The 57,401-nt window shown below is 40.9% G+C and carries 58 protein-coding genes (2 of these 58 cut by a window edge); 36 read left to right on the forward strand and 22 right to left on the reverse strand.

Translation table 11 applies throughout. The features are described from left to right. From MHH68_RS05030 to MHH68_RS05040, 3 genes are all read left to right on the forward strand, one after another. Positions 1 to 1,698 carry the 3' portion of an AAA family ATPase gene (locus MHH68_RS05030; RefSeq protein WP_339165412.1) on the forward strand. 1,092 nt of this gene lie to the left of the window's left edge, so only the last 1,698 of its 2,790 coding nucleotides appear in the window; its start codon lies off the left edge, out of view; its stop codon occupies positions 1,696 to 1,698. A gap of 62 nt (positions 1,699 to 1,760) precedes the next feature. Further along, the gene (yhaM, locus tag MHH68_RS05035) at positions 1,761 to 2,705 is read left to right on the forward strand and encodes a 3'-5' exoribonuclease YhaM (RefSeq protein WP_003211952.1); all 945 of its coding nucleotides are present in this window, start codon (positions 1,761 to 1,763) and stop codon (positions 2,703 to 2,705) included. A 116-nt stretch (positions 2,706 to 2,821) separates the two neighbouring features. Beyond that, complete coding sequence (locus tag MHH68_RS05040; RefSeq protein WP_061407257.1) at positions 2,822 to 3,052, forward strand: sporulation YhaL family protein; 231 nt, start codon at positions 2,822 to 2,824, stop codon at positions 3,050 to 3,052. A gap of 55 nt (positions 3,053 to 3,107) precedes the next feature. Here MHH68_RS05040 and MHH68_RS05045 read toward each other — a convergent pair whose 3' ends face one another. After that, positions 3,108 to 3,983 carry a peptidylprolyl isomerase gene (locus MHH68_RS05045; RefSeq protein ID WP_058014397.1) on the reverse strand — a complete coding sequence of 292 codons (876 nt, stop codon included), beginning with the start codon at positions 3,981 to 3,983 and terminating at the stop codon, positions 3,108 to 3,110. A gap of 161 nt (positions 3,984 to 4,144) precedes the next feature. On the opposite strand from MHH68_RS05045, the gene MHH68_RS05050 reads away from it, so the two are divergent. Both MHH68_RS05050 and MHH68_RS05055 read left to right on the forward strand, forming a co-directional pair. Continuing rightward, the gene (locus MHH68_RS05050; protein WP_008361129.1) at positions 4,145 to 4,231 is read left to right on the forward strand and encodes a YjcZ family sporulation protein; all 87 of its coding nucleotides are present in this window, start codon (positions 4,145 to 4,147) and stop codon (positions 4,229 to 4,231) included. A 145-nt stretch (positions 4,232 to 4,376) separates the two neighbouring features. Then, the gene (locus tag MHH68_RS05055; protein WP_017360317.1) at positions 4,377 to 4,466 is read left to right on the forward strand and encodes a YjcZ family sporulation protein; all 90 of its coding nucleotides are present in this window, start codon (positions 4,377 to 4,379) and stop codon (positions 4,464 to 4,466) included. Between the two features lie 53 nt (positions 4,467 to 4,519). Here MHH68_RS05055 and MHH68_RS05060 read toward each other — a convergent pair whose 3' ends face one another. Both MHH68_RS05060 and MHH68_RS05065 read right to left on the reverse strand, forming a co-directional pair. After that, on the reverse strand, positions 4,520 to 4,705 hold the full coding sequence (locus MHH68_RS05060; RefSeq protein ID WP_072368131.1) for a hypothetical protein: 186 nt from the start codon (positions 4,703 to 4,705) through the stop codon (positions 4,520 to 4,522). Between the two features lie 82 nt (positions 4,706 to 4,787). Then, complete coding sequence (locus MHH68_RS05065; RefSeq protein ID WP_058014396.1) at positions 4,788 to 5,306, reverse strand: DUF3267 domain-containing protein; 519 nt, start codon at positions 5,304 to 5,306, stop codon at positions 4,788 to 4,790. A gap of 233 nt (positions 5,307 to 5,539) precedes the next feature. On the opposite strand from MHH68_RS05065, the gene MHH68_RS05070 reads away from it, so the two are divergent. Beyond that, on the forward strand, positions 5,540 to 5,884 hold the full coding sequence (locus tag MHH68_RS05070) for a YhaI family protein (RefSeq protein ID WP_058014395.1): 345 nt from the start codon (positions 5,540 to 5,542) through the stop codon (positions 5,882 to 5,884). On the opposite strand, the gene MHH68_RS05075 is transcribed toward MHH68_RS05070, so the two are convergent. Together MHH68_RS05075 and MHH68_RS05080 are read right to left on the reverse strand one after the other, a co-directional pair. Continuing rightward, positions 5,862 to 6,482, reverse strand: a complete 621-nt coding sequence (locus MHH68_RS05075; protein WP_034663587.1) for an HTH-type transcriptional regulator Hpr — start codon at positions 6,480 to 6,482, stop codon at positions 5,862 to 5,864. The two genes, MHH68_RS05070 and MHH68_RS05075, sit on opposite strands and share 23 nt — an antisense overlap. A 187-nt stretch (positions 6,483 to 6,669) precedes the next feature. Further along, positions 6,670 to 7,026, reverse strand: coding sequence for a YtxH domain-containing protein (locus MHH68_RS05080; protein ID WP_007497160.1), 357 nt, complete (start codon positions 7,024 to 7,026; stop codon positions 6,670 to 6,672). 128 nt (positions 7,027 to 7,154) lie between these two features. Here MHH68_RS05080 and MHH68_RS05085 point away from each other — a divergent pair, with 128 nt between their 5' ends. Beyond that, positions 7,155 to 7,346 (forward strand): hypothetical protein, encoded by a 192-nt coding sequence (locus MHH68_RS05085; protein ID WP_003211362.1) that lies wholly within the window; start codon positions 7,155 to 7,157, stop codon positions 7,344 to 7,346. Positions 7,347 to 7,395: 49 nt separating this feature from the next. Here MHH68_RS05085 and MHH68_RS05090 read toward each other — a convergent pair whose 3' ends face one another. From MHH68_RS05090 to MHH68_RS05100, 3 genes are all read right to left on the reverse strand, one after another. Beyond that, positions 7,396 to 7,914: a tryptophan transporter gene (locus MHH68_RS05090; protein ID WP_003212065.1), complete on the reverse strand. Its 519-nt coding sequence runs from the start codon at positions 7,912 to 7,914 to the stop codon at positions 7,396 to 7,398. 125 nt (positions 7,915 to 8,039) lie between these two features. Further along, positions 8,040 to 9,119: a 3-phosphoserine/phosphohydroxythreonine transaminase gene (gene serC / locus MHH68_RS05095; RefSeq protein WP_144462448.1), complete on the reverse strand. Its 1,080-nt coding sequence runs from the start codon at positions 9,117 to 9,119 to the stop codon at positions 8,040 to 8,042. A 162-nt stretch (positions 9,120 to 9,281) separates the two neighbouring features. Further along, positions 9,282 to 9,710, reverse strand: a complete 429-nt coding sequence (locus tag MHH68_RS05100) for an HIT family protein (RefSeq protein WP_024425457.1) — start codon at positions 9,708 to 9,710, stop codon at positions 9,282 to 9,284. A gap of 487 nt (positions 9,711 to 10,197) precedes the next feature. On the opposite strand from MHH68_RS05100, the gene MHH68_RS05105 reads away from it, so the two are divergent. From MHH68_RS05105 to MHH68_RS05115, 3 genes are read left to right on the forward strand one after another with little or no spacing between them, the layout of a single operon-like run. After that, positions 10,198 to 10,938 (forward strand): ABC transporter ATP-binding protein, encoded by a 741-nt coding sequence (locus MHH68_RS05105; protein WP_144462446.1) that lies wholly within the window; start codon positions 10,198 to 10,200, stop codon positions 10,936 to 10,938. Beyond that, positions 10,931 to 12,151 carry an ABC transporter permease gene (locus MHH68_RS05110; protein ID WP_339165418.1) on the forward strand — a complete coding sequence of 407 codons (1,221 nt, stop codon included), beginning with the start codon at positions 10,931 to 10,933 and terminating at the stop codon, positions 12,149 to 12,151. The genes MHH68_RS05105 and MHH68_RS05110 overlap by 8 nt, the downstream gene beginning before the upstream one ends. A gap of 53 nt (positions 12,152 to 12,204) precedes the next feature. Continuing rightward, complete coding sequence (locus MHH68_RS05115) at positions 12,205 to 12,912, forward strand: EcsC family protein (RefSeq protein ID WP_144462442.1); 708 nt, start codon at positions 12,205 to 12,207, stop codon at positions 12,910 to 12,912. Positions 12,913 to 12,940: 28 nt separating this feature from the next. Here MHH68_RS05115 and MHH68_RS05120 read toward each other — a convergent pair whose 3' ends face one another. Beyond that, a complete protein-coding gene (locus MHH68_RS05120) occupies positions 12,941 to 14,128 on the reverse strand; it encodes a M20 family metallopeptidase (RefSeq protein WP_144462440.1) in 1,188 nt (395 codons plus the stop codon). Between the two features lie 283 nt (positions 14,129 to 14,411). Here MHH68_RS05120 and MHH68_RS05125 point away from each other — a divergent pair, with 283 nt between their 5' ends. After that, the gene (locus MHH68_RS05125) at positions 14,412 to 14,564 is read left to right on the forward strand and encodes a hypothetical protein (protein ID WP_260850309.1); all 153 of its coding nucleotides are present in this window, start codon (positions 14,412 to 14,414) and stop codon (positions 14,562 to 14,564) included. Between the two features lie 63 nt (positions 14,565 to 14,627). Here the strand turns inward: MHH68_RS05125 and MHH68_RS05130 are convergent, their stop codons facing one another. After that, complete coding sequence (locus MHH68_RS05130) at positions 14,628 to 15,113, reverse strand: antibiotic biosynthesis monooxygenase (RefSeq protein ID WP_144462436.1); 486 nt, start codon at positions 15,111 to 15,113, stop codon at positions 14,628 to 14,630. 127 nt (positions 15,114 to 15,240) lie between these two features. Here MHH68_RS05130 and MHH68_RS05135 point away from each other — a divergent pair, with 127 nt between their 5' ends. From MHH68_RS05135 to MHH68_RS05165, 7 genes are all read left to right on the forward strand, one after another. Continuing rightward, positions 15,241 to 17,376, forward strand: a complete 2,136-nt coding sequence (locus MHH68_RS05135) for a PBP1A family penicillin-binding protein (protein ID WP_339165421.1) — start codon at positions 15,241 to 15,243, stop codon at positions 17,374 to 17,376. Positions 17,377 to 17,500: 124 nt separating this feature from the next. Continuing rightward, entirely contained in the window at positions 17,501 to 18,559 is a 1,059-nt protein-coding gene (gene hemE, locus MHH68_RS05140; RefSeq protein WP_144462434.1) for a uroporphyrinogen decarboxylase, read from the forward strand. 32 nt (positions 18,560 to 18,591) lie between these two features. After that, complete coding sequence (gene hemH / locus MHH68_RS05145) at positions 18,592 to 19,530, forward strand: ferrochelatase (protein ID WP_339165424.1); 939 nt, start codon at positions 18,592 to 18,594, stop codon at positions 19,528 to 19,530. Between the two features lie 22 nt (positions 19,531 to 19,552). Next, entirely contained in the window at positions 19,553 to 20,965 is a 1,413-nt protein-coding gene (gene hemY, locus MHH68_RS05150) for a protoporphyrinogen oxidase (protein ID WP_061407262.1), read from the forward strand. 175 nt (positions 20,966 to 21,140) lie between these two features. Beyond that, entirely contained in the window at positions 21,141 to 21,719 is a 579-nt protein-coding gene (locus MHH68_RS05155) for a TetR/AcrR family transcriptional regulator (RefSeq protein ID WP_034620016.1), read from the forward strand. A 64-nt stretch (positions 21,720 to 21,783) separates the two neighbouring features. Beyond that, positions 21,784 to 24,093, forward strand: a complete 2,310-nt coding sequence (locus tag MHH68_RS05160; protein ID WP_144462432.1) for a YhgE/Pip domain-containing protein — start codon at positions 21,784 to 21,786, stop codon at positions 24,091 to 24,093. 143 nt (positions 24,094 to 24,236) lie between these two features. Next, entirely contained in the window at positions 24,237 to 25,286 is a 1,050-nt protein-coding gene (locus MHH68_RS05165; RefSeq protein WP_058014382.1) for a M42 family metallopeptidase, read from the forward strand. Between the two features lie 33 nt (positions 25,287 to 25,319). Here MHH68_RS05165 and MHH68_RS05170 read toward each other — a convergent pair whose 3' ends face one another. After that, complete coding sequence (locus MHH68_RS05170) at positions 25,320 to 26,609, reverse strand: cation:dicarboxylase symporter family transporter (protein ID WP_058014381.1); 1,290 nt, start codon at positions 26,607 to 26,609, stop codon at positions 25,320 to 25,322. Between the two features lie 339 nt (positions 26,610 to 26,948). Continuing rightward, positions 26,949 to 27,086 carry a protein YhfH gene (yhfH, locus tag MHH68_RS05175; protein ID WP_008359029.1) on the reverse strand — a complete coding sequence of 46 codons (138 nt, stop codon included), beginning with the start codon at positions 27,084 to 27,086 and terminating at the stop codon, positions 26,949 to 26,951. A 156-nt stretch (positions 27,087 to 27,242) separates the two neighbouring features. On the opposite strand from yhfH, the gene MHH68_RS05180 reads away from it, so the two are divergent. The 3 genes from MHH68_RS05180 to MHH68_RS05190 all read left to right on the forward strand — a co-directional run bounded on the left by MHH68_RS05180 (position 27,243) and on the right by MHH68_RS05190 (position 30,705). Beyond that, entirely contained in the window at positions 27,243 to 27,986 is a 744-nt protein-coding gene (locus MHH68_RS05180; RefSeq protein ID WP_339165780.1) for an MBL fold metallo-hydrolase, read from the forward strand. Between the two features lie 4 nt (positions 27,987 to 27,990). Then, the gene (locus MHH68_RS05185) at positions 27,991 to 28,980 is read left to right on the forward strand and encodes a lipoate--protein ligase (protein WP_339165428.1); all 990 of its coding nucleotides are present in this window, start codon (positions 27,991 to 27,993) and stop codon (positions 28,978 to 28,980) included. A gap of 171 nt (positions 28,981 to 29,151) precedes the next feature. After that, the gene (locus MHH68_RS05190) at positions 29,152 to 30,705 is read left to right on the forward strand and encodes a fatty acid--CoA ligase family protein (RefSeq protein WP_058014380.1); all 1,554 of its coding nucleotides are present in this window, start codon (positions 29,152 to 29,154) and stop codon (positions 30,703 to 30,705) included. A gap of 83 nt (positions 30,706 to 30,788) precedes the next feature. Here the strand turns inward: MHH68_RS05190 and MHH68_RS05195 are convergent, their stop codons facing one another. Continuing rightward, positions 30,789 to 31,196, reverse strand: a complete 408-nt coding sequence (locus tag MHH68_RS05195; protein WP_058014379.1) for a hypothetical protein — start codon at positions 31,194 to 31,196, stop codon at positions 30,789 to 30,791. A gap of 177 nt (positions 31,197 to 31,373) precedes the next feature. On the opposite strand from MHH68_RS05195, the gene MHH68_RS05200 reads away from it, so the two are divergent. Beyond that, complete coding sequence (locus MHH68_RS05200) at positions 31,374 to 32,657, forward strand: M48 family metallopeptidase (RefSeq protein ID WP_058014378.1); 1,284 nt, start codon at positions 31,374 to 31,376, stop codon at positions 32,655 to 32,657. 41 nt (positions 32,658 to 32,698) lie between these two features. Here MHH68_RS05200 and MHH68_RS05205 read toward each other — a convergent pair whose 3' ends face one another. The 4 genes from MHH68_RS05205 to MHH68_RS05220 form a co-directional block, all read right to left on the reverse strand. Beyond that, positions 32,699 to 33,844: a S8 family serine peptidase gene (locus MHH68_RS05205; protein WP_339165431.1), complete on the reverse strand. Its 1,146-nt coding sequence runs from the start codon at positions 33,842 to 33,844 to the stop codon at positions 32,699 to 32,701. A 387-nt stretch (positions 33,845 to 34,231) separates the two neighbouring features. Further along, complete coding sequence (locus MHH68_RS05210) at positions 34,232 to 34,816, reverse strand: histidine phosphatase family protein (RefSeq protein WP_058014376.1); 585 nt, start codon at positions 34,814 to 34,816, stop codon at positions 34,232 to 34,234. Positions 34,817 to 34,877: 61 nt separating this feature from the next. Next, positions 34,878 to 36,173: a globin-coupled sensor protein gene (locus tag MHH68_RS05215; protein WP_058014375.1), complete on the reverse strand. Its 1,296-nt coding sequence runs from the start codon at positions 36,171 to 36,173 to the stop codon at positions 34,878 to 34,880. Between the two features lie 91 nt (positions 36,174 to 36,264). Continuing rightward, complete coding sequence (locus tag MHH68_RS05220) at positions 36,265 to 37,797, reverse strand: FAD-dependent oxidoreductase (RefSeq protein ID WP_339165432.1); 1,533 nt, start codon at positions 37,795 to 37,797, stop codon at positions 36,265 to 36,267. A 145-nt stretch (positions 37,798 to 37,942) separates the two neighbouring features. Here MHH68_RS05220 and MHH68_RS05225 point away from each other — a divergent pair, with 145 nt between their 5' ends. Continuing rightward, positions 37,943 to 38,803 (forward strand): SDR family oxidoreductase, encoded by an 861-nt coding sequence (locus MHH68_RS05225; protein ID WP_058014373.1) that lies wholly within the window; start codon positions 37,943 to 37,945, stop codon positions 38,801 to 38,803. 62 nt (positions 38,804 to 38,865) lie between these two features. On the opposite strand, the gene MHH68_RS05230 is transcribed toward MHH68_RS05225, so the two are convergent. Continuing rightward, positions 38,866 to 39,096 (reverse strand): IDEAL domain-containing protein, encoded by a 231-nt coding sequence (locus tag MHH68_RS05230; protein WP_003210924.1) that lies wholly within the window; start codon positions 39,094 to 39,096, stop codon positions 38,866 to 38,868. Positions 39,097 to 39,385: 289 nt separating this feature from the next. Here MHH68_RS05230 and MHH68_RS05235 point away from each other — a divergent pair, with 289 nt between their 5' ends. From MHH68_RS05235 to MHH68_RS05245, 3 genes are all read left to right on the forward strand, one after another. Next, a complete protein-coding gene (locus MHH68_RS05235) occupies positions 39,386 to 39,964 on the forward strand; it encodes a competence protein ComK (protein ID WP_339165433.1) in 579 nt (192 codons plus the stop codon). A 154-nt stretch (positions 39,965 to 40,118) separates the two neighbouring features. Next, the gene (locus tag MHH68_RS05240; protein ID WP_339165434.1) at positions 40,119 to 41,225 is read left to right on the forward strand and encodes a D-TA family PLP-dependent enzyme; all 1,107 of its coding nucleotides are present in this window, start codon (positions 40,119 to 40,121) and stop codon (positions 41,223 to 41,225) included. 317 nt (positions 41,226 to 41,542) lie between these two features. Further along, the gene (locus MHH68_RS05245) at positions 41,543 to 42,025 is read left to right on the forward strand and encodes a hypothetical protein (protein WP_268466937.1); all 483 of its coding nucleotides are present in this window, start codon (positions 41,543 to 41,545) and stop codon (positions 42,023 to 42,025) included. Positions 42,026 to 42,056: 31 nt separating this feature from the next. On the opposite strand, the gene MHH68_RS05250 is transcribed toward MHH68_RS05245, so the two are convergent. Further along, positions 42,057 to 43,496, reverse strand: coding sequence for a PLP-dependent aminotransferase family protein (locus tag MHH68_RS05250; protein ID WP_268498134.1), 1,440 nt, complete (start codon positions 43,494 to 43,496; stop codon positions 42,057 to 42,059). Between the two features lie 144 nt (positions 43,497 to 43,640). Between MHH68_RS05250 and MHH68_RS05255 the strand changes: the two genes are divergently transcribed. The 3 genes from MHH68_RS05255 to MHH68_RS05265 all read left to right on the forward strand — a co-directional run bounded on the left by MHH68_RS05255 (position 43,641) and on the right by MHH68_RS05265 (position 46,368). Then, on the forward strand, positions 43,641 to 44,807 hold the full coding sequence (locus MHH68_RS05255; RefSeq protein ID WP_339165435.1) for an MFS transporter: 1,167 nt from the start codon (positions 43,641 to 43,643) through the stop codon (positions 44,805 to 44,807). Positions 44,808 to 44,871: 64 nt separating this feature from the next. Beyond that, positions 44,872 to 45,147, forward strand: coding sequence for a barstar family protein (locus MHH68_RS05260; RefSeq protein WP_058014369.1), 276 nt, complete (start codon positions 44,872 to 44,874; stop codon positions 45,145 to 45,147). Between the two features lie 252 nt (positions 45,148 to 45,399). Beyond that, positions 45,400 to 46,368, forward strand: coding sequence for an LCP family protein (locus tag MHH68_RS05265; protein ID WP_339165436.1), 969 nt, complete (start codon positions 45,400 to 45,402; stop codon positions 46,366 to 46,368). A 67-nt stretch (positions 46,369 to 46,435) separates the two neighbouring features. Here the strand turns inward: MHH68_RS05265 and MHH68_RS05270 are convergent, their stop codons facing one another. Further along, positions 46,436 to 46,798, reverse strand: coding sequence for a hypothetical protein (locus tag MHH68_RS05270; protein ID WP_003210969.1), 363 nt, complete (start codon positions 46,796 to 46,798; stop codon positions 46,436 to 46,438). Between the two features lie 115 nt (positions 46,799 to 46,913). Here MHH68_RS05270 and MHH68_RS05275 point away from each other — a divergent pair, with 115 nt between their 5' ends. Both MHH68_RS05275 and lepB read left to right on the forward strand, forming a co-directional pair. Beyond that, entirely contained in the window at positions 46,914 to 47,567 is a 654-nt protein-coding gene (locus MHH68_RS05275; RefSeq protein ID WP_058014367.1) for a TVP38/TMEM64 family protein, read from the forward strand. Beyond that, the gene (gene lepB / locus MHH68_RS05280) at positions 47,567 to 48,079 is read left to right on the forward strand and encodes a signal peptidase I (RefSeq protein ID WP_144462407.1); all 513 of its coding nucleotides are present in this window, start codon (positions 47,567 to 47,569) and stop codon (positions 48,077 to 48,079) included. The genes MHH68_RS05275 and lepB overlap by 1 nt, the downstream gene beginning before the upstream one ends. A gap of 35 nt (positions 48,080 to 48,114) precedes the next feature. Here lepB and MHH68_RS05285 read toward each other — a convergent pair whose 3' ends face one another. Then, positions 48,115 to 49,254, reverse strand: a complete 1,140-nt coding sequence (locus tag MHH68_RS05285) for an AbrB family transcriptional regulator (RefSeq protein WP_339165439.1) — start codon at positions 49,252 to 49,254, stop codon at positions 48,115 to 48,117. Between the two features lie 266 nt (positions 49,255 to 49,520). Between MHH68_RS05285 and MHH68_RS05290 the strand changes: the two genes are divergently transcribed. From MHH68_RS05290 to MHH68_RS05300, 3 genes are read left to right on the forward strand one after another with little or no spacing between them, the layout of a single operon-like run. Beyond that, positions 49,521 to 49,943 (forward strand): BlaI/MecI/CopY family transcriptional regulator, encoded by a 423-nt coding sequence (locus tag MHH68_RS05290; protein WP_058014365.1) that lies wholly within the window; start codon positions 49,521 to 49,523, stop codon positions 49,941 to 49,943. Continuing rightward, entirely contained in the window at positions 49,936 to 50,775 is an 840-nt protein-coding gene (locus tag MHH68_RS05295; protein ID WP_339165440.1) for a M56 family metallopeptidase, read from the forward strand. Before MHH68_RS05290 ends, MHH68_RS05295 begins: the two co-directional genes overlap by 8 nt. Positions 50,776 to 50,831: 56 nt before the next feature. Beyond that, positions 50,832 to 51,242 carry a DoxX family protein gene (locus MHH68_RS05300; RefSeq protein WP_058014363.1) on the forward strand — a complete coding sequence of 137 codons (411 nt, stop codon included), beginning with the start codon at positions 50,832 to 50,834 and terminating at the stop codon, positions 51,240 to 51,242. A 195-nt stretch (positions 51,243 to 51,437) separates the two neighbouring features. On the opposite strand, the gene MHH68_RS05305 is transcribed toward MHH68_RS05300, so the two are convergent. Continuing rightward, positions 51,438 to 51,884 carry a ferritin-like domain-containing protein gene (locus MHH68_RS05305; protein WP_061407295.1) on the reverse strand — a complete coding sequence of 149 codons (447 nt, stop codon included), beginning with the start codon at positions 51,882 to 51,884 and terminating at the stop codon, positions 51,438 to 51,440. A gap of 164 nt (positions 51,885 to 52,048) precedes the next feature. Between MHH68_RS05305 and addB the strand changes: the two genes are divergently transcribed. After that, entirely contained in the window at positions 52,049 to 55,558 is a 3,510-nt protein-coding gene (gene addB, locus MHH68_RS05310) for a helicase-exonuclease AddAB subunit AddB (RefSeq protein WP_339165441.1), read from the forward strand. Continuing rightward, on the forward strand, positions 55,536 to 57,401 hold the 5' portion of the coding sequence (gene addA, locus MHH68_RS05315) for a helicase-exonuclease AddAB subunit AddA (protein WP_339165443.1). The gene runs 1,833 nt beyond the window's last position; 1,866 of the gene's 3,699 nt are visible here — the first part of the coding sequence; the start codon lies at positions 55,536 to 55,538; its stop codon lies beyond the right edge, outside the window. The genes addB and addA overlap by 23 nt, the downstream gene beginning before the upstream one ends.

The following is a 57,401-nucleotide window of genomic DNA, read 5'->3' on the forward strand; positions in this document are numbered from 1 at the left end:
GACGATTCGCTTGAATTCGAGTGGGAATTAAAGGAGATTGTCACTCAATACGTTCGTCTCATGGACCGAAAAGCGCAGTTAGATGAACGATTTGATCACGCAAGACATGAGCTGGACGAAGCAGAAGCCGCGCTAAAAGGATTAAAGGAACAAGAAGTGAGACTGCACGGAGCAGAAGATGATGCGAAGGAGACAAGGTCGAAAAAGAAACGGGTTTATTCCCTGGCGTTGTTATTCCGAGGCTTGATCGCATTTGATGTGGTGTTTCTGTTTGTTCTATTCTTTTTAACAGAGTGGTGGATCACGCTCTCGTTTGCGGGATTTTCTGTTTTTCTCTTCTTTGTCATTTACTCATCCAGTCAAATGAGCCCTATGAAACAAAGAAACGGCGAAGCCGCCTTAGATTCCTTTCAAGTGCAGGCAGCTTCAGCTGAAACACTTATGAGGCAGAAGGAGCTGCTGTACGAAAGAATCATCCGGCAATATGAAGACTGGGAGCTAGAGCTGGAGCCTGTCCAGCAGCAAGTAGAGGAAAAGAAGAGACAGCTTGGCTTGTCGTCTGAGCTTTCTTTCCTAGTAGAGGCCTTCCATATTCTAAAACAATTAAAAATCAATACAGCGGCATATGAGGAGCTTCAGCGTGAAATAGAAGAACTCTCCGATCAGCAATCGATTTATGAGCGCAAGGTTTCAGCGTTAACCAGTATTCTTCAAAAAAAAGAAGGAACTATTCAGGAGAATATTTCAGCCTTTCAAGAGATATTGGAAGATGAGGCGAAAAGAGAAAAAGAACGTCAAACATTACATGTATCCATTCAACATGCGATGCAGCAGCTCGCGACACTAGAAAGTGAAATTCAATATTACGAAAAACAAACTGATGAGCTTTTTCATCAAGTAGAAGCAGAGTCCAAAGAAGATTACCAAGTACTTTCTCATCTATCGAAAGAATACCGGGAACGGCTTTTGGAGCTGCAGCAGCTGAATCAAGAGCTTCATAGAAGCGGTTGTTTTGATGAGGAGGAATGGATTAGTCGCAAAGGACTACTTCTCCTTGAGGAGGAGTGTGCAGAAGCAAAGCAGCACCTTCATGACATTCAATTGAATGCGGAGAATCTTGAAAAGCGTTTAGCAGAACTAGCAGTGGAAATCCGGCAAATAGAAGCTTCTGGAACGGTGTCTGATTTGACTCATCAGCTTGCCGCAGAGCAGGAGCATGCGAAGCACCTCGCAAAAAAATGGGCGGCCATTCAGCTTGTCCGCTCCGTCATACGAGAAAAATTGAATGAGCATAAAGAAACAAGGCTGCCTGCATTGCTTCAAACAGCCTCTAGTTTTATTCAACCGTTAACAAATGATCGTTATGAAGCAATTTTATTTTCACCTGAAGATGATTTGCTGATGGTGAAAAGAATGGATGGACGATTATTCCGTCCAGAGGAGCTTTCACAGGCAACGTGTGAACAGATCTATCTAGCGATTCGTTTTGCGCTTGCTTTGTCTCATCAGCAAGATTGTCAGCTTCCGTTTATGATGGATGACAGCTTTGTTCATTTCGATCACGTGCGTTTAGGCAGAGTGCTGGAGATGATGAACGAACTCACACGTTTTGAAACACAGCTGTTTTATTTCACCTGTCATGAGCATATGAAGCAAGCGGCAGAAGATGGACAGGTTACGAGTTTAGCAGTGGAATGATTGACAAATAATGACTTATGTTATACTTATATGAGCAGAAACATGGAAGGAGCTTTTATTGAATGGCTAAAGGGATCATGACCTATGATGTCGGCGAACAAGTTGACCTGCATTTATTAATTAAATCATCTACTAAAGGGATTGCGAGTAATGGCAAACCATTTTTAACGTTAATTCTTCAAGATCAAAGTGGAGATATTGAGGCGAAACTATGGGATGCGAAGCAGAATGATGAACAAACCTATGCCGCACAAACCATTGTGAAGGTAGTAGGCGATATTCATCATTATCGCGGGAGGAATCAGCTGAAACTTAGGAATATACGCCCTGTTGCTGAAAATGAGCAAATTCGAATCGATGATTTTCTCGAAACAGCTCCTATTCCAAAGCATGATATGATGGATACGATTATGCAATATATTTTTGATATGAAAAACCCTAATATACAGCGTGTCACAAGACATTTGCTAAAAAAATATGGACAGGAATTCGCTGACTATCCAGCAGCGACAAAAAACCATCACGAATTTGTCTCTGGTCTTGCTTATCACGTGGTGTCTATGCTGCATTTGGCTAAATCAATTGTTGATCTATATCCATCTTTAGATCGAGATCTTTTATATTCAGGCATCATTCTTCATGATTTAGGAAAAGTCAAAGAGCTTTCAGGCCCAGTCTCAACCACCTATACGGTGGAAGGGAATTTAATTGGTCATATTTCGATTATGGTGACAGAAATTGCGAAAGCTGCTGAGGAGCTTGGCATTGATTCAGAAGAAATTCTGATTCTACAGCACTTAGTCCTAAGTCATCACGGAAAAGGAGAGTGGGGTAGCCCAAAACCACCAATGGTAAAGGAAGCCGAAATTCTCCACTATATTGATAATTTAGATGCGAAGATGAATATGATGGATCGTGCGCTTGAGCATGTGAAGCCAGGAGAATATACAGAACGTATTTTTGCGCTAGAGAATCGTTCATTTTATAAACCAACCTTTCACGAATAACCATGTCAAAACGTCCGCTTATGCGGGCGTTTTTTTCATAACTTGTCTTCTCTTTGCATAAGCATGTAACACAAGGGAAGAGAGAGCTGTTCTGAAAAAAAGGAGGCGATGAAAAAATGTTGTTTTTTCCATGGTGGGTGTATGCATGTATCATTGGCATTATTTTCTGTGCGTATAAATTAATGACAACGGCCAAAGAGGAGCAAGAGATTGATCAATCCTTTATTGAAAAGGAAGGAGAAATTTTTATCGAGCGAATGGAGCAAGAAAGAGAGCGCAGACGTCAGGGGGAGCAAGTGAAAAGATCCCAGGATACGTCGGCACATGAAGATCACTCGATTGCTTAAATCTGGTCATAAAAAACCCCCTCTGCACGTTCATTGCAGAGGGGGTTTTTTGTGATTATTGACCTTGTTGATTTTGTGCGGGTTGTTGAGACTTTTCTTTGAACGTGTTTTCAAGCTCTTTATCTTTTACTTTCACATCTGCATCTTTCACCAATTTGTTTAAGATGGTTTGGATTTCATTTGTGTCTGCTTGTTTTTGATTAGTTAGTTCTTTTTTCAAGTCTGCTTTCATGTCATCGTATTTACCGCGTTCCTCGGTCTTTTTAATGATATGGTAGCCGAATTGTGATTTCACTGGTTTGCTGATTTCATTCACTTTTAGTTTGAATGCAGCTTTACTGAAGTTTTCGTCCATTTGACCTTCTTTTGCGAACCAGCCTACATCTCCGCCTTGTGCAGCTGAAGCGGTATCAGTTGAATATTCAGACACAACAGCATCCCATTTTTCACCTTTATCTAATTTCTTTTCCACTTCGTCAGCTGTTTTCTTATCAGCTACTAAAATGTGGCTTGCGCGGATTTTGCCTTTTAGGTCATCGTAATACGCTTTTACTTCTTTATCAGTGATTTTGATGTTAGCTTTGGCAGCCTTTTGAGTCAGCAGCTCATATTTCACTTGATCTTTGATGTAATCTTTTCCGAATTCATCTTGAAGTTGTTTTAAACGATCTTCACCAAGTGTCTTTTTATATTCTTCCATTTTCTTATCAATTTCTTTATCAGATACTTTGTATTTGTCAGCAAGAACCTTTTGTTGAACAAGTAGATTTAAAGCATCTCCACCTGCTTGTTTCTTAAGAGTTGTATAAAGCTCTTCTTTTGTGACATCTCCTGATTTTGTTGTTGCGATGACATCTTTATCACCGCTACTGCATGCGCCAAGAGTTAAAACACTAACTGCTGTTACAGCTGCTAAAGCCATTTTTTTCATTCAAAAAACACTCCTAATCTTTCCAATTTATTTATCATTGCTTGTATCATAACATATTGTGACACGCTGTAAAAAGAAATGCAAATGGGAGGGCATTCGTCTAGTCAAAAATTTGCGCGCAACATACACATATAGTGATCACAAAAAGGAGGCTGAATTATATGGGAGCAGGATATTCTAATGGATTTGCTTTATTGGTCGTGCTATTCATTTTGCTGATCATCGTTGGTGCAGCATATCTTTATTAATTAAATCGCTGTGACAGAAAGGAGCCGTCCTGCCATGCGTGCGGGCGGTTCTTTTTTTAAACGATGACAGGTGCCTAAACGTTTTCAATTTTATTGCATACACTGAGCTTAGAACAGAGGAAGAACTGGCAGGAGGTGTTTTTACATGGGAGGAGAAGTCTTCGCTGGCGGTTTTGCACTAGTCGTCGTGTTATTCATCTTATTGATCATTATCGGTGCATCTTGGATTTGCTAATTAATCAATATACACAAAAAGCTGCCCTCAAACTGGCAGCTTTTGCTTTGATCTTAAATAGATATGGTAATTTCAACAAATGATGAGATCAGTAAGATCAGTATCGATACATTGATAAAGCGAAACACCTTATCTTGCCGTTCTTCAGGAATCTCTCTGACAAGGCATAATGTATTAGTAAGCCTGTTTATTGAATACACAATAAACGCGGCAAAGACGATGAAGTAAAATAAAACTATCGGAGATCCCCCCTCTCTATGCTATTCCCATACTACATTACCAAATTTTTTATGAAAAAGATAGAAGTTGGCTTTAAAAACCTCATGATGAGGATGTTTGGTCAACTAAAATATCAAACTCGTCTTGGGCTTGATCGATGATGCAGGATTTAGGTGCTTTAAGCAGTTTCCATGCAAATAAAAAGTCAGGCAAACAATAGCCTGCATGAATACTTGCGATGATGATAAAATAGTGTGCATACATAGGAAGCGCCACACCTAAAACAAAGTAAACCGGTGAAATCACACAAAATGGACTGAGAAGTGAATAAAGCATGATGTTCTTTGGCACACGCTGCCAGCAATTTCGTTTAAATAGCGTCATTTTTTTCTTGTTTTTCATCACTGGGATCAAGTGAACCACACGGTGGACGAGCAATGTCACAAGTAAAAGCATAGCAAAAAGCGGTGCGTTGTGACTGCTTAGTCTCGTTTCAGGATGAGTCAGTTGAAAACATAAAAAAGCCGTAATGAAAAAAAGTATAGCAAGACTTATGGCTGAAATCAGCAGTCTTGTATAACCATAATCCTTTTCAAGATTAATGGTCTTCCAACAATTCATTTTTCATCCTTCCAATCTTAAAAAACTAATTGAATATCTCAAGATAATTTACTCTTCCTGAGGATAAAAATCAATGGTTTTCATGAAAAAAAATAAAATGTTGCCTTCATATGGAATAAAGAGAGGAAACTTTGGGTTTTTCAAGAAAAAAAGACAGAAGAGGGAGGTTCGTCTCTTTCGTCAATGAGTAATTTCGGCTAGAATAGAAAGACTAAGAGAAAGAGGGAACGTACATGAGTATTGAGGAACGAATGAGCCAGCTCGAATATTATATGGAACTTTTGCTGACGGCGACCGATATGAGCCGTTATCCATATTATGCATTATTGATCAGACAGCGGGTATCGAAAGAAGAGGCGCTGGAAATTGAGCGTATTTGTGCTGAGCTTTCAGAGGAAATGGACAAGCAAAAAGCACAAGGCTACGTCATGTTTGACGATATGCTTGCGCTTTTTGCAGGACAGTTAATTGAAAAGCTGGATGTGCATGAGACGATATTTGCATTGCATGATCAAGGGCTGTTTCAGCCGTTAATGAATGAATTTATAAAGATCATTAAACAATTTGATTTGCTTTAGCCGCTTTTTCTGCTGCATCAGCTGAGTCTTCAAGTTCCTCAGGTTTTTTCGTGACTTTTCCTCGCTCATTCAAAAAGTCTTTCTCAATGTTTGAAAACGATTTCTCGAAAATCTCCATGAAGTCCTCACCATAGATGTTTCGGATAATACACATCATTTCTAAAATCTCAGGGAACTTTCCGTAAATGTCATGAAGCGGCTGTGCGCCTTTGACAATACCAGTTCGTGCCGGGTCATAATCTTCGAGTAGTTTATGGAATGTCTCTTCGCCTTTTGGCGTTAGCTCAATATACGTATTGCGTTTATCGTTTAACTTTTTAGAAAATTTTAAAAATCCTCGTTCCTCCAGTTTCTTGGAGAAGTTAAACGCCGTTGATACATGCATGACGCCAAACTTTGCAATTTCTGATATTGAAGCTCCTTTTAATTGATACGCAATCCACAAAATATGATGTTCATTGATATTTAGGTTATACGGTTTGATCCACTGCTGCCAGTCCTTTTCAATGGATTTCCAAAGAGCTTTGCTCAATTGGGCCATTCTTTGACTGAATAAAAGTGCTTCTTTTACATCGAAAGGCTGTTCCGAATGATTCATCCATTTCACCTACTTCTCTTTTTCTTGTAATTCTATTATGCCAATAAAATAAAGATTAATAAAGCTGAAAATTCAAGAATTTTTAAAACTCATGAAAAACATTGACAAAATAACCTTTTTTCAACAAAAAAAGTGCGGGATACGCACCCCGCACACTTTTGTAAACGAATATTTTTTCTTGAGTATATTAGTTTTGTAAGGTTTTCTCCAGTTGTTTGAGCTTTTCCTCAATTTCCTGAATTTCCTTTTGCAAATCCTGCTGATGAGGTTTGATTTCTTCGCGCCATTGCTGAATCGATGTTTGTAATTCAGTTCCGACTTCTTTAATAACCTCTGCGCTTTCTTTTGCTGTTTCAACAATTTGCTCTTTTAAAGCTTGTCCATCTCTTTTTAATCTTGTCAGCGTATCTTCGAATTTGTCATAGCCGTCTTTCATCTTTCCGCGCACATCTCTGCCAGAAGAGGGAGTCGTCAGGAGCACTGCCGCACCTCCGAGGAGACCGCCTACAAATAATCCTGTTAATAAAGAACGTCCACTAGCCATTCAAATCACCTCTAGTCAAATTTTACACATTCGCATGTTCTCTCTGAGCTGACGATCAGCTTCATTGAACTTCCATACATAGCTTGCTTTATTTTAGCATACTTTTGAAGAAAAGGGAGGGGAGAAGGTTGTCTGTCTTTCTGTTCGTTTTTACGTGTATCGGTGTCGTTTTTACAGGTGGTTCTATTCATTATGCAAGACAGCTGGGGTATGCAGGGTCTTATCCGCCAAAACATGTATTAAAGCAAAAAGCACTTGTGTGTGCGGCAGGTGCAGGAATTTCGCTCCTCATTTTGCTGCTAACCCTTTTTCTTTTATAAAAGCATGAAAAAAACCTCTTCATCTATTATGAAGAGGTTCGATTATTCGTTAAGCAACTTCTATCATTCTTGCACGTCTGAGAATGGACTGTGCAATTGGGAAGACAAATACCATGGCAATGGTATTAATCACGGCTGCTGGCAGGACGACGCCTACAAGAAGTGCCGGTAATGCAGCTGGCAGTCCAGTGATCAGTAATGCGGCAGATAAGAAAATCACGCCGGATACGATGGTTCCAATCGCAGTTAACACAGCGGTCAGCACTACTTTGTTCTTTATCTTCATGCAAGATAGGAAAAGGGCTAAGAAGATAAAGGCTGTCACTGGTTTATCAATCATATTTGGAATTTGTCCGCCTGGGAAACCTGTTGTTAATGCAGAAATGGCGCCAGTTACGAGGGCAATAACCACTACATGCTGTACCTTTGGGAAAAGGATGATGCTTAAAAACATCATGACCAGCATCATATCAGGTTTCATTCCGAAAAAGATGGGCGGGAAAATCGTATGCAAAACAGCTCCCATTGCTGCAAGCAATGACATAATCACTAATTCTTTTGTTTTCATTTCTATGCTCTCCTCTGCTAAGCTCTTAGAACTCTCCAATAATATGGCTCATCATTTATTGCAAGAGTCATCACTTTATATTTCTCGTTATTATAACAAATTTATTTCTCTATAGAAAAGCTTTTTCACTCATTTTCTTGCTGGAACTTTTTCATAAAGTCCGCAAGCTTTTGGCAGTCTTCAATCGATACTGCATTGTAAATAGAAGCTCTGCATCCACCGACAGAACGGTGGCCGGCAAGTCCAACCATTTGTTCCTGCTTTGCTTTCTCTACAAAGGAAGCAGTGAGCGCATCATCACGAAGGGTAAACGTGATATTCATATGCGACCGGCTGTCAGTGCGTGCGTGTCCTTTGTAAAAACCGCCGCTTTGATCAATTGTGTCATAGAGAATGCCTGCTTTTTGTTCATTGCGTTTTTCCGCTGCTTCTACACCGCCAGCCTGTTTGACATGGTCAAGGACAAGAGACAGCATATAAATCGCAAAAGTCGGTGGTGTGTGATAAAGAGAGCCAGCTTTTGCGTGTGTTGAATATTTTAATATTTTCGGTGTGCTGCTTTTCTCTTTTTCTAATAAACGTTTGCGCGCGATCACAATCGTGATACCAGAAGGCCCTAAGTTTTTTTGTGCCCCAGCATAAATGAGATCAAATTGAGAAACATCGATTTTTTTGCTGAGAATATCACTGGACATATCCGCAATGAGCGGTAATGATGTACCAGGGAACGTTTTCCACTGAGTGCCGAAGATCGTATTGTTTGATGTGATGTGTAAGTAAGCGCCATCTGTTAAATCGGAGGCATCTACTTCTGGAATATACGAGTAGTTGTTGTCTTCACTTGAAGCAAACACAGATGTTTCACCAAACCCTTTTGCTTCTGATAATGCTTTTTCTGACCAAGCGCCTGTTTGAATGAAATGAGCCGTTTCGCCTTCATGTAAGAAGTTCATAGGAATCATCGCAAATTGAAGGCTAGCTCCGCCCTGTAAAAAGAGGACTTCATAATCTTCAGGAATGTCCATCAGTTCCACCAACAGTGCTTTTGCCTTATTGTGGACTTCTTCATATTCACTGCTGCGATGAGACAGCTCCATCACAGACATTCCAGTTTGTTTAAAATCAACAAGTTCTTCCTGTGCTTTTTGAAGCACTTCTAGCGGCAGTGCCGCCGGACCAGCATTAAAATTCGTCGTTCGCTTCATCACAATCTCTCCCTATTTCTCGCGTTAATGGATCAAAAGATAAAACCATCCTATCACAAATTTGAAGCAATTGGACAAAAAATTTGAATCGTTCTAAATATCTTACTATTAAGAAATGAAGGGGATAAAAAGAGGGGGCAGAAATGAGAAAAACCTCATCTATTAAGATGAGGTAAGGCGAGTATGGATGGCAGAAGAAATGTCTTTTAAATCCTCTGACGTGTATTGATCTTGATGTGATTTCCATACGGCACCAAAGCCATCGCCTTTGCCGTAACGCGGAATGATATGCATATGGTAATGGAACACAGATTGTCCAGCTTTTTCGCCGTTGTTGTTTAAAAGGTTTAATCCAATGGGTTCAAATTCCTGTTTGATGGCTCTTGCAATTTTCGGAATCGCTTGGAAGTAGTGATTAGACACTTCTGGTGTCATTTCGTAGATGTTTTCTTTATGTATTTTCGGGATTACAAGGGTATGCCCTTTTGTTACTTGGCTAATATCTAGAAAAGCCAATACATGCTCGTCTTCATATACTTTTGCACATGGAATGTCTCCATCAATGATCTTGCAAAAAATACAATCGCTCACGTCATGTCACTCCTCATTCATTTTCCTTCATCGTATCACAAAAATGAGCAAAAAAGAAAACAGGATAAGCGAACTCCTTTGGTCGCTCATCCTGCTCCTGCAGAAGAAATGCTGATGCTTTCATTCGATATGCCTTTTGAATTCTCTATTTACTGAAATAAAGAATTCATATGCCTGCTATTTCTGCCGTAAACACCTCATTTGACGTTTTGGTTTGTCGTATACATATTGTATAGGACACAAAAATCAAGAATCAGTGAAGCAAAACAGAAGCTAAGGTTTTTAGATGAAAAACCAACTTGTCATGCGGTTCTTTGCCTTTAACAAACACCTCATTTACTTATTGGTCATCAAGTTCATTTCTTCTACATACATTATGATGACCAAGACGCCTATTTTTTATTCAGGACTTGTCTATAGGTAAACATTTCAAATTACCTTTCATTTTTGTTACTATAAAGGAAAAACGAAAGAAAGGAACGAATTCATGTCCCTTCTCACTGTAAAAGATGTAACGGGTGGATATACGAAGAATCCCGTTCTAAAAAATATCTCATTTGAATTAGAAAGAAATCAAATCGTCGGTCTCATCGGTTTAAACGGGGCGGGGAAAAGTACAACCATTCGCCATATCATTGGACTCATGAAACCGCATAAAGGTGTTATTGAATTGAATGGACGAACCCTTCAAGAGGATCAAGAGGCGTATCGCTCGCAGTTTACGTTTATTCCAGAAACACCTGTATTATATGAAGAATTAACTTTAAAAGAGCATTTAGAGCTGACAGCGATGGCTTATGGGCTATCAAAAGAACAATTAGATGAACGGCTGCCGTCATTGCTGAAAGAATTTCGAATGGAGAAACGTTTGAAGTGGTTCCCTGCTCATTTTTCAAAAGGAATGAAGCAGAAGGTCATGATTATGTGTGCATTTCTTGTTGAACCAGAACTGTATATCATTGATGAACCGTTCTTAGGTCTTGATCCTCTTGCCATCAATGCACTGCTTGAACGGATGAATGCTGCAAAGAAAAACGGCGCTAGTGTCCTGATGTCAACGCATATCTTGGCGACAGCAGAACGCTATTGTGATTCCTTTATTATTTTGCACGAAGGGGAAATCAGAGCGAAAGGAACACTGACAGAGCTGAGAGAACAGTTCAATATGAGAGATGCGACACTCGATGATCTTTATTTGGAATTAACAAAGGAAGAAAGCTATGAGTAAAACGACGCAAAGCATTTGGAAATCCCGATTAGAGGAACACATACAAGATACAAGAAAATATTTAAAATACATGTTCAATGATCATCTTGTCATTGTGCTCATTTTTTTCCTTGCAGGCGGAGCGAGCTGGTATAGTAACTGGCTCAAACAAATTCCAGCTCATTTTCCTTCCTACTGGGTCATGGCAGTTGTTTTCTCATTGGTGCTGACAAGCTCTTACGTGCGGACGTTGATCAAAGAAGCAGATCTCGTGTTTTTGCTTCCTTTGGAAGGGAAGATGGAGTCTTATTTAAAACAAGCTTTTAACTTTAGCTTCATTTCTCAGCTGTTTCCTCTCATTGCCGTATCCATTGTCGCACTCCCGCTTTATTCGGCAGTGTCCTCAGGCGGCATCAAGATGTATGTGCTTATATTGGCGCAAATGATTTTGATTAAGGGTCTGAATACAGCGATTCAATGGAGAATGACGTATTTTCAAGGAAAACAGATGAGATGGCTTGATGCAGTCCTTCGTTTTCTATTGAATATGATTTTAATCTATACCGTTTTACAGGCATCCTATGCAATCGCAATCTTTTTTTATCTGATCTATGGTGTCTATCTTGTTTACTTAACAAATGCAGTCAAAAAGCAGCCTTTTCAATGGGAATTGCATATTTCTGACGAATTAAAACGAAAACAGCGTTTTTATCGTTTGGCAAACTTATTTACAGATGTGCCTCATTTAAAGAAACAGGTGAAAAGAAGAGCCTATATGGACTGGCTTTTGCAGTTTGTTCCGTATGACCAGCGTAAAACTTTTTCTTACATGTATGTGAGGGCATTCTTACGATCAAATGACTATTTTGGTCTCGTGTTTAGGCTAACAGCCGTGTTTGTGCTGATTATTTTGTATACAGGTGCAGCAGGCTGGGTGGGCGCACTGCTTGTCTTGTTCACCGTGTTTATCACAGGTGTCCAGCTTGTGCCGTTAACGAAGCACTTTGCCCATCTTTCATTACAGGCACTTTATCCAGTTACTCATCAAGAAAAGGATCGGAGCTTTTTTATTCTCGTCCGTAACGTGCTCATCATCCAATCGATTGTGCTCAGTTGTTCAGTACTACCGGCAGGAGGATGGCAGGGAAGTGGACTTGCCCTTCTGATTTCACTGGCATTTGTACTTGTCCTCTTCAAGCCTTACGTACTCAGTCGATTGAAAAAGATGAGATAAGAAGAGATATGTTTCTGACCGCAAGCGTATGATGACATCAAGGAGGGGAACGGATGAATGCAGCTGAACGGGAGTTATATGAAGAAGCCATTCTTTTTCAAACGCGTTTTTTAAGAAAACCATCAAAGATCGAACGCTTTTCAAAAGGAGTTCAGCAGCAGGTGAACCGACGAATCCCTGCCAAGTTTCATCAAGTCATCACAAGTGCGGTCAAAACAATGGTTGAATCCACCGTATCAGGATCTCACTTCACTTCATTTTCAGTCATTGATGAGCAATTAACCATCATTGAGCGGAATGAACTGGCAAAGGAGAAAGTGAAGTACTATCAAAAGGCAGCTGCGATCGAAGGAATTGGAACAGGTGCAGGTGGTATTTTGCTCGGTATGGCAGACTTTCCGCTGCTGCTTAGCATCAAGATGAAATGTCTTTATGAACTGGCATGTATTTATGGCTTTGATTTGTCTCAAAAAGAGGAAAGACTCTTTTTGCTCTGTATATTTCAACTTGCCTTTTCCGGTAGTGCGCATCGTCAAAAAATGATGAGCATCATAGATGATTGGGAAACGAGCCGCGAGAAAATGGATTGGTACAGCTTTCAGCAGGAGTATCGAGATTACATTGACCTAGTGAAGCTGTTTCAATTAATGCCGATCGTCGGAGCCGCTGTTGGCGGTGTAGCAAATCATCATCTGACAGGACAACTCGGAGATGTCGCTCGTCATGTGTTTCACTTACGGGTGTTGAGAGAAATGAAATAGAAAAGCCGCTGTTTGCCAGCGGCTTTTTTTATTCATCGTAGGAAAGGACGGCACGGGCGAGTACCTTTGCTGCGATAGGCATTGCTTTTTCGTTGATATCAAACTTCGGGTGGTGATGGGGATACACGTCTTCGCTGTTTTCCGGCATGGCGCCTGTGTAAAAGAAGGTACCAGGGACATGCTGAAGGTAGTAAGCAAAATCTTCTCCACCCATTTGGGTTTCGGCTTCTTTTACTTCTGTGACACCATCTGTTTGTTTTGCGATGTCAGCAATAAATTCAGTCGGCTTTGGATGATTTTTGACAGCAGGGTATCCTCTTACATATTCATATGTGTAGCCGGCATCATGCATGTCGCACACCCCTTTTACAACCTGTTCAATTTCTCGTTCGATGGTGTGTCGTGCACTTTCTTCGAAGGATCGTGCAGTACCAGTTAAAACTGCTGAATCTGCAATGACGTTAAAAGCATTCTCTGCCACAAAACCTCCAACAGATACAACAGCAGAATCAACTGGATTGACTTTACGGGCTACGACTTGCTGCAAGTTTGCGACGATTTGTGAACCGATAAGGACAGCATCTTTCGTTAAGTGAGGCTGGGCGCCGTGTCCGCCTTTCCCCTGAACTCGGATAGAGAAGCGGTCGGCAGCTGCCATAAAGTTCCCGCTTTTATAAAGAACCGTGCCACAAGGCTCTGGTGACCAAAGATGTGTCCCGAATATGACATCGACACCGTCTAAGCAGCCGTCTTCGATCATTGGTTTTGCGCCGCCTGGCGCATATTCTTCTGCGTGCTGATGAATGAGGACGATTTTCCCTTTTAATTGATCACGGTGCTCATTCAAAATTTTCGCTAAGACAAGTAGTGTCGCTGTGTGCCCATCGTGCCCGCATGCATGCATTACACCGGGCTTTGTCGACTTGTAAGGCACTTCCTTTTCATCATGGATAGGAAGCGCATCGAAATCAGCCCTGAGGGCAATCGCCGGTCCCGGAGAAGCTCCTTCGATAAAGGCGAGTACACCATGGCCGCCCACCTGTGTACGTGTTGGTATATGTAATCTGTCGTAGTAGCTGGCGATGAAAGCGGCTGTTTCTTCTTCCTGGAAAGAAAGTTCAGGATTCATGTGGAGATGGCGTCTAATTTCAACCATTTCCTCATAATGTTCATCAAGACGTTCATTGATGCTTTTTTGTAAAGTAGAAATTGTCATTGATTTGAAAACCTCCTTCATACTCTTTTACTGATTGTATGGTAATTGTTAGAATCTTTCAACAGAAGAGGATGTCGTCTGCGCATCAAAAGGTCATTTGACATAATAAGTCGAAGTTGCTATGAAGCGGGGAAAGGGAGGAATTGTATTGGGAAGCTGCCCAAATTGTTCAAAAGTGTTTTCTTTCGTTGAAAAGTTTCATTTATCACATACGAGAATGATGATGTGTCCAAGCTGTCGGCATCAAATCAAAGAAACCTTTGTATCGAAAATGAGTTTTTTCATGATCTGCTTGATTCCGCTATTGGTGATGCTCATTCAATTGAAAGGGGCATCGCCTATGTTGAAGTGGCCGATCTTATTAGGATGGCTCCTATTGAATTTCTATGTATTTCAGCCGATCATACATCGGTACGAGCTGACATCACGACGTTAAAATGAAAAGCCCAGCGATTGGGCTTTTTTTCATGAAAAAAGAAGTGCTGAGAGCAGCACTTCCTTAATTGTCTGTAACGGCATGATAGGATGTGAGATAAGCAGGACGTGAGAAGATGGAGCCAGTATCATCGTTTGGCTGAAAGAATGCTTCTGATTCTTGAAAGTCTTCAAATAAGTCCTCTGATTCCCAAAGCGTCATAATTAAATAAACTTCTTCATCTTTTTTCGGCCTTAACACTCGAAGAGCCTTGAAGCCCCGCTGATGTTCTGAGATGTTCGTCTTCTTCTTGAAAGTAGATTCAAACAGTGCCCTGCTTTCAAGCTTCACAGGGATATGATTCAAGGTGACGAAGCCAGTATGGACAAGCTCACCTTTTGCATAAATCACATCATAGGCATGAGGGGCTTTAAAAACAGTCTCACCCTCCGTCTCATGAAAAAGAGCTGCTTGTTCTTTTCCGACCATATAAAGCAGATTTTCCTGATCGTGTTTTTTTGCGATTTTATGCAAGAAATCTGCTGTTCCATATGTTATATAGACATTCATCTAAACCGCCTCCCGCTTGATAGTATAACAAAAGAATGATATATAATTCTTTGGTAGTCAATCCATAAAACATATTATGAAGCAATACATCCCATACTATCCGTATAAAGGAATGAGGTGACCTAATTTGAAGAAAAAGAAGATAATCATTCCATTAGTCATTGCAGGAAGTACCATCGTACTTTCATTTATTGGCTATCTGACCATTTTATTTTTAGGACATTATGTCATAGATGAAAAGAAGCTTGTATTTCACGCTTCATCTCAAATCATTGATCAGAATGGAAAAGAACTCACAAGTATGTATTCAGAAAATCGGGACCCCGTGTCAATAAAGGATGTACCCGATAAAGTAGCAAAAGCCTTTGTATCTGTCGAGGACAAGCGGTTTTATGAGCATCATGGAATAGATGCGCAGTCAATTTCAAGGGCGGTTTATCGAGATATATTAGCAGGTGGAAAGGTAGAGGGCGGCAGTACAATTACTCAGCAGCTCGCAAAAAATATTTTTCTCACAAATGACAAAACCTTTTTGCGGAAAACAAAAGAAGTCATCATTGCGATTAATTTAGAAAGAGATTATTCAAAGGATAAGCTGCTCGAAATGTACTTGAATCAGCTTTACTTCGGTCATGGCGTCTACGGTATTCAGGCAGCAGCCAATTATTACTTTAGTAAAGATGTGAAAGATTTAACTGTCAGTGAAGGGGCGACACTCGCTGCGATGCCAAAGGCGCCGTCTACTTACTCGCCTGTTTTACACCCTGATAAAAATAAACAAAGACGGGATACGATCCTGAACTTAATGAATGAGCAAGGGTATTTATCATCAACCGAAACAGTAGAAGCAAAAGGGAGAACATTAGGCATTCATTTGAAAAAGAAATCAGAAACGCCTTGGGTGGACAGCTATGTCGATCTTATCATTAAGGAAGCAGAATCAGAGTATTCCATTTCACATGAACAATTGCTTCAAGGTGGTTATACCATAACAGTTCCGATTGATATGAATCTGCAAAAGGTCACCTACGATGCGATGAAAAACAACCGTTATTTCCCGGGAAAAAGCGGTTCTCCTGAAAGCAGTGCCATCTTTATTGATAATGAGTCTGGAGGAGTTAAAGCAGCAATCGGAGGACGAGAATATCAAGCAAGGGGCTATAACAGGGTGACCGCTGTTAGACAGCCTGGATCTGTTTTCAAGCCGATCGCGGTATATGGGCCTGCGCTGCAGGAGAAAAAATTCCGACCTTATTCCCTGCTTGAAGACGAAGAAAAAAGCTATGACGGCTATTCACCAAAGAATTACGATGGGCAGTATGAAGGCAAGGTCACGATGGTGGAGGCCCTCATGAAAAGTAAGAATACAGCAGCGGTGTGGACATTAAGCCAGCTTGGTATTGATACTTCGAAAACATATCTCGAGAAAATGGGAATCGATATTTCGGATCAAGGACTTGCGATAGCCCTTGGCGGTTTAGAAAAAGGGGTTTCTCCACTTCAAATCGCGGGAGCTTTCCATACATTTGCAAACGAAGGTGTATATAAAAAGCCTTTCTTCATTCAGAAAATCACCAATGATGAAGGAGAAACGGTAAAGAAAAATAGCAGTAAGCCAGAACGAGTGTTTAGCGTGCAGAATGCTTGGAATATGACAAGAATGCTGCAGCAAGTCGTCAAAGGCGGAACAGCCCAAAGCGGTTCATATGCTGGAGATTTAGTTGGTAAAACTGGCACAACCACATATTCAGGTGTGAAGGGTGCAACAAAAGATGCTTGGTTTGCCGGCTATACGCCGAGTACAACGGGTGCGATCTGGATGGGGTATGACAAAACCGATAACAGTCACTACTTAACTGGCGGAAGTCAATATCCAGTGCAGCTGTTTAAGGATATTTTAACGGCGGCCCGAATGACGAATGAAACGTTTAAAAAACCAGAGGGGATTAAAGAACTTCAAGCGCCAATTCATTTAGAAGGACTATCAGGATTTGAAGCCCGCTATGCGTTTAAAATCAAAGGATTGTTTACATTAGAGCTGTCTTGGGACAAACAGGAGGATAAACGAGTTGAATACCGTATTTATGAAAAGAGGAATGGAAACGAGACGCTGATTGACTCAGTGACAGGCACAAATAGCTATACAATGCCGTATGCCAATGTGTTTTCAGATGCGGCGTATAAGGTGGTTCCGTATAATACCCAAACGCAAGAAGAAGGAGAAGGCAGTCCATATGTCAAGCCAGAGGCTTTTGGACGTTAATATTCGGCGATTTTTTGAACAATGAGCCGGTTTAGTATACCGTGCCTTGAAAAAGCGGTATAGTAAAAGCAGTGTTTGAGCCTTATACAAAGAGAGTGTAAGGCGAAAGGTGGAATGAAAGGTAATGGGAAAAACGAAGGCTTTTAATGACACGTTCTTAAAGGCGTGCAAAGGGGAAAAAACAGACCATGTACCAGTTTGGTATATGAGACAGGCAGGACGCTCACAGCCTGAATATCGTGCCCTTAAAGAAAAGTACGGGCTATTTGAAATTACGCATCAGCCAGAGCTATGTGCTTATGTAACACGACTTCCTGTAGAACAATATGGTGTAGATGCCGCGATTTTATATAAAGATATTATGACCCCGCTTCCAGCTATTGGAGTGGATGTTGAAATTAAAAATGGCATTGGACCTGTCATTGATTCACCGATTCGGACAAAAGCAGATATCGAAAGTCTTGGGGAACTTCATCCTGAAGAAGACCTGCCATATGTGCTTGACACCATTCAGCTTTTAACGAAGGAGCAGCTGAATGTACCGCTCATCGGTTTTGCTGGTGCACCATTTACGATGGCTAGCTATATGATTGAAGGCGGTCCATCTAAAAACTATCATAAAACAAAAGCGCTCATGTACAGTGAGCCTGAGACATGGATGCTGCTCATGAACAAATTAGCTGATATGACGATCACGTACATACGCGCGCAGGTAAAAGCAGGGGTCAGTGCGTTTCAAATCTTCGACTCATGGGTGGGCGCTTTAAATGCAGCGGACTACCGGACATTCATTAAACCTGTCATGCAGCGAATTTTCACAGAGTTGAAGAGTGAAAATGTACCAATGATCATGTACGGAGTTGGTGCAAGCCATCTCGTGAAAGATTGGCATGACCTGCCGCTAGACGTCGTTGGACTTGATTGGCGTATGAGTGTAGACGAAGCGCGAAAAGAAGGGCTCACAAAAACGTTACAAGGAAATCTTGATCCAACGATCTTACTTTCTCCTTGGGAAGTCATTGAAGAAAGAGCAAAAGACATATTAGATCAAGGGATGAAATCAGATCACTTCATCTTTAACTTAGGTCATGGGGTATTTCCAGATGTTTCACCAGATACGTTAAAGAAGCTGACCGATTTTATTCACGACTATTCAGCTAAACATAAAAAATCATCCATCTAAACTATTTCAATTGATCTGAAGGAGTGTTGGTTGTGGAGAAAAAGAAAATGGGGCTTCTTGTCATGGCATATGGCACCCCATATAAAGAAGAAGACATTGAGCGTTATTATACACATATTCGTAGAGGCAGAAAGCCGGAGACGGAAATGCTGCAAGATTTAAAGGATCGCTACAAGGCAATCGGCGGTATTTCTCCTTTATCAAAAATTACAGAGCAGCAGGCACATGGTTTGTGTGAGCACTTGAATGACATTCAAGACGACATTGAATTTCATGTGTACATTGGCTTAAAACATATCGAGCCTTTCATCGAGGATGCAGTTGCTGATATGCACAAGGACGGCATTACAGAAGCTGTGAGTATCGTTTTAGCGCCGCATTTCTCTACCTTTAGTGTGAAATCATATAACAAACGTGCACAAGATGAGGCGGACAAGCTAGGCAATCTACAGATTACGTCTGTTGAAAGCTGGTACGATGAGCCGAAGTTTGTGGACTATTGGGTGAAGCAAGTGAAGGATACGTATGCATCAATGAGTCAAGAGGAAAGAGATTCCGCAGTACTTATTGTGTCTGCACACAGCCTTCCTGAAAAAATTATTGCAGCAGGAGATCCATATCCGGATCAGCTCGCACAATCTGCTAAAATGATTGCAGAAGGTGCGGGAATTGAACACTATGAAATTGGCTGGCAAAGTGAAGGCAATACGCCGGATCCATGGCTTGGACCAGACGTGCAAGATTTAACGCGAGATTTATTTGAACAAAAAGGCTATCAAACATTCGTGTATGTGCCTGTTGGTTTTGTCGCTGATCATCTTGAAGTGTTATACGACAACGATTATGAATGTAAAGTCGTGACAGATGAAATTGGTGCAGCCTACTATCGTCCAGAAATGCCAAATGCGAAACCAGCATTTATTGATGCTCTGGCAACAGTCGTATTAAAGAAGCTTGACGAAAGCAAGTAATCATATAAAAGAAGGCGATCCTATGCATGACAATCAAAAACACCTTGTCATCATTGGCGGTGGCATCACTGGTTTAGCCGCCGCCTTCTATTTGGAAAAGGAAGTCGAAGAAAAAGGTCTTCCGATTCAAATATCACTTATTGAAGCGAGCCCTAGGCTAGGTGGAAAAATACAAACATTATATAAAGACGGCTACATCATTGAGCGTGGACCTGATTCATTTTTAGAAAGAAAGGTCAGTGGGCCGCAGCTTGCGAAAGATGTCGGTCTGTCCGATCAGCTTGTCAATAATGAAACTGGGCAAGCGTATGTACTAGTCAATGAAAAGCTTCACCCGATGCCAAAGGGTGCTGTTATGGGGATTCCAACTCAAATCAGCCCATTTATTACAACTGGTCTTTTTTCAGTTGCGGGAAAAGCAAGAGCGGCGATGGATTTCGTGTTGCCAAAAAGCAAGCAGACCGAAGATCAGTCGCTTGGTGAATTTTTTAGAAGACGTGTGGGTGATGAGGTCGTTGAGAATTTAATTGAGCCGCTTCTATCAGGCATTTATGCAGGGGATATTGACCGCCTGAGCTTAATGTCCACATTCCCGCAATTTTATCAAACAGAACAGCAGCATCGCAGTTTGATTCTTGGGATGAAAAAATCACAGCAGCATGCGAAAGCCCAGCAAGTGACTGCGAAAAAACAAGGACAGTTCCAAACGATCAATCAAGGATTGCAGTCGCTTGTGGAAGCTGTAGAAAGTAAGCTCAAGCTGACAACGGTCTATAAAGGGACAAAAGTAAAACAGATTGAAAAAACGGATGGAGGCTATGGTTTGCAATTAGACAGCGGTCAAACGCTTTTTGCCGATTCAGCCATTGTCACGACTCCGCATCAATCGATTTATTCTATGTTTCCTAAAGAAGCAGGGCTAGAGTATTTGCATGACATGACCTCTACATCTGTTGCAACGGTAGCACTCGGTTTTAAAGAAGAGGATGTTCATAATGAATATGACGGCACTGGTTTTGTCATCTCAAGAAACAGTGATTTCTCTATTACGGCCTGTACATGGACAAACAAAAAATGGCCGCATACCGCTCCGAAAGGAAAAACGCTATTGCGTGCGTATGTCGGAAAAGCTGGTGACGAATCGATTGTCGAGCAGTCAGACAGTCAAATCGTCAGCATCGTGCTCGAAGATTTAAAGAAAATCATGGATATTAAAGCAGATCCAGAATTGACGACAGTGACTCGGTGGAAGACAAGTATGCCGCAATATCACGTCGGTCATCAGAAAGCCATTTCGAACATGCGAGAAACGTTTAAGCAATCATATCCTGGTGTTTATATCACAGGTGCTGCTTTTGAAGGTGTCGGAATCCCTGATTGTATTGATCAAGGAAAAGCTGCCATCTCAGAGGCTGTATCGTATCTATTTTCATAAAAAAACAACTCCCTTTTCTGTCATGGAAAGGGAGTTTTTCGTGTTTGGATCATTCAAAAAGAGTTGGGAATCATAAATGTGAACAAAGTTGTTGCATCTAATGAAAAGGATATGGTATATTACTTTCTGTACTTAATGACCAAAACGTTCAAATAGTCATTTCAGGAGTGAGATCATGAGTGTTGATAGGAGACAAATGATTTTAGATGGTGCGACGAAGGCATTTACTCAATTCGGGTATAAAGCGACAACAATGGATCTTGTGGCAAAGCTTGCCAACGTCGGAAAAGGAACCATTTATACATTTTTCAAAAACAAAGAAGAGTTGTTTGATGAAATTTTCACATCCCTTTTACTAGAGATGAGGAAAATTGCGGATGAGGCAATTGATGAGAAGAATAGTTTCTCTGAAAACCTTCACTTAGCACTCTTTGCAATTTTAGAATTTCGAAAAAACCACCAGCTCACAATTAAGATTTTTCAGGAAAATGCGGAGCTTGGCACGTCAGCGGTCAAGGAAATGATCGAAAAAATGGAGCAGATGATCATTCGCTATATCAAAATGAAAGTACAAGAAGCGATGGATAAAGGCGACATTAAGCCTTGTGATCCTGAATTGACTGCATTTGTGATGGTGAAACTATATATTGCATTGATTTTTGATTGGGAAAAGCGATACGAGCCTTTAACAAAAGAAGAGGTAGCTGAATCGCTGGAGCTTTATGTCTTAAAAGGACTATCTGCAACAACATAATTTTTTTTGAGTTCAAATGACCAAATTGTATATTTAGTCATTCATCTATGGGAGGAAAACAGCAATGAATTTAATTCGGAATCAATGGAAAGACATTGTAACGAGCAAAAAACTACTGATCCCGATTTTAGCTGTCTTATTTATTCCGCTGATTTACAGTGGTGTATTTTTAAAAGCGTACTGGGACCCTTATGGTACAGTTGATCAATTGCCTGTGGCGGTTGTCAACTTGGATGAGGGCAGTCATTATGACGGGAAAACCCTTCAAGTCGGCGATGATTTAGTAAAGGAATTAAAGAAAAACGATAATTTTAAATGGAACTTTGTCGATAGTCATGAAAAGGCCATAAAAGGATTAAATAACGAGGACTATTACCTCGTGGTGGAAATACCAAAGAATTTCTCGAAAAATGCAAGTACAGTGCTAGAAAAGCATCCGAAAAAATCGAATCTGAAATATTATACGAATCCGGGCGCCAACTATGCGGCGTCACAAATTGCGAATAATGCCATTATCAAATTAAAAGATTCGGTTTCAAAAGAAGTCACAAAAAATTACGCCGAGGTCATCTTTGATAACTTCAAAACCATTGCAAAAGGATTAGATCAAGCAAGCGATGGCGCGAAGAAAATTGATGACGGAACAAAAAGCGCAAAAGATGGCAGTACGAAATTAAAAGACAACTTAGCCAAATTGGCTGAAGGTACGTTAACCTATAGCGAAGGTGTTCATCAGTTCGCAGGGAAAATGGGTGAACTGAACACAGGCATACAGTCTTTAGACAGTGGACTTGGTCAGCTTTTAACAGGCTATCAAACCATTGATCAGAAATTTGGAGAGCTTGGTTCAGGAATTGATACATTAACCGAAGGATTAAACACAAGCCGAGAAGGACATCAGCAGCTCGCTTCTAAAATGCCGCAATTCACAGCAGGCATTGAGCAGCTAAACAACAAAGCACAATCCTTTTCAGAAAAAATTGCAGCAGTGGAAAAAGTCTTATCGTCACCAGAATTAGCGAATCTTGAAAAGATGGCGCCTAAACTCGATCAGGTGAAAAAAGACGCAAAAACGTTCAGTACAAAACTTGCTTCATTAAAAGAAGCATTATCAAATCGAGATGCTAAAGTAAAAAGCATTATCCAAAACAGCTCTATGACAGATGAAGAGAAAAAGGCGGCAATGGATCAGCTGAACAGTCTGCCTAAAATCGAACTGCCTGATCTGTCTGGACTCGAACAAAGCTTAGCGGCCTTGCAGGAACTACCTGATGCAAGTGAGGTTCAACAAGCAGTTGCATCTGCAAAAGCGCAGCTGCAGCAAGTCAAACAGCTGCCAGAGAAAACAGAACAGCTGTACACGTCTACAGTCGCGATTCAAAATGCGATCGACCAAATGACATCTGGTACGAATAAATTATATCAAGGTGCACTGAAGCTTCAAACAGGTCAAGGCCAATTACAAGATGGCCTGCAAACAGCAAATGGAAAGCTTGATACGGCGAAAAGCGGAGCGGATAAGCTTGCAAATGGATCAAGCCAGCTTAGCGCAGCGTTAAATAAGCTGGAAAGTGGTTCAACAAATATCCAAAGCAATACATCTAAGCTTGCCGAAGGCTCAAAATCGCTTGATAAAGGATTGGGAGATTTAAAAAGCGGTACAGGTAAGCTGTCCAATAAATTGAAAAGCGCTGCTGATGAAACAGGTGAAATTGATGCAAATCAAGATAATTACAATATGATTGCAAGCCCTGTTAAAACAGAAAACGATACAGCGAAAAAGATTGATAATTATGGAACAGGGCTCACGCCTTATATTTTATCCATGGGACTCTTTGTTGGGGCTCTAATGCTCACCGTCGTATTCCCAATGAAAGACCCTGCTGGAAGCCCTAGAAATGCGTTTGAATGGTTTGTCAGCAAATATAGCGTGCTTCTGCTTGTCGGTATCCTTCAAGCAGTCATTGCAAGTACGATGCTCATCTTTGGACTTGGTCTTGAGGTGGAAAGCCTCTGGCGCTTCTATCTATTTGCAATCGTCGTCAGTCTGACATTCTTAGCGATTATTCAGCTGCTAGCCACAACAATGGGGAACCCAGGACGCTTCATTGCCGTCATTATCTTAGTTCTTCAGCTCGCGGCAAGTGCTGGTACATTCCCGCTTGAGCTTGTACCGAAGTTCTTCCAAGTTATTCATAGTCTGCTTCCAATGACGTATACAATCAATGGATTTAGAACGATCATTGCAAGCGGTGATGACAGCTATTTATGGCACCAAGCAGCGATTCTCGGTACAGTTGCGATCATCATGATGGCGGCAACAACCGCATACTTTGCTTGGAACGTAAGAAAAATGAAACAAGACGAAGCTTAATCAATGAATCCTTTCTCTTGATGGAGAAAGGATTTTTGATTTGAAATTAGACATCTTGAACCCGAAGCGATATATTTTAAGAAGAGATGCTATAAAAGGCATACATGGAAGGAATTGCTTTCACACAAAGGAGGAAATGCCGAATGACAACTGAAGTAAATGAAACCGTTCAGCTGATTCAAAAGCTCGTATCGATTCCAAGTCCGTCAGGGAATACAGAAAAGGTGATCGGCTTTGTTGAACGCTTTTTACAAGATGTAAATATTGAGACAAAACGAAATCGTAAGGGCGGCTTAATTGCCACTATTAAAGGAACTGATGACAAGGAACACCGCATGCTGACAGCACATGTCGATACGCTCGGTGCGATGGTAAAGGAAATTAAATCAAATGGACGGCTTCGTCTTGCACTCATTGGAGGCTTTCAATATAACTCAATTGAAGGCGAATATTGTGAAATTGAAACAGCAGCAGGTCATACATACACAGGTACCATTCTGATGCATCAAACATCCGTTCACGTCTATGCGGATGCTGGAAAAGCAAAACGAAACCAAGAGAATATGGAGATTCGTCTCGATGAAAAGGTGCAAAATGCAGACGATGTCAAAGCACTTGGCATTCAAGTAGGGGACTTTATCTCATTTGACCCTAGAGTGGAAGTGACGTCATCAGGTTTTATTAAATCAAGACACCTTGATGACAAGGCGAGTGTAGCGCTTTTGCTGCGACTCATCCTCCGCATTCAAAAGGAAAACATCACATTGCCGCATACGACGCACTTCTTAATTTCTAATAATGAAGAAATTGGCTACGGTGGAAACTCCAATATTCCAGAAGAAACGGTGGAATACCTTGCTGTTGATATGGGAGCGATCGGCGATGGTCAATCAACAGATGAATACAGCGTGTCTATTTGTGTGAAGGACTCAAGTGGACCTTATCATTATGGATTACGCAAGCATTTAGCCGCATTAGCAGAAGAGAATAATATTGATTATCGTCTAGATATTTACCCTTATTACGGCTCTGATGCATCAGCAGCGATTCGAGCAGGGCATGATATCATTCATGGACTGATTGGTCCGGGAATAGATTCCTCGCATGCTTTTGAACGAACGCATGAAGATTCCCTTGTCCATACAGCGAATCTTCTTTATCACTACGTGCAATCGTCATTAATCACAGCATAAAAAAAGAACCCCATTGATCGGGGTTCTTTTTCATTAGCTTGAAAGCTGTGTCGGTTCAGGGACATCTTGTCCAGTCATCACGCGATGTCCTTTTTCAGGGTCATATTGCCCTTCCCATTTAGACATCACAACAGCTGCAAGTGCATTTCCTGTTAAGTTAACAACTGTTCGTGCCATATCCATGATACGATCTACACCTGCAATAAATGCTAGACCTTCGGCAGGTACACCGATTGTTCCTAATGTGGCAAGTAATACAACAAAGGACGTACCAGGAACGGCAGCCATACCTTTAGATGTTACCATCAGCACAAGAATAAGTGTGAGCTGCTGGACAATCGTAAGGTCAATGCCGTATACCTGTGCAAGGAAAAGCGCAGCGATCGCTTGATACAAGACGGAGCCGTCCAGGTTAAATGTATAACCGATTGGGATAACGAAAGAAACAATTCCCTTCGGACATCCAATGCGCTCCATTTTATCCATGACTCTTGGTAAAACTGTTTCAGAGCTGGATGTACTAAAGGCAAGAAGCATTTCGTCTTTCATGTAGGCAAGAAATCTGAAAATATTGACGCCAATCATCTTTCCAATAATTCCGAATACAACGATAAGGAAGAGAGCGAGCGCAAAATAAACAAGACCTACAAGCTTACCTAATGAAATAAGAGATTCAAGACCAAATTTTGATACAGTCACACCAATGAGTGCGAAGACACCAAATGGTGCAGCTTTCATCACAACATTGACGACATGGAACATGGCGTGTGATACACCTTCAAAGAAGGCGAGCACTGGTTTGCCGCGTTCACCGATGGCTGAAACGCCAAGAGCAAATAGCACAGTGAAGAAAATAATCGCAAGCAAATCACCTTCCGCCAATGATTGGAAGAAGTTCGTTGGAACGATATGAAGGAACGTATCAGCAATTGATTTGCTGCTTTGCTCTTTTTCCGTTTCAACATACTGGCTAATATCTTGTTTTTCCGTATTTCCAAAGTCAACGCCTGCACCAGGTTGAACAAAGTTTGCAAGCACAAGACCAAGAATAATCGCAAATGTTGTGATAATTTCAAAATAAAGAATGGTTCTAAAGCCAAGTTTCCCTACCTTTTTACCATCACCTGCACCTGCAACACCTAAAATTAAGCTAGATACGACAATTGGTATAACAATCATCTTAATGAGTCTTAAGAAGAAGTCTCCAATTGGTTTTAAATAAGTCTCAACGCCCGGGTTACCGAAAAAGATTGCCCCAACAACGACACCGAGAATAAGACCGATTAGGATTTGTGTAGCTAATCCAAATTTTAATTTTTTCATAGATTTCCTCCCTAACATATTCATTAAAGGAATATTCCCATCATATTAAGTTTTAATATATGAATTAAAGTATAACTAAAATTAAAGAGTTTCGTCCACGATTAAATTATATTAAGAAAATACAAAATTGTTTGAAAAAATGAACATTTAGAACCTCCATTATTGATTCAAGTCAATAAAAAGTGCCTTCGGAACTAAAACTCATCAGATGAAAATACTAAAAAACCCTTTTAGACCAAGGGTTTTACCTTTTTACCTATTTTTCAGAAAAAATAAAAAGCACTTTTGACTCCAACTGACGACGGAGGAAAAAAGTGCTTTTTAATTTAATTTTTTACCTTATTTAAGATAACTTACTTGTGAGCATTCCTCACATTCATTACCGTAACACTCGTGTTGTTCCATTAAATCATTTCCACATTTTGTGCATTTTTTTGAGGGCAAATTTCTAAAAAACTCTGTGATTTTTCCTAGCATTTGTCATCCTCCAATACGTTTTGTTGCTATCATTGTATTATAACAGATTAGTAATTGTCAATCTGTTTTGTAACAATAGGCAAGAAGAATGCTTTTTTCATGAAAAATGGGTATATTGTAAGAAGGGGATTTTTAGAAAAGGAGGGAAAAATGACGATGAAGTTAACTGTCATTGGATGCTATGGAGGGTTTCCGGCCGCTGGTGAAGCGACGTCGGGGTATCTTTTTGAATCAGATGGCTTTCGTCTACTTGTAGACTGCGGGAGCGGTGTTCTTTCCAAACTGCAGCAATACATAGATATAGAAGAACTTGATGCTGTTCTCCTTTCTCATTATCACCACGATCATATTGCAGATATCGGACCACTCCAATATGCGAAGCTAGTGGGATATCATTTAGGAAAAAGCAGCGGTCCGCTTCCGATCTATGGACATACAGGTAATCAAGAAGCATTTGGGCGGCTTGCGGATGACGTACATACTAAGGCAAAAGCTTATCAGCCAGAAGAGGGTATTCAAATTGGTCCATTTCAAATTGATTTTTTGAAAACGGTTCATCCGGCAGAATGCTATGCGATGAGAATTCAGAAAGAGGATGCTGTGGTGGTGTATACAGCAGATTCAAGTTATCAGGAGGCATTTGTCCCATTTAGCAAGGATGCAGATCTACTGATTGCTGAAAGCAACTTCTACGCTGGACAGGACGGATCGGGTGCAGGACATATGAATAGCACAGAGGTGGGCAAGCTTGCAATGGAAGCAAATGTTGGGGAACTGATCATCACCCACCTGCCCCATTTTGGTCGTCATAAAGACCTAGTCAATGAAGCACATGCGTTATATACTGGCAATATACAGCTTGCCCATTCAGGGCTTAGATGGAACAAGGAAGGAAGATAGAGAGATGCTGTTTATCGATAACGAACAACATTATGATCCAATGATTAATTTGGCAATTGAAGAATATTGCTTAAAATATTTAGACCCAGAAGAAACGTACTTGCTGTTCTATATTAACCAGCCGTCGATTATCATTGGAAAGAACCAAAATACAATAGAAGAAATCAACACAAAGTATGTCGAAGGCAACGGCATCAAAGTTGTCCGCCGCCTGTCCGGTGGCGGGGCAGTTTATCATGACAAAGGAAACTTAAACTTCAGCTTTATCACAAAAGATGATGGGGACAGCTTCCATAATTTTAAAAAGTTTACGGAGCCAGTCATTCAGGCGCTTGAAAAGCTAGGCGTCAAAGCTGAATTAAGTGGCAGAAATGACATCATGGCAGATGGTCGGAAAATTTCTGGAAATGCTCAGTTTGCTACAAGAGGGCGCATTTTCAGCCATGGCACGCTCCTATTTGATTCAGAAATTGAACATGTTGTTTCGGCTTTAAATGTGAAAAAAGAAAAGATTGAATCAAAAGGCATTAAATCCATTAGAAGCAGGGTTGCCAATATTAGTGAACTAATGGATCAAAAGATGACAACAGAAGAATTTAGAAAAATTCTGTTAAGCTACATTTTTGACACGAATGGGGATGTTCCTCAATATCAGTTGACTGAGAAGGATTGGGAAAAGATTCACGAGATTTCTCGTGATCGCTATCAAAAATGGGAATGGAACTACGGCCGTTCGCCGAAATTTAATTTGCAGCATTCTAAGAGATTCTCAGCAGGCTCCATTGACCTTCGATTAGAAGTGAAAAAAGGAATGATTCAGGACTGCAAGATCTTTGGTGATTTCTTTGGTGTAGGAGATATTGCTGATATTGAAAAAAGACTCATTGGGCAGCAGTATGATCGCAAAACGATCAGCGACGTATTAGAGGATATGGACATGCGCCACTACTTCGGCAACGTATCAAAAGAGGATTTTCTTGATTTGATTTATTAAGAGGGACAAGCACGGCTAGAGATAGCGGTGCTTTTTTGATTGAAAGAAATGAAAGCGATTTACATTTGATCTTGTGGATTTTTTCAATTGTCTATTATAATAGAAAGGAGGAATGTTTGGCCATAAAATGAATGGCTATTCATTCATTGATGACATGTAAGGGGTGGGAGAATGGATTTGATCAAAAATCTAGAGCAGACGGCGATGACGAAAGGAGAAGATATCGCACTGATCTTTGAAGGAAATCAGTGGACCTACCGAGAGCTCATGACAAGTATCGAGCGCTTTGCAGATGGTTTAGTGAGCGAAGGGTTTCAAGCCGGGGATCATATCGCGCTTATTTTAGGAAATTCACCGCATTTTGTCATTTCTTTTTTTGGTGCTTTAAAGGCAGGGCTTGTCGTAGTACCAATCAATCCAACATACACGCCTAGTGAAATTGGCTATATGCTGATTACAGGTGATGTAAAAGGCATTGTTGCCCCTGAACAGCTACTGCCAGTGTACGAGCAGGTGTACGAACAGCTTCCGTCTATTGAACGGGTGATTATTTGTGCAGAAAATGAATCTGCGTGCAGATCAAGTTTTAAGGAAGTATCAGATCAACTTGTCTTCTTTGGAAAGCTTGTGTCTGGCCATGCGAAAGAGAGCGTGCATCCTTCTATTCATCAGGATGATACGGCAGTTATTTTATTTACATCTGGCACGACAGGAAAACCAAAGGGTGCGATGCTGACTCATTTCAACCTGTATTCAAATGCTAGAGACGTTGCTGAGTACCTATCCATTGATGCAAAGGACAAGGTGATTGCCGCATTGCCGATGTTCCACGTATTTTGTTTAACGGTTTGTATGAATGCGCCACTGATTCATGGCGCGACCATCTATGTCCTGCCGCATTTCAGCCCATCAGAGCTTTTGCGAATGATGGAAAAAGAGAAGCCCACGTTATTTGTTGGTGTTCCGACTATGTATAACTATTTATACCGCCAGGAAGGGCATGAAAAAGCGATGTCCTCTGTGAGAATTTGTATATCAGGCGGTGCCTCAATGCCTGTTGCCTTACTTCACGGTTTTGAGAAAAAATTTGGTGTCACGGTGCTGGAGGGTTACGGATTATCAGAAGCTTCCCCAGTCACTGCATTCAACCCTCTTGATGGAAAGAGAAAACCTGGTTCAGTCGGGACCGACATTATGAATGTGAAGAATAAGATTGTGAATGAACTAGGAGAAGAAGTCGGTCCAAATGAAGTCGGAGAGCTCATAGCAAAAGGACCCAACATTATGAAAGGCTATTATCAAATGCCAGAAGATACTGAAGCTGCACTTAGAGACGGGTGGCTGTACACCGGTGATTTAGCAAGAAGAGATGAAGAAGGATACATTTATATTGTCGATCGGAAAAAGGATATGATTCTCGTTGGCGGTTATAATGTGTATCCAAGAGAAGTAGAAGAAGTGCTTTATCAACATGAAGCTGTAGCAGAAGCCGTTGTCATCGGTGTGCCGGATCCGAACACCGGAGAGGCTGTCGTCTGTTACATTTCCCCTAAGAAACATGCTCACATCGATCAAGAAGACATCATCACACATTGTTCACGCTTTTTAGCGAAATATAAGCAGCCCCAAACGATCCATTTCATAGATGATATTCCAAAGAACACAACAGGTAAAATTTTAAGAAGAGCACTAAAGGAAAAGTATCAAGCAGAGGAAAGTAAATAAGAAAAGGGAGTCTCTCTTATGAAGAGACTCCCTTAGTGTGTACAGGTTCTATAACACTGTTCAGAAGACAAAGAGATAAAATTTCAGCTCTTTTGAATGGCTTCTTTTAACTGTTTCTGAAAAGAATGAGACTGTTTTTGATTCAGCTCATAATAAGTCCCATCTACTAAAAAAACAACCTGCGAACGGTTTGTCCAAAGCTGAAAGGTGGTGCCGTTTGTTCGGCCGTACATCACCTTGGCGATATAATCTGGTTTCTTTAAATTTTTTTTGAGATGATTGCTTGTTTGTTTGCCTTTGTTTAATTCTTCTATTAAATCTTCTGCTGTGTCCTTATCATCTATTTCATAAGAAATGGACTCGTTTTCAGATGAAAGGAGCAATTTTTCTGCTCGATTCTCATCAAAGATGTCGCTCGTCCGGCTGAATACATAAAAGAAGGTAATAAGTAAAAGTCCAAAGATCACAACTCCTGCAAGGATTTTCTTCATTTCGATCCTCCAACTCACTATTTTATATGTAGCATCTCCGATTTTTGAGTAGCATAATCATTTTTTTCGTGAAAGCTTTTTCAGATAGGGCATGCTATGATGGAGCCACATGAGACAGGTTCTAAACAAAAGAATGGATGCTTAGAATAAAGAAAGGGATGGAAAGGAGGCTGACCTGTGCGAGGACGTAAATGGGTAGCTCTTGCAACGGTAGCATACATATTGTACGGTCTTTTTATTTATTCTTATTTGTTTCTATTTGGGGATGCATCGGTTCCTGACAGTGTAAAAGGAACAAGTGCAGATCCGCATACCTTTATGACAAGCCATGAGCTTGTCATCAGCGAGAATTTCTCGAACATACGTAACTTGCTGTTTTTCATGACAATTCCATTAGATTGGTATGTCTTTTTTCTTCTGCTCATTTCAGGGTTTTCACGAAAATTAGCAGACTGGAGTCTGGCAGCAGCTCGTTTTACATTTTTAAGCAAACTTGTATATGTGTTTGTATTGTCGCTGTTGACAATGCTGATTGCGCTTCCCATTAAGTGGATCGGCTATCAGCTGTCTTTGCACTACGGAGTATCTGCTCAAAGTACGGCAAGCTGGTTGAAAGATCAAATTCTAGATTTCTGGATTCAATATCCGCTTCTTGCCCTATGTGCAATTATATTCTTTTGGCTTATTCAAAAAAGAAGAAAGCGCTGGTGGCTGTATGCTTGGTGTCTGACAGTCCCATTCACACTATTTCTCTTCTTTATACAGCCAGTCGTCATTGATCCGTTATATAACAGTTTTTATCCACTAAAGGATCAAGCTCTTGAGAACAAGATCTTAACGCTTGCAGACAAAGCTCATATCCCGGCAGATCATGTATATGAGGTCAATATGTCTGAGAAAACGAACACGATGAATGCTTATGTCACAGGGATTGGTGAAAATAAGCGTATTGTGTTATGGGATACGACACTGCAAAAGCTGAAAGATCGCGAAATTTTATTTATCATGGCGCATGAAATGGGACATTACGTCATGAAGCATGTCTATATAGGATTAGCAGGATATTTAGTACTGTCGTTTGCGGGATTTTTTGCAATCGACCGTCTCTATTTTTATTTCTATCGCAAAGGAGCAGTTCTATTTCGGCTGAGGGAGCCGCGCGATATCGCCGCTCTTCCGCTTCTTCTCATGATTGTATCGATGCTGTCATTTGCAGCATCACCTTTTACAAATGCAGTTTCAAGACATCAAGAACGTGCAGCAGATGAGTATGCGATAAACCTGACTAAAGACGGAGAGGCAGGGGTGACGTCTTTTCAAAAGCTTGCAAAATCAGGACTGTCTCAGGTGAATCCACCACTTTTAGTGAAGGTCTTCCGCTACGGGCACCCAACGATGATGGAGAGAATTATGGAGATGGAAAAAGCAGCGGAAAAAGAGGAAACATCGAGGAAGCAATAAATAAAATCCGGCTGCATCAGCCGGATTTTATTTATTCTTTTTTAGTTAGAAGCCGCTTGAACGTTGATTAACCCTTTTCCGTAATAGAAGGAGTTACCAAGCGGTGTTGCTGTGTTTTCTAAGCGCTGACGGACCTGAGAAGTTGATAGGTTCGGGTACTTAGAAAGGATAAGCGCTGCTGCTCCTGCTACATGAGGAGACGCCATAGACGTTCCAGTATAGGAAGTGTATCCACTGCTTGGTACAGTACTTAAAATAGAAGTACCAGGTGCAGAAACATCTAATTCAGGACCTGCGCTGGAAGACGTATTTCTGACATTGTTGCTGTTTACATTGGCAACGGCAATGGTAGAATCATATTTTGCTGGATAGCCAACGGTACTTGTAGAACCAGTGGAACCTGAGTTACCTGCAGCCGCCACAACAACGACTCCGCGATTATTCGCTGTATCAACGGCATTTTTAAGCGCTGTTGAACCGTTTGGTCCGCCTAAGCTCATGTTGATGACATCCATATTATTGGCTACTGCCCATTCAATACCGCTAATGATCCAGCTATATTGTCCGTCGCCATAGCGGTCTAATACTTTAACAGCATATAGGGAAGCACTTGGAGCGACCCCAAGAACACCAATTGTGTTATCAAGGGCAGCGATCGTTCCGGCTACGTGAGTTCCATGTGATTGAAAGTCTTGGGTGGCATTTGGTTCTGAAGGGACGAAGCTGGCACCGCCTGCAACATTTAAGTCAGGGTGTGCAGCGTGGATGCCCGTATCAAGGACAGCTACTTTGACATTAGCACCTTTATAACCTTGAGCGTGTACAGCGGGAGCTTTGATTTGAGGGATTCCATAAGGGACGGTTTGTGCATATGCTTCTGCTTTGTGGTCTTCTTCTACGTAAGCAATGCTAGGGTCATGTTCAAGTTTTTTCGCGGCTTGTTCGGACATTTTTACTTGTGCGGCATTAATGAGACGATATTGCTTTTCTAGTTTTCCACCATTTTGAGTGACGGCTTGTTTCTTAGAGCTGTTTGTGGTGGCGGAGGCTTTAAAGCCAACAATATAGCTCTTTTCACTATCTGACTTTGAGACCGTCTCGGCATTTGCCATGGAGCCTCCAAACCCTGCTGAAAACAAAAGAGGGACAGCCAATAAAACACTTGTCATCACATTTTTCTTTTTCACGCACAATCCACATCCCTTTTTTTTATTTCAGAATAATCATCCGTAGTCTATAAGAATGATCCGTTTGACTATTCTGTATATTCAGTTTAATGGAAGTAGGCAAATAAGAGTAGACCTGAATTTTTGTGAAAGTCCTAGCGAAAATTGGGGAATTAAGTCACTTGGAAATGATGGTAAAATATGTTTATTCTACTATTTCAGCGGTTATCTATTAAAAAGGAAGTGTGCTTTTTTTCTTATGATCCATTTCTGGAGAAATATTCGATACACGAAAAGCCTTAAAATAGGTAGAAACGTCTAGCATCTATTTCGAATTTCGATATAAAAAAATATTATTTTATCATTGTTTTTGTCATTTAAAAAGAACCTGTTTACATAACAGGTTCTTTAAGTAGGAGAGGATTGAGTTAAATGGCTGACCACATTGTAATCAAGCACCTTCCATTTACCATCTTTCCATTCCACATAATTTAAGCAAGCATTGACGAGTCTCGTGTTCTCAAGACCAAGATGTTCATCCGCTAAGGTGGTGAGTAAAGCATGGATGGCAGCGCCGTGTGCCACGATTAGGACTTGTTGATTCGGATAGGCTGCTCTGACTTTCTCAATGCCTTCTACCATTCGATCTTGGATTGTCTCAAGCGGCTCCATATTTGGATACTGTTTATTTGGAAACAGCTTTTGGCGCTCCTCAAATGACATGCCTTCAGCATCGCCATAATCACGCTCAATGAAATCATCCATGATGACAAGAGGCGCATCTACATGTTTTAAAATCAAATGTGCTGTTTCTTTTGCCCTTGTAAGTGGACTGGAAATGACAACATCCCAATGGGCATCTTTTAAATAAAGGCCCGTTTGTTCAGCCTGCCATTTACCAGTATCATTTAAAGGGATATCTGTTCGTCCTTGAATTCGTTTCGCTGCATTCCAATCTGTTTCCCCGTGTCTGACTAGGCAAATTGTTGTCAATCAAATCCCGCCTTTTCTATCTTTTCTTCTATTATACTAAAGCAGAAGAAAAAAGACTGGATTAGCGATTTGTGAGACTTGTTAAGGATTCGACTGAGCTGGCAACTTGAGACACCGTTTGTTTGACTTCCTTCAGTTCGTTTAGGAAGGTTTGAAGGTCTATTTCAATTTTTCCATTTTGATTTTTGCTTAAGTTCATGCTGCTGACGATATCATCGAAGAGCGAATTGATTTGAGTCATTTTTTCTTTACTATCTGTCACGAGTAAATTCACGTCCCCAATGTGCTGAGACACAATGGAGATTTGTGAATTGGTATTGTTGACAAGTTCAGATACGGTTGACACCGTTTTCTTTGTGTCTTCTGATAATTTACGAACCTCGTTTGCGACGACAGCAAAGCCTTTTCCGTGTTCGCCTGCTCGTGCAGATTCGATGGAAGCATTTAAAGATAACAAGTTCGTCTGCTCTGCAATGCCTGTGACAATCCCAAAGATTTGTTCAATCTGTTTTGCGATTTCTTCTAAACGCTTAATTTCTGTTTCAATCTTTGTCATGCTGCCATCAATTTGGTTCATTTGTGTTTGTTGAATTTCTAATTCTTTTTTACCGCCGATCGATTTTTCCTCAACCTGTGCTGAAATTTGCGTTCCAGCTTGTGACATGTCTGCCATCTCATCAGATTTTGATACAAGCTTGTCCACTGCATTTGTTGTGTTAGAGAAGAGAGAAGCAAGTGAATTTGATGTTTCTGTGATCTTTGTATGGAGCTCCTGCTGCTGCTGTTCTGCTTCATCACGAATTTTAGAATATTCATTTTGGAACGTATCAAGGACAAGCTGCTGTTCTAAATTTAAAATTTTCGTCGTCGCTTTCACTGCTGTCTGATATTCTTTGAAATCTTGGATATGCTGAGCAAATAAATCCATAATCGATAGCAGAAGATCCTGGAATGCTGCCATATACCACTTAGGCTGAAGGCCAATCCGTAAATGAACTTGCGCAATTTTAATTCGTTTTGCCACATAGGCTTCATCAACCACACCTGCAAACATTTCACTAATATGAATGCGGAGTGTTTTTTTCAGACGCTCGACAGAACTATTATCCTGAATGATATGCATCAAGGAAGACTCAACTTCTAAATTTTTATAAAATTTATCAACGATATGTGCGATATCGTCCTGAACAATTGGATTGAGCTGTTTTAGAATCAATAGGTCATGCTGCGTCAGATCTATCATCTTGATTTGTTTTGCGATATCCGTATTGTCAGAAAAGTTGATACGTTTTATTCCATCGTCCTGCTGTGTGAAAAAAGCAGTGTTTTTTCTTTTCTTCTCTTTTTTAAATAACAATGTTTTTGTCCCCCTATAATCATCACAAATTATCAGACTTTATATTATCTATCGGATAATATTGGATTTTTTAAAGGGAATCAGTAAAATTTTACTGTTCTTTATATGACCTTTTTAGTGGTTTCTTTGCTGGGCCTTCTACTACTTCTCCAGTAATAGAAAAACGAGAGCCGTGACACGGGCAATCCCACGTGCGGTCGCTATTATTCCAAGCGACTTCACAGCCTAGGTGAGTACACGTTGTATCGACAAGAAAAATGTTCCCGTCCTCTGATTTAAAGGCACCGCATTTTTTATGTTCATAAGAGACAATACCGCCTTCACCTGGCTTTAAATCATCAATGGTTTGATCGGTTCGTTTTAATTTACCACTGATCAGCTTGGCTGCGACATTGCTGTTTTCTTTAACGAAATCTTTGACGAAAGAATCAGAAACAGGCCTTGATGGCGTAAAAATGGATTCGGATGGATTCGATTTTCCTTCAATCAAATCACCGATAAGAGTAGCTGCGACATGGCTTGTTGTCATGCCCCATTTTCTAAAACCGGTCGCAACAAAGATATTTTGATGGTGTTTGGTCAGGCGGCCGATGTAAGGGATTTGATCCATTGTCACCATATCGTGTGTCGACCAGCGATACAGCACCTCTTCAATTCCAAGGGTGGCGTCTCCAAAACTTTCTAATCCTTCATAGTGAGCAGATTCATCTCCGCCTTGTCCAGTTTTATGACCTTCTCCTCCGATGAGCACCACTTTCTCACCCTCCCATTCTGCCGTTCTTAAAGAATGAGCAGGCTGGTCGATCCCTAAGTACATTCCATCTGGGAGCGGCTTCGTTGTTTTGGCTGCTACCACATAAGATTGCTCTGGGTGAATGCGCGTGAAATAAAGTCCTTTCCCATCATAAAAAGGAAAGTGCGAACAGGAAATAATATAGCGGCCTGTCAGGTGATGGCCGTTTTTGGTGACGACAGCAGGGCGGTTTCCTTCGTTCACGTCAACAGCAGTTGTCTGTTCATAAATACGTACACCTCGCTCTAGGAGCTGGTCAATGAGCGCATTGAGATAATGAAGGGGATGGAACTGTGCCTGCTGCGTCATTGCTAGGGCAGCCTTGATGTCAGCATCAAAAGGAAGCGCTGTTTTCCATTCCCGATCAATCCCAAGCTGTTTGTAGGCATCTAATTCCTTTTTTAATTTTTTGACACCGTTTTCTTCCTTTGTATAGAGGTACGCATCTTTGACTTCTAGCTGACAATCAATGTCGTACTTTTGAACGCGTGCTTGAATCAGCTCTTTTGCTTTCTCATTTGCTTCTACATACAAACGGGCTTTGGGCATTCCAATTTGCTGGATCAGCTCATGGTAGTACACATCGTGCTGTGAGGTAATCTTAGCTGTCGTATGTCCGGTCGTACCTTGCAGCAGTTGACCAGCATCAATGATGATGACATCCAGCCCGCGTTCTGTCATTTCAAACGCGGTAGCGATACCGGTAATACCGCCGCCGACAATGATGACATCTGCTGTGAGATCCTCATGTACTGCAGGAAAAGAATGCTTTTGACTATCCGCAATCCATAACGATTTTGCCTGTTCCAACCCCTTATGTTCTTGTTCCATATTGTCGCCTCCAGTTAGTCACTTGTTGTGTATAATTTTTCCTCGATGAAGAAAAACATACATTCGAAAGGAAACTAGTTCGACATACATAAAAAAATAGCCAACACATAAAAATAAACAAGATAAAAGGAAGGAGTGGACAGACGTGTCAACAAAGCAGCCGAAGAAAACATTGCCGCCTCAGCATCAAAGTGAGCGTCCAGGTCTTGAATATAAAATGAATCCAAGACCTGTTTTTGATCGAGAGGTGCCGAATAAAAAATTAGCAGGGAAAACAGCCATAGTGACAGGTGGGGACAGCGGGATTGGAAGAGCAGTCTCGGTCTTATTTGCGAAGGAAGGCGCCAATGTCGCCATTGTTTACTTGAGTGAGCACCGCGATGCAGAGGAAACGAAGGACTATATTGAAAAGGCGGGAGGCCGTGCTATTTTAATTGCAGGTGATTTAGGAGATGAGGCGTTTTCAAATGAGGTCGTCAAAAAAACGAAGGATGCTTTCGGTTCCATTGATATTTTGGTGAACAATGCCGGGGAACAGCATCCGCAAAAAAGCATTGAACAGATTACCTCGCATCAGCTTCTTCGAACATTTCAAACGAATATTTTTGCCATGTTTTATTTAACAAAAGCGGTACTTCCTCACTTAAAGAAAGGAAGCAGTATCATAAATACCGCATCTGTCACAGCCTATAAAGGGCATGAAACCTTGATCGACTATTCAGCTACAAAAGGGGCAGTCGTGACATTTACGAGATCATTATCTTTATCGCTTATTAAACAGGGAATCAGAGTAAATGGGGTAGCCCCAGGGCCCATTTGGACACCACTCATTCCATCAACCTTTACGGAAAAGGAAGTCTCCGAATTTGGCGGGGATGTTCCAATGGAGCGGCCAGGTGAGCCAGTAGAGCTTGCGCCGAGCTATTTATTTTTAGCGAGCGAAGACTCCTCTTATATAAATGGACAAATTCTGCATGTAAATGGCGGAACCATTTTAAATGGATAAACAAAAAACTTGCGGTAAAGAGACGAGTTGCTGTCTCTTTGCCGCAAGTAAAATCATCATGATTAGTGTAAGCAGTGTTCTGCATATTGAGCTGACAGGTCGTTGAATCGCTTTTCATCACGCTGATCCAGTGCCTTATCAATCTCTTCTCTAAGGAAGGTTAAGCGCTGTTTATAAAGCGCCTCATCTAAAACCATTTGAATATAGATGTCTAAAATCGTCACGCCGTTTTCTTCGGTTTTTTGGGTGTTGCGGGACTTCATGAGCTCAGCATACGTTTTTTTCTCTTTCATAAAGAATCCCCCCGATGCCTTTTTTATAGTATATGGATTGGTGGAGAAAAAATCAACAAGAATTTATAATTTTTAGACAATTTATTTTTGAGCGGAATCGACACCTCTTGTCCGATCGACACGATGTGATATAACTTTAAAAAAGGCTTTTCGATAGATCAAATGAACTAAATAACACGATAAAAAAATGATTTTTAATAAATTTTGAAAAAATCCTGTCGTTTCTTATATGTTGGTGATAGATTAATAGTATCTAAAATAACCAAAAATTAACACAGGAGGAAATGAAGTGTCAGGAATTAGTGAAACACCTTTAGATTCATACGTCATTAATCAAACAACAATGGCGGTCCTTCCAGTTGAAGAAGGAAAAAGAGTATATTCAAAAGTCATAGAAAGAGAGACAAGCTTTTACGTTGAATTAAAGCCCCTGCAAATTATTGAACGCAGCTGCAGATTCTTCGGCTCAAGCTATGCAGGCAGAAAAGCGGGAACATATGAAGTAACAGGAATATCTCATAAGCCTCCCATTGTAATTGACTCATCCAATCATCTGTATTTCTTCCCAACCTATTCATCCAACCGTCCTCAGTGCGGCTGGATCTCCCACAAATACATTCATACCTTCCAGGAATCATCCCTCGGAGACACGGTGGTCATCTTTACAAATGAGCAAACCGTCAAAATCGATGTCTCATATAAATCTTTTGAGAGTCAGGTACACAGAACAGCGTATCTCCGAACGAAATTTCAAGATCGCCTTGATGGTGGTCTTCCTAAAAAACAAGAATTTATGCTGTATCCAAAGGAACAACAGCTCAACCTTGTATACGATTTTATATTAAGGGAGCTACGGAACAGATATTAACTAAAACCAGCGGCAGTACAGCCGCTGGGCTCCTTATGTTATATCGTCTTCCTTTCTCGAAGAAAAAAACATTGATAATTGCATAATAAATTATATAATTTAAATATAATGTATAAAATTTTATATAATGAGCAGCAGAGAAGGGGATATGATGATGACTTATGATGAACTAGATACACCAGCGCTATTAATTGATAAACAGGTGATGATGGAGAATCTAGCTGCTATGCAGCAATATGCGGACCGTCAGCAAGTCAAACTGCGTCCTCATACGAAAACACATAAAACACCTGGTCTTGCGAAGGTGCAGGAGGAGATGGGCGCCTCTGGCTTAACTGTAGCGAAAGTAGGGGAAGCGGAAGTGATGGCAGCGCATGGGCTGACAGATATTTTTATCGCCAATCAAATTGTAGGTGAGACAAAGCTGAAGCGAATTCGAAAGCTGGCAGAGTCGATACACATTTCATTTGGAATAGATTGTGTAGAGCATGTGCATCAAATTGAAGAGGTTTTTCGAGGAGCAGAGAAAAAAGCGGAGGTTTTAATTGAGATAGAAGTTGGAGAAGAGAGGTCTGGTGTCATTGAAGAGAGTGATTTCTGTCAAATCTTGCAGGCGATAAAAACATGTGACTTTGTTCATTTAAAAGGGATTTTTTCTCATGATGGTCACACATACAAGGCGGAAAGTAAAGCGCATTGTCAGACATTATATGAAGACGCTGTGAATCGAACGCTTCGGTTTGCACAGATTGCAAAAGAAGCAGGCATGCTGCTAGAGGTGGTGAGCATAGGATCAACGCCGCCGTTCTTATTTCAATTTGATATTCCAAAGGGAGTCACCGAAATCAGACCTGGTACTTACATTTTCATGGATGCCTCTCAGTCCAATGTGATCGGCACTTTTTCATATTGCGCAGCAGCCGTCCTGACGACAGTCATTAGTAAGCCAACAAAGACTCGTGTCATTACAGATGTTGGAGCCAAAGGGCTCACGGCACAAACCCGTACAAAAGGTCTGACACAAACAAAAGGACTAGGCAAAGTAAAAGGCTATGATGATGTATTTGTTTCCAGTGTATTTGATGAGCATGCCATCATTTATCACGAAGGCTTCCGTCAGACTGTCCAGATCGGTGAGAAGGTGCAAATCATTCCAAATCATATTTGTCCTGCTGTCAATCTCCATGAAAAAGCCTATCTCATCCAAGATGGTGAAGTAGTCGAAGAGCTTGAAATTGCTTGTAAAGGTAAACTTCAATAAATCAACAGGACAAAGCGACTTTGATGAGGCATCATCATGATGACACGAAAACATCCACCATGACCATGAATTTGTTGAAACCAAATCCATATATCCAGTCGTCTAAAGAGTGTATCGGTAGACTGTTCACCAAATAAATGACAGGGAAATGTGGATCCTTAGACGTATTTTCAAGCAATTCCTCATAAATCACAGAAGTGACACGAGCCGTCTGTTACAATAAAAGAAATCATTTCTTGTAAAGTGTTCGTATGTGGTAAAGGATCCTCCTATTTTGACCGATATGAACGAATGGGAATAGGAAATGGAGGCTCTGTATGAAAAAACAATCGCAATTGATTCTGCTGTTCACTTTGACAGTGACCTTACTAGCAGCCTGCCAGCAAGCAGGTCAATCGCCTTCAAAACAAGACACAAAAGAAGCTGCGTATGAACAATGGGTTCAGCGTTATATGGATGAGTTAAATGAAGCTTATGAGAACATGACCGACCAATTTATTTCAGATGGACAGGGAAAGATCCAAGTAAATAAAAAATTGAAAAAGGCGACGAAAGCCTTTGATCATGTGATTCAAAAGGGGCTTGCTCATCAAGAAGTTCCAGCCGCGTATCAAGAGGCAGATGAACAGTTAAAGACAGGTCTTCATTCATTTGAAAAAGGAATTGGTCAGGTGGAGCAGCTATTAAAGCGCCCAGATCAAGAAAAGCTGTTTATTTCCGCTACTCATCATCTGCAAGATGGATTGCAGAGGGCAACTGCATTTATTGAAGAAGTCGGCCGTATTCAGCAATCAACGTAAAAAAGCTTGGAAGACGGACTTCCAAGCTTTTTTACATATAAAGTATTTGCTTTAAGCGGCGCACACCTTCTTGGATCATGTTTTCGTCCGTACAGGCGAAGCCTAGTAGTAATCCCTTTCGATTGCTCTCAAAACAATAAGGACTTAATGGATAAATGCCAATACCTGCTGCTTTTGCTGCCTCAATACTGCCTTTTTCGTCAAAGTCTGGTGCTCCTTCTAAAAAGACATGAAGACCCGTATCTGTTCCATAAATATGAAAGTGCTTGTCAAATTGTTGTGTTAAAAGGGCATCCATCATGGCAGCCTGTCTTTTTTTATATAGCTGTCTCATTCGCCTGACATATCTCGTGAAGTCTCCTTCTCTGAAAAAAGAGGCGAGTGTGATCTGTTCCATAATGGGTAGCTGCCTTTGAATGAGTGATTGCAAGGAAGCGATTTCTTTTATGACGGCTTTGGAGCCGATAATGGCAGCAAGGCGGATGCCGGGTGCTAGCACTTTGGAGAAGCTTAAGATATAAATCACATGGCCTGATGCTTCTGAAAATAAGGAAGGAAGCGGTCCGCCATGATAACGATAATCTCCATCAAAATCATCCTCTAGTATATAAGACTGATGGCTGACAGCAAATTTTAGCAGCTGCTGCCTTCTGCTCACACTCATACATACACCGGTTGGACGCTGATGGGAGGGTGTCACTGCAATCAGCTTTGTTCTTCGTGGTAATGTATTCACCATCATTCCTTCTTCATCGACGGGCGCGGGATAAATGTTCATTTCACGATGCATAAATGAAAGCCTTGCTCCAGGAAAGCCTGGATCTTCAACAGCTACTGTATCGCCTTTTTTGAGTAATACCTGTGAAATCAAATCAATGGCTTGCTGCGTGCCTCCTGTTAATACGATTTGATCCTCTTCTACATCAATGCCTCGTTCTACAGATAAGTATTGGCGTATTTCTGAACGTACTTCCCATAAACCATGCGGGGAGGAATAGCCCCAATCTTTCATCTCTAATCGCTGTAATGCTTTCATGAGCGAGCGTTTCCATATGTTTTGGAAATGTTCGTCGATGGCTGGTTCCTGATGACGAAAATCAATATCAAGCTTTTCATGAAATTGATTGGCCGACAGCCAGTGGTTCATTTGTTTCTCCGCCTCTTGAAAGTGTGGTCTTACCGGAAGAGGAAAAGGGGGCTCACCTTGATGGGGGGCGGAGGCCGCATAGTGATCACTCGAAATGACCTTCGTACCGCCTCGTCTAGATGTGCTGACATAACCTCTTGCCAGCAGTTCATCATAAGCAAGCTGTATTGTTGATCTTGATACATTGAGCTCCTGTGCTAATACGCGTGTCGGTGTTAACTGATCATGAGGATTCAGTTTTTTGGAATGAATTTGTTGAATGATCCCAGTCACGATTTGCTGCCAGAGCGGGGTCGTACTTGAGCGGTCTAAATAAATATACATCGGACACCTTCTCTCATTGTCACATATAACATGATGATGACACGGAAATATGGAGTGGTCAATAGCGTCATTTTTGGATATAGGAAGTAAGCCAAAAGGTGTGTACACTGTTCTCATATGCTTATGACTAAAGGAGAGAGTGAAATGATCCCTGCATCTAAAGAAGACACTACACACCTATCTATCATTCCATTTACATTCGTTTTATTTGGTCTTTTTATGATTACAACCGCAGTAAATCTGCAGGTGCCCCTTTATACGTTGTATGCCGAACAAGCAGGGTACGGAAAAGCGGCGACAGCCCTTGTATTTGCTGCATATGTCTTCGGACTGATTCCAGTCTTGCTTTTTCTTGGGGGGATATCTGACCGGGCTGGACGTAAACCGGTTTTATTGGTTGCACTTAGTTTTTCATTATGTGCTACCTTATTGATGATCGTACATCCTACCATTCAAATGCTCTTTTTGGCCCGGCTGCTGCAAGGGGTGGGGCTTGGGCTGAGTGTTGGCACATGCACCGCTTATTTAATTGCTTTATATCCAGAAAAGTCAAACTGGATTCCAACGTTTATTGCGTTATGCAGTTCGATTGGCTTTGGGGGCGGTGCTCTTTTTACGGCACTTCTTTCTTTTCAGCATATGACGCTTGCGCCGCTTAGCTATTGGATTGTGCTGGGCTTTTTAATCCTAACGATTGTGGGTGTCTTCTTTTTCGTTCCGCCTGTACAAGGAGATTCAGGTAAACCGATGATGAACATGCCAACATTTCCAAAAGGAACAATGCCAGCGAATGCAGCGATTGCTGTCGCGTGGTCGGTGTGCGGCCTTGTGATTTCGGTTTTGCCAGCACAGCTTAAATTAAATGGATATGAATTATGGGTAGGGCCGGCACTATTTTTAATTAATATGGCAGGTGTCCTGATGCAGCCTTTTGTTCGCAAAATGAATAGCACAGCAGCGCTCCTCGCCGGATTTATTTGTCTTCCATGCGGATACGGCCTCTTGCTAATTGGAGCAAATAGCGGATCCATCATTCTTGTGCTTGCCGGAACGATGCTTGCGGGTACGGCCTGCTATGGATTTACTTATTTAGGTGGTCTTCAGCTGATTGTCGAGAGGGGAAAAAAGGAAGCAGCTAGAGCCGTTGCAGGGTTTTATTTATTTGCCTATTTAGGTCTGGGTCTTCCAAGTGTTTTTGTCGGACTTTTCGCTGATTTGTACGGAACCCAGATGGTGTTAACCGTCTTTTTCTTGGTCGTTTTGGCAGCTTGTCTCATCCTTTTGATCTCAAGTGTCAAGAAACAAAAGTGAGGAGCCTGGCTTTTTCTTTTTCCTTCCATTCGTTTAAAATAAAGGTATGAGAGGGGAAGATGACATGAAAAAAGTGCAGCTGGACGGTGCATCGTGCAGGTCGCAAGAAGAGCTTCATGACCAACTAAAAACAGTTTTACACCTTCCTGACTACTACGGGAAAAATCTTGATGCCCTATGGGACTGTTTGACAGGAGAAGTAAATCTGCCAGTAAAGCTGACATGGGTGAATTTTGACACGAGCAAGGACGCTCTTGGCGAGTATGCAGAAAACGTAAAGCAGTTATTTCAAGAAGCAGAAGAGGAATTGAAGGGACAATTTCAAGTGAGCATTCAATAATGGTGAAAAAGCAGCCGACATTAGAGGTTGCTTTTTTTCTGATTCTCACCTGCGATGATATGGATAGACAATGCTAACTACACAGAATCATTTAAAAAGAATACTACTAGCAGAAAAGCATGGGTTATCTGAGTTTTACAAGTTTTTAATTGTGGGTTCATAAAAATAAGTTGCGTGTAGGAAACTTTCATCAAAATATGTTATAGTGGAACCTACATTGATAGACTAAGATAGAGTGAGGGTTCGGAAAGGATGAAGGAAAAAACTAGAGCAAAAACAAGATCCAAAAGAAGGCTGAGACCTTGGGTGAAAGCAGTGCTGTTTATCATGGCTTTTGTCATGGTGATGGCAGTATCCGTAACAGGATATGCCTACTTTAAAATTTCAAAAGCGTCAGATAAGGCGCAAGTGTCATTAGAAAGAGGAGACACCTCGCAAAAGCGTGTAAAAGCTTTTGATCCAGGAAAGGACAACTTCTCGGTGCTCTTGCTTGGAATTGACAGCCGTCCAGGTGAAACGGTAGACGAAGCACGAAGTGATGCGGTCTTACTGGCGGCGGTGAACCGAACAGAGAAAACCATCAAGCTCCTTAGTATTCCTCGTGATTCTTATGTTGATATACCAGGAAGAGGATATGATAAAATCGCCCACGCCCATGCATTTGGAAGTGCAGATTTGTCAGTCAAAACGGTCGAAAATTTGCTGAATATCCCTGTAGACTATGTGATTTCAGGGAACTTTAAGGCGTTTCAAGACATTGTAGATGAGCTAAACGGAATTGACGTCACGATTGAAGATGAAGGTATCGCAAAACAAATGGAAAAGGACTCAAAAGGGAAAGTTCATGTGCAAACAGGTACACATACGTTAAATGGTGAAGAAGCATTAGCGTTTGTAAGAACGAGAAAGGCAGACAGTGACCTCATGCGCGGGAAGCGCCAAATGGAAGCACTTCAAGCCATCTTTGAAAAGTCTAAATCCATTTCTTCGATCCCATCCTATGACAACATCATTGATACACTTGGTGATAATGTTTCAACCAATCTGTCAATGAAGCAGTTTATCGGCCTTTTCCCGTTATTGAGCTCATTGAAATCAGTGGATACCATTCAGCTAAAGGGCCATGATTATCAGCCTGGGAATGTGTATTACTTTGAGTTAGATGGCGCTGGATTAGAAGAAGTGAGAACAGAGCTGAGAGAACAGCTTGAATTATCATAATATGTAGGAGCCTGCCGCTGTGGCAGGCTTTTTGCTTTGAATGGAGACGCGCGACAATGAAGCAAATTCAATTCGCTTGATGAAGAAAATACCGAGTCAGCAGTTCCTCTACCCGGTGACGTATACGTGGATTAAAGTATTTATGTTTTTCTTCATAGCCATCCATGATAAATAGATACGTTGTAAATCCTTCATCGTGTTCAATTTGCTGTACCTTCATTTTTTCTTTACGTAAATGCTGCTTTAGTTCATAAAGTGCTTTCTGTGCTTCCTTTAAGGCGGAGGTCACTAGCTGAATGTATGGTTCATTTAGTTTAAATGTTTGATGTTGTTTTAAGTGAGTCAAATCACGATTGAGGATGGAGACGACCATTGGAAGAAAGATGGCCTGTTCCATCATCTGAAGCTGTATTCTTGATAGTCTCGTCATGTCCAAGCCTGCTTTCTTTCTTAATAGAACACATGTTCTTGTTTATTATATCGAATGAGTCAAATAATCTCAAGGGGGGGGATTCATTTGTATATTTTTATGTTTTCCATGTAAAATGAAAAGTAGACAAACCTTGAAGGAGTCAAACAAGTTGACATCATTTCTTTCCCTATTTACTCACGAAAATATCACATCATTTTTTGAGAGCTACAAGGCCTTTGGACCGATTGTCGCCATATTGCTCCCTTTAATAGAAGCATTTCTTCCGTTTTTACCACTCGTTGCGTTTGCTGTAGCAAATGCAAATGCATTCGGCCTGTGGGAAGGCTTTTTATTGACCTGGATTGGCGCAAGTGCAGGGTCTATTCTTGTCTTTTTGCTGATTAGAAAATTTGGACGAATGAGAATGCTCAACTTTATTAGCAGGCATCCTTCCATTAAAAAATTAATGCTTTGGGTGGAGAAGCGGGGATTTGGTCCATTATTTATTTTACTTTGCTTTCCTTTCACACCCTCTGCTGCCGTCAATGTTGTAGCTGGTTTATCAAGAATTAGCTTTTGGCAATTCTCATTAGCTACTTTATCTGGTAAGTGTGTCATGCTTTTTATCATTAGTTTTATTGGGTATGATCTCTCTGCTTTAGTTAAGAATCCGTTAAGAAGTGTTTTTGCGGTTCTAGTTATTGCAGTATTATGGTATGTTGGAAAGAGAGTAGAAAATAGGTTAAACATTCGAATGAGTAAACGTGAGGACAAAGGAGGCTCTTAATGAAAAAGAAGCCATTGCTATGGTTGATGATTATTACAGGCATCGTCTTATTGTTCCAAGTAAAGAATTTCATGTTTGTCACATACAAAGTAGAAGGGGTTAGTATGGACCCAACTTTTACAGATGGAACAGAATTATTAATCAATAAGTTCTCGCCAAAACTCACGAAAATTAGCCGGTTTGATTATGTATTATTTCACGGACCTAAAAATCAAATCTTGATCAAGCGGGTCATTGGACTCCCAGGAGAAACGATCAAGTATGAAGATGATCAGTTATTTGTCGATGGTGAAAAAAAGAAGGAACCTTATTTAAAAGAGCAGAAACAACATAAAATGGGGAACGTTCTAACAGGGGATTTTCAGCTGAAAGCCATCACAGGAGAAGATAAAATTAAAAGCAATCATTACTTTGTGGTCGGAGATAACCGAATACATAGCTTCGACAGCCGGCATTTTGGCACCATTTCAAAGGATCAAGTTGTTGGTGTCAAAAGGAATACCAGCGAATAAAAAAAGGCGCTCTGCATATGCAAAGCGTCTCTTTTTTATTTTGCGGCTTTATAATCAGGCTGCCTTTTTGCCCATACATGATGTAAGAACCGGAAAAACGGTGGCAGCATTGCAATGACGAGAATAATTCTGACGACTTGTACAGCCACAACAAAGGTAGAATCCTCGTGCAGTGTGACTGCTGTTGTTGCCATTTCTGCAATACCGCCAGGCGAAAAAGCAAGAATGGCTGTAATGACAGAAATACCTGTGATCTCAGCGATGGCAATAGAGCTGAGGACAGTTGCAGCAATGAGTCCAGCTGAGCTGACGACAGCCACAATGAGAGTGTTTTTTAGCCCGACAAACATCTGTTTATTCATTTTTGAACCGATGGTTGCACCTAGAAATACTTGAGACGCAATGTTCGCTTGTGCCGGCCAATAAGGAATCAAATCATAACCTATGAGCGCGCCCGCACCAACTTGAAGAGCTGCGACGCCTAGCATACTGCCGATCAGCCAAGGGGCAGGAAAATGAAGACGAACTGCTAGGCGTGACATGAGCCAGGCACCTAAAATAAGCGCAGCGGTCCAAGAGATGTTTGAAAGGGTGAAAACGCCCGAAGAAAAAGCGCTCCCTTGCGTAACTACAGCCGCATCCGCTTGGTTTTTTGTATTTAAATAAAACACTGTAAAGGGGATAGTGAGTACAACCATTAATACACGTATCGTTTGCACGAGACTCACAACAGCTGTATTGGCTCCCACCTCTTGGGCAATCCCCGGCATAGCGGATAAACCGCCGGGGGCAGTTCCGACAAAGCTTGTCAGCATATCAGTTTTGCTCAGCTTCCATAAGACAAAGCCTGAGAGCATCGCCAGTAGAATAGAAAAGATGAGCATGAAACTCACAGGGAGCCAATTTTCAGCGAAAATGTGAAGGACCTTCATATTCATTTTCTGTCCGAGTTCAATTCCGAGAATGGATTGACCAAGGAGCAGCCATCTGCTGTGAATACGTAAGGTGCTGGTTCCTTTACGCTGAAACAGGGTGGGGCGGCGCATCGCAATAAAAGCTGCGGTGATTAATGTACCTACCATCCAGCCAATAGACATACCTGTTAAAGACAAAAGAAATCCACCTAAACCGCTTGTCGCAATGAGAATGAGATCGGTTCGAAGGCCTTGTTTCATTACATGTAAACCTTCTTCCTATATGTTTGTTCAGTAAGTGAAATGTTGTTAACTTCACTATAATACAAAAGTCTCTATAAATAAAATACGAATTTTTTCACCATTTACATAAGATTATCTTATCACTAAATGATTAGTACATTTTTATAAAGAAAGATATAATTTTTACCAAAAACAAAGTCAATATACAACGATTTTCCCCTATTTTTGTTATCAGTTGACTATCATTTTCAATTACACTACACTACTTAGTGTGAGGTGATAACATGAAAATTCCTTCTTTTAAATATAATGAAAAGGGATTGAATCGCTTTTTTGGTCCTTTAGAGGGGAGAATTATGGAGATCCTTTATGATGGTGAGGATATGCCGATTAAAGAGGTGCAGCAAAAGCTGTCAGATGAGAAGCCGATTAATTTCAACACAGTGATGACTGTGTTGAACCGCTTAACCGAAAAGGGAATTGTGGAGAAAAAAACAAAAGGGCGCTCATCTATTTATAATCCTATTTTAACAAAAGAAGAATTTCTAAATGAGCAAACAAAATGGATTACACAAGGATTGATGGACGATTTCGGTCCGCTGGCAGTCAATCATATGGTGGATGCAATTGAAAGTGCTGACCCTGAATTGCTCAAAGTGCTTGAAGCAAGGCTAGCGTCTAAAAAAGAGGAGCAGCAAAATGAATAAAATGAAGTCGAGTCTGCTGTTTTTAGGCGGTATATTGATTGGTCTAACGATTTTTTATCAGATGGGGTATTATGTGCTATCAAGCTTTTTTGGCTGGAATCAAGCATATAATCTGATTCATGTATGCCAGTCTGTGCTCGAATTCTATGGATTCACTCCTTTAAAATACTTTCTGGATGCCTTAGTCCTTTCCACATTGGGTTTTGCGATTTTCTATATGGCAAAGCAAATCAGAAAGTACATTCAATTCAAACGACATATGATGCTCGCAGTCGAACAACCGTCAACCGAATCTCTGTCAGAGAAATATCAAAACGATATCATTGTATTTCATTGTCATGAACCGCTTGCTTTTGCAATGGGGATGCTTCACCCAAAGGTTTATTTATCAACAGCTCTCATAGACATGCTGGATGAAGAAGAGATTGACGCTGTAGTTCATCATGAATTGCATCACAAATACAGCTATGATCCTTTGAAGGCTTTTATGTTCTCAATGCTCACAAAAGTCATTTGGTACATTCCAGTGTTAAAGCATATGAGACAAAGCTACTCTGTTTTTCGTGAAGTGATTGCAGATGACTATGCCATTCAGAAGACAGGCACTGAGCTTGGAGTAGGGCAGGCCCTTTTGAAACTGGTTAAAAAAAGAACCCAGTTTCAAAAACAAACAAAGTTTGCGGTGTCCTTTGGGGATCGGGCATTGAATTTAAGAATACAAAAAATCTTAAATCCAACTTACAATATTCCTTTTAATGTACCAATGATTCCAATCGTCACTTCAGCCATTCTGATGGTGATCTTGATAATTATGCTCAACCTTAATTACTAATTTTTTTACTTATTAACATTACATTGTGTAGTGTAAAAACAGGAGGAAATCACTATATGAAAACAAATCAAGAAATAGGAACACTTTTTGTACGCGTTATTTTAGGGATTATTTTCTTTTTACATGGGCTTCAGGCATATCAAGGAGGGCTGGGAGGTACAGCAGCATTCTTCGGGCAAATCGGTGTACCTGAATTTATGGCCTATATTGTGAAGACAATTGAGCTGGTCGGTGGTATCGCCTTGATTTTAGGTCTAGGAACTCGAGTTATCGCAGCATTATTTGTACCAATTATGGCAGTAGCAATTATCACTGTTGGTTTTTCTAGAGGATTTGTAGGTGGTTATGAATTTGAACTTTCGCTTCTCGTCATGGCGCTTTATTTAACTCTCAGCGGCAGTAAGCTGCTATCAATTGATGGGATTCTCAAGCATCAGCAGCAAAGCAATGAAGCAAAATTTCATTAAAAGATCATAAAAACTCCTTCTGCTCTTTGTGGCAGAGGAGTTTTTTTAATGATCGAATTCTCATTTTCTCGTTTGAAAATGAGGAAGGGATGGGAGGCTTTGCTACATTTAGCGCTTTCTTTGACAGTTTGAATGAACGAAATATCGATTTCATCTTTTGACGGAACATATGCTCTCCTATTAAAATAGGACTATCTATGATACATGGTGCGTTAAAAGATATAGAAACCATACAGCGTGCTGCTGCTCATCTTGAGCGATACGTTTCATTAGCTCTTTTGTTCCTTGATCTCGGACATAGTCTGATACGCTTAAGTAAAAATCAACCGTTTTTTGTTCATCTTTAAAAGCAAACAGAAGCCCTTCTCTGAATTGGTCTGGACAAGGTTCTGTTACGCTTGGTTTGTGATTTTTACCTGTTAAAGAATAATATAGCTTTGAAAATAGTTGATAGTGTCTGACTTCATCCTGACGTATTTCTTGAATGATCTTTTTTGCTTCAGGATTTTTTGCTTTTTGGGCAAGTTTTTCGTAGCACTGGATCGCAGAATATTCACCATTGATCGCCTTCTCAAGGTCTGAAATGATTCTTGTGTTTTGGCGCATGTCATAAGGCGAGTAGTCATAGTAACCGTAATACATGATATTGCCAGCCTCCTTTATGTTCATGATGGTTTATGATATGAAAAGAGTGAGGAAAGGTGCCTATGTTTTTTTCAGAAAGGAGAATGGGAACGTGATCGGAAAATAGCTATTTACCTTTATTTTCGCTAGAATATGAGTACATAAGAAAGGTGTTGTGGAACGTGGAGATTCAGTTTTTAGCAGGCAGATCGGGGAGTGGAAAAACGACTGCAATCTTAGAGGAAATCAAAGAACAGCTTCGGCTTGATCCGTTGGGTCCGCCAATCATTTTTTTAGTCCCGGATCAAATGACATTTTTAATGGAATATGAGCTTGCGAAAACGTCTGAAGCCGGTGGAATGATCAGAGCTAAAGTTTTTAGTTTTACTCGTCTTGCTTGGTCTATTTTACAGCAGACTGGTGGAGCGAACCGGCAATTTGTGACAAGCACAGGAATTCAAATGCTTTTAAGAAAAGTGATTGAAGAGCAGAAAGACAAGTTTAAAGTATTCAAAAAAGCCAGTGATAAGCCAGGGTTTGTGGAGCAAATCGAAAAAACGATGGCTGAATTCAAAAGATACTGTATGCCGCCTGAGGAAATTGAGAAAATTTCAGTGGAAAGCATGCATTCAGAGTATACAGAAGAAAGACGGGCAGCCGAAAAATTGCATGATCTCCATGTTCTTTATCAGCAGATGGAGGAGCATTTACAAGATGAATATGTGCACTCAGAAGACTATTTGACTCTTCTTGCCCAGCAAATTCCTTCAGCTGAAGAAATAAAAGGAGCACATATTTATATCGATGGTTTTTATCAATTTACACCGCAGCAGCTTCTTGTCATTGAACAGCTCTTGCTCCATGCAGCAAAAATAACTGCGGCTTTCACAGTAGATCGATCCTATCATGATAGGCAGCCAAATGAACTTGATTTATTTCGTATGACAGGTAAAACGTATTTCCAGCTCTATCAGCTTGCTAAAGAGTGCGGAGCTGACATTTCTGAAACCATTTTTGAAAGAAATCATCGGCACCTTTATACACCAGATCTTGCTTATTTAGAACACCAATATGAGCAGCGGCCAGTACAGCCATATCAGGAAAACACCCCTCATCTCACAGTGTCTAAAAGTGCAAATAAACGAGCTGAAATTGAGGGAGTAGCGAGAGACATCCTTGATTTAGTGAGAGAAAAAGGACTCAGACTCCGAGATATCTCGATTGTAGCGAGGCATGTAGACGACTATAAAGATACGTTAAAAGAGGTTTTTCGAGATTACGACATTCCTTTTTTTATTGATGGAAATGAATCGATGCAGTATCATCCGCTCATTGAATTGATTCGTTCGAGCTTGGATGTCATAAAAGGAAATTGGCGGTATGAGGCGGTATTTCGCTGCGTGAAAACAGAGTTCTTATTTCCGCTTGAAATCACTAAGAACAAAGCGAGAGAGCAGGCAGATCAGCTCGAAAACTATTGTATTGCTTATGGTGTGAAAGGAGAGCGCTGGACAAATGGTTCCCGGTTTCATTACAGGCGCTTCCAATCATTAGATGAGGATTTCAGGCAAACAGATCAAGAAATCGAAATGGAACAAATGCTAAATGATGTCAAAGAATGGATCACGCCCCCGCTTTACCAGTTGCAGAAAAGACTTAAAAAAGCGCAAAAGGTAAGGGACATGGTAGAGGCTGTCTATGTCTTTTTAGAAGAGATACAAGTACCAGACAAGCTTGAAAAAGCGAGGCTTGAGGCTGAAGAAGCAGGTCGATTAGCTGAAGCAATGCAGCACGGGCAAGTATGGGATGCTGTGATTCAATTAATGGATGAATTTGTTGACATGCTAGGTGACGAAGAGCTCTCATTTCCTTTATTCCAACAGATGATAGATACAGGATTAGCTTCTCTAAAATTCGCTTTGATTCCGCCTTCACTCGATCAAGTATTTATCGGAAGTATGGATTTATCCAGAATGTATCAAGTGAAGTGTACGTTTATCATTGGTGTAAACGATGGCGTTATTCCCGCACGCCCCTCTGATGAGAGTGTATTGTCTGAGGATGACCGAGAATGGTTAAAACGAGCAGGAGCAGAGCTGGCAGAGACAGGAAAAGAACGGCTGCTAGATGAGCAATTTTTAATTTACCAAGCGTTATCAAGTCCATCCCATCATTTGTATCTATCCTATGCGGCTTCTGATGCAGAAGGACGTTCTTTATTGCCTTCAACACTCATCAAGTATTGCCAAGAGCTTATGCCAAATCATCAGCACGCTCTTTATGTGTTAGATCCAGAACAGCTGGAAGACAATGAGCAATTAAAATTTGTAGCGAATGAGCATGTTTCGTTGTCGTATACTGTCTCACAGCTGCAGCAATGGCTCAATCAATATCCCATTAGCGGTGTATGGTGGAGTGTCTATAACTACTTAATGACATCTCCTAATCGGGATGTATCAAAAAACATCATGTCAAGTTTGTTCTTTACAAATCGAGCGAAGCCTTTAAAGCAAAATGTCACAAAAGAGCTTTACGGTGATCATATTCAGGGCAGTGTTTCAAGAATGGAGAAATTCAATGCGTGTGCATTTTCTCACTTTGCTTCCCACGGCTTAAAACTTAAGGATCGACAATTTTACAAATTGGAAGCACCCGATATCGGCCAGTTGTTTCACTCGGCTTTGAAGCATATTTCAGATACGCTAGTTGAACAAAAAAAGGATTGGAAAAACCTAACGAAGGAAGATTGTGTCACCTATTCAAGACATGCAATCGAACAGCTTGCTCCGCGTCTTCAAAAGGAAATTCTATTAAGCTCTAATCGGCATGCTTATATTAAAGAAAAGCTCCAGAAAATCCTAATTCGAGTCTCTTCTATATTAAGTGAACATGCCAAAGTGAGTGGATTTTCTCCAGTAGGGCTTGAGTTAGGTTTCGGGGGGCAAGGACCTTTGCCGCCGTTTACTTTTCAATTAAAGAATGGCTGCACGATGGAACTTGTCGGAAGAATTGACAGGGTAGATAAAGCAGAAGGTTCAAAAGGGCTGCTTTTAAGAATCGTCGATTACAAATCCAGTGAGAAAGGTCTTGACCTAGCAGAAGTATACTATGGTCTTGCCTTGCAAATGCTCACATACTTAGACCTAACCATTACGTATTCGAAAGAGTGGCTCGGCGTAGAAGCAACGCCTGCTGGCATTTTATATTTCCATATTCATGATCCGCTCATTCAAGCACCAATTCCGCTTGCAGAAGATGAAATTGAGCAGGAAATATACAATAAATTTAAAATGAAGGGTTTATTGCTTGAAGATGTGGAAGCAGTAAAGCTAATGGATCAAACGCTTGATTCAGGTAGATCGCAAGTCATTCAAGCTGGCTTGAAAAAGGATGGGTCTTTCCGTTCTGATTCGGCAGTTTTAAGTGAAGATCATTTCCATATACTCACACAACACGTTCGGCGTACATTTGAAGAAGCAGGTGAAAGAATTACAAATGGAGAGGTCACAATTAATCCATATAAATTAAAGGATCAAACACCTTGCCGCTTTTGTTCTTTCAAGTCTATTTGCCAATTCGATGAATCAATAGAAGATAATGATTTTAGAGTGCTCACCTCTGAAAAGGACGATGTTGTGATAGACCGGATCAAAAAAGAAGGGGATCAGTATGCAAATACCAAAACCGAATAACAGTACGTGGACGGATGACCAGTGGGAAGCCATCGTTTCAGAAGGACAAGATATCTTGGTTGCGGCGGCGGCAGGGTCGGGTAAAACAGCTGTTTTGGTTGAACGCCTGATTCGAAAAATGACCCGGCCTGAACTTCCAGTTGATGTGGACCGTCTGCTTGTTGTAACTTTCACAAATGCTTCTGCGGCAGAGATGAAGCATCGGATCACAGAAGCACTTGAAAAAGAATTAGCCAAAAACCCTGGGTCTCTTCATATGAGAAGGCAGCTGTCCCTCATGAATCGAGCCAATATTTCAACCTTGCACTCCTTTTGCTTGCAGGTTTTGCGCACCTTTTACTATGAAATTGATCTTGATCCAGGCTTTCGTTTGGCCGATCAAACAGAAGGAGAACTATTAGGAGATGAAGTGTTAGATGAACTGTTTGAGGATGAATATAAGGCTGGAAAGCCATCATTCTTTGAACTGGTTGACCGTTACACGTCTGACCGTCACGACTTAGATTTGCAATGGCTCGTGAAGAGAATTTATGAGTTTTCAAGATCGCATCCATCCCCTGAGCAATGGATGCGGGCATTTCTTTCACTTTATGATGTAGATGCTCAAACAAAAGTAGAAGAATTACCGTTTTATCCATATATCAAAGAAGATCTTTCTCTCGTTCTCCGGAGCTGTCAGGAGCTGCTTGAACGAGCTCTTTCGCTATCAAAAGAGCCGGGTGGCCCAGCACCGAGAGCAGAGAATTTTATAGATGATTTAGAGCAAGTCAATGAATTAATCCGTCATCAAGATGATTTTGAGAAACTTTATGAGCTTTTGCCGAACGTCAATTTTAAAAGGCTCAAAACGTGCAAAGGGGACGAATATGACCCTGCTTTATTAGAAAAAGCCACAGATGCACGTAATCAAGCGAAAAAACAATTAGAAAAACTAAAAGATGAATACTTCATGCGCAGTCCTGCCCAGCATTTAAAAAGCTTAGCTGAAATGAAGCCAGTTGTGGAGACGCTTGTAGAGCTTGTGATCCAATTTGGTGAGCGTTTTGAAAGAGCGAAGCAGGAAAAGTCAATTGTTGACTTTTCGGATTTAGAGCACTATTGCTTACGCATTTTAGCGGAGCAGGATGCAGAAGGACATTTGATTGAAACAGAAGCTGCCAAGTACTATCAACAGCAGTTTGAAGAAGTGCTCGTTGATGAATATCAGGATACAAACCTTGTACAAGAAACCATTTTAAAGCTTGTATCTAAAGGAGAACATTCTGCAGAGGGCAATCTGTTTATGGTTGGTGATGTAAAGCAGTCTATTTATCGTTTTAGGCTGGCAGAGCCTATGCTCTTTTTAAACAAATATAAACACTTTCAACCAGACGGCAAAGAAACAGGGAAGAGAATCGATTTGAATAAAAACTTCCGCAGCCGTTCAGATGTTTTAGATAGTACGAACTTTTTGTTCAAGCAGCTGATGGGGGAAACAGTTGGAGAAATTGAATATGATGAACAAGCTGAATTAAAGCTTGGAGCGAGTTATCCAGAAAGCAAAGATACAACGACAGAAATGCTTCTTGTCCACTTAGATCAGCAGGAAGCAGAAACCGGCGAAGAGCGAGAAGAGCTCGAGACCGTCCAATTTGAAGCGAGAATCATTGCTAAAAAAATAAAAGAATTAGTGGAGCAGCCATTTCAAGTGTACGATGCAAAGCAGCAAATGACCCGTAACTTACAGTATCGTGACATTGTCATTTTGCTTCGATCTATGCCGTGGGCTCCACAAATGATGGAGGAATTAAAGAAGCAGGGAATCCCCGTATATGCCAATCTTTCCTCTGGTTATTTTGAAGCA

It is taken from the genome of Bacillus sp. FSL K6-2841, assembly GCF_037976435.1.
GTDB lineage: Bacteria > Bacillota > Bacilli > Bacillales > Bacillaceae > Bacillus > Bacillus pumilus.

Bases quoted from the DNA above. Each gene is read 5' to 3' on its own strand.
- yhaM (WP_003211952.1), top strand. From the start codon at position 1,761: ATGGCTAAAGGGATCATGACCTATGATGTCGGCGAACAAGTTGACCTG.
- MHH68_RS05040 (WP_061407257.1), top strand. From the start codon at position 2,822: ATGTTGTTTTTTCCATGGTGGGTGTATGCATGTATCATTGGCATTATT.
- MHH68_RS05045 (WP_058014397.1), bottom strand. From the start codon at position 3,983: ATGAAAAAAATGGCTTTAGCAGCTGTAACAGCAGTTAGTGTTTTAACT.
- MHH68_RS05050 (WP_008361129.1), top strand. From the start codon at position 4,145: ATGGGAGCAGGATATTCTAATGGATTTGCTTTATTGGTCGTGCTATTC.
- MHH68_RS05055 (WP_017360317.1), top strand. From the start codon at position 4,377: ATGGGAGGAGAAGTCTTCGCTGGCGGTTTTGCACTAGTCGTCGTGTTA.
- MHH68_RS05065 (WP_058014396.1), bottom strand. From the start codon at position 5,306: ATGAATTGTTGGAAGACCATTAATCTTGAAAAGGATTATGGTTATACA.
- MHH68_RS05070 (WP_058014395.1), top strand. From the start codon at position 5,540: ATGAGTATTGAGGAACGAATGAGCCAGCTCGAATATTATATGGAACTT.
- MHH68_RS05075 (WP_034663587.1), bottom strand. From the start codon at position 6,482: ATGAATCATTCGGAACAGCCTTTCGATGTAAAAGAAGCACTTTTATTC.
- MHH68_RS05080 (WP_007497160.1), bottom strand. From the start codon at position 7,026: ATGGCTAGTGGACGTTCTTTATTAACAGGATTATTTGTAGGCGGTCTC.
- MHH68_RS05090 (WP_003212065.1), bottom strand. From the start codon at position 7,914: ATGAAAACAAAAGAATTAGTGATTATGTCATTGCTTGCAGCAATGGGA.
- serC (WP_144462448.1), bottom strand. From the start codon at position 9,119: ATGAAGCGAACGACGAATTTTAATGCTGGTCCGGCGGCACTGCCGCTA.
- MHH68_RS05105 (WP_144462446.1), top strand. From the start codon at position 10,198: ATGTCCCTTCTCACTGTAAAAGATGTAACGGGTGGATATACGAAGAAT.
- MHH68_RS05110 (WP_339165418.1), top strand. From the start codon at position 10,931: ATGAGTAAAACGACGCAAAGCATTTGGAAATCCCGATTAGAGGAACAC.
- MHH68_RS05115 (WP_144462442.1), top strand. From the start codon at position 12,205: ATGAATGCAGCTGAACGGGAGTTATATGAAGAAGCCATTCTTTTTCAA.
- MHH68_RS05120 (WP_144462440.1), bottom strand. From the start codon at position 14,128: ATGACAATTTCTACTTTACAAAAAAGCATCAATGAACGTCTTGATGAA.
- MHH68_RS05125 (WP_260850309.1), top strand. From the start codon at position 14,412: ATGATCTGCTTGATTCCGCTATTGGTGATGCTCATTCAATTGAAAGGG.
- MHH68_RS05130 (WP_144462436.1), bottom strand. From the start codon at position 15,113: ATGAATGTCTATATAACATATGGAACAGCAGATTTCTTGCATAAAATC.
- hemE (WP_144462434.1), top strand. From the start codon at position 17,501: ATGGGAAAAACGAAGGCTTTTAATGACACGTTCTTAAAGGCGTGCAAA.
- hemY (WP_061407262.1), top strand. From the start codon at position 19,553: ATGCATGACAATCAAAAACACCTTGTCATCATTGGCGGTGGCATCACT.
- MHH68_RS05155 (WP_034620016.1), top strand. From the start codon at position 21,141: ATGAGTGTTGATAGGAGACAAATGATTTTAGATGGTGCGACGAAGGCA.
- MHH68_RS05160 (WP_144462432.1), top strand. From the start codon at position 21,784: ATGAATTTAATTCGGAATCAATGGAAAGACATTGTAACGAGCAAAAAA.
- MHH68_RS05165 (WP_058014382.1), top strand. From the start codon at position 24,237: ATGACAACTGAAGTAAATGAAACCGTTCAGCTGATTCAAAAGCTCGTA.
- MHH68_RS05170 (WP_058014381.1), bottom strand. From the start codon at position 26,609: ATGAAAAAATTAAAATTTGGATTAGCTACACAAATCCTAATCGGTCTT.
- yhfH (WP_008359029.1), bottom strand. From the start codon at position 27,086: ATGCTAGGAAAAATCACAGAGTTTTTTAGAAATTTGCCCTCAAAAAAA.
- MHH68_RS05180 (WP_339165780.1), top strand. From the start codon at position 27,243: ATGAAGTTAACTGTCATTGGATGCTATGGAGGGTTTCCGGCCGCTGGT.
- MHH68_RS05185 (WP_339165428.1), top strand. From the start codon at position 27,991: ATGCTGTTTATCGATAACGAACAACATTATGATCCAATGATTAATTTG.
- MHH68_RS05190 (WP_058014380.1), top strand. From the start codon at position 29,152: ATGGATTTGATCAAAAATCTAGAGCAGACGGCGATGACGAAAGGAGAA.
- MHH68_RS05195 (WP_058014379.1), bottom strand. From the start codon at position 31,196: ATGAAGAAAATCCTTGCAGGAGTTGTGATCTTTGGACTTTTACTTATT.
- MHH68_RS05220 (WP_339165432.1), bottom strand. From the start codon at position 37,797: ATGGAACAAGAACATAAGGGGTTGGAACAGGCAAAATCGTTATGGATT.
- MHH68_RS05230 (WP_003210924.1), bottom strand. From the start codon at position 39,096: ATGAAAGAGAAAAAAACGTATGCTGAGCTCATGAAGTCCCGCAACACC.
- MHH68_RS05240 (WP_339165434.1), top strand. From the start codon at position 40,119: ATGACTTATGATGAACTAGATACACCAGCGCTATTAATTGATAAACAG.
- MHH68_RS05245 (WP_268466937.1), top strand. From the start codon at position 41,543: ATGAAAAAACAATCGCAATTGATTCTGCTGTTCACTTTGACAGTGACC.
- MHH68_RS05250 (WP_268498134.1), bottom strand. From the start codon at position 43,496: ATGTATATTTATTTAGACCGCTCAAGTACGACCCCGCTCTGGCAGCAA.
- MHH68_RS05255 (WP_339165435.1), top strand. From the start codon at position 43,641: ATGATCCCTGCATCTAAAGAAGACACTACACACCTATCTATCATTCCA.
- MHH68_RS05260 (WP_058014369.1), top strand. From the start codon at position 44,872: ATGAAAAAAGTGCAGCTGGACGGTGCATCGTGCAGGTCGCAAGAAGAG.
- MHH68_RS05265 (WP_339165436.1), top strand. From the start codon at position 45,400: ATGAAGGAAAAAACTAGAGCAAAAACAAGATCCAAAAGAAGGCTGAGA.
- MHH68_RS05270 (WP_003210969.1), bottom strand. From the start codon at position 46,798: ATGACGAGACTATCAAGAATACAGCTTCAGATGATGGAACAGGCCATC.
- MHH68_RS05275 (WP_058014367.1), top strand. From the start codon at position 46,914: ATGAAAAGTAGACAAACCTTGAAGGAGTCAAACAAGTTGACATCATTT.
- lepB (WP_144462407.1), top strand. From the start codon at position 47,567: ATGAAAAAGAAGCCATTGCTATGGTTGATGATTATTACAGGCATCGTC.
- MHH68_RS05285 (WP_339165439.1), bottom strand. From the start codon at position 49,254: ATGAAACAAGGCCTTCGAACCGATCTCATTCTCATTGCGACAAGCGGT.
- MHH68_RS05290 (WP_058014365.1), top strand. From the start codon at position 49,521: ATGAAAATTCCTTCTTTTAAATATAATGAAAAGGGATTGAATCGCTTT.
- MHH68_RS05295 (WP_339165440.1), top strand. From the start codon at position 49,936: ATGAATAAAATGAAGTCGAGTCTGCTGTTTTTAGGCGGTATATTGATT.
- MHH68_RS05300 (WP_058014363.1), top strand. From the start codon at position 50,832: ATGAAAACAAATCAAGAAATAGGAACACTTTTTGTACGCGTTATTTTA.
- MHH68_RS05305 (WP_061407295.1), bottom strand. From the start codon at position 51,884: ATGTATTACGGTTACTATGACTACTCGCCTTATGACATGCGCCAAAAC.